Raw genomic sequence first — 57,671 nt, forward strand, 5'->3', positions numbered from 1 at the left:
AACGGCTGATACGTTTTTGGCGGATTTGAAGCACACTTATCCGGCCTTTGGTGTGCAATTTGCCAAGCTTGATGAAATGGGTGTGAAAATAAAATTGTCAAGTCCGAAAGGAGAAGGCGAGCGACTGAATAACCCAACGGTAGCGTTTAAATATCAAGGTGTTTGTATCAAGCTTCATCCGCATTCACTTAAACGAATTGTTGAGTCAGAGCAAGCGTAAGTGAGCTAGCAGATTTGAGCTTAAAATAAAAAGGGTTGCCAACAGAGCAACCCTTTTTCAGTTTGACATAGCAGAAAATCTTACAGTATTACCGTCTTATTACCGTAAACAAATACATGATCGTTCAGCACTTTGTTCAGCGCTTTACTTAATACGTTCTTTTCAACATCGCGACCTGCTTGTGCCATATCCTGAGCACTGAAGTTGTGGTCGACCGGAATGACGTCCTGCTTAATGATTGGGCCTTCGTCCAAATCATTCGTCACGAAGTGCGCCGTCGCACCGATGATTTTCACACCACGGTCATAGGCTTGTTGGTAAGGTTTAGCACCAATAAACGCAGGTAAGAAGCTGTGGTGGATGTTGATTATCTTATGGTGGAACTTCTCAACAAATCCAGGCGTTAATACACGCATATATTTCGCTAGTACGATGTAATCCACATCGTATTGGTTGATCACGTCAAGCATCTTTTGTTCATGCTCTTCACGGCTGAGATCTTCGTGAGTCACAAAGTGGTAAGGAATATCAAATCGTTCGGTAAGAGACTGCAACTTGTCGTAGTTACCGACGACCGCTGCGATTTCAACATCCAGGCTGCCATCGAAGTTTTTCATCAGAATATCGCCTAGGCAGTGCGCTTCTTTGGTAACTAAGATAACAACACGTTTACGGCGAGAGCTAATCAGTCTGCGTTTAGCACCTGCTGGCAGAGCCTGATCTAAGTCGGCGAGTAAGGTCTGATCGTTGAAGTAACCCTCCAACTCCGTTCGCATGAAAAAGTGCCCACTGGTGTTATCAACAAACTCGTTATTGTGAATGATGTTTAATTGATGTTTGTAACAAATGTTAGTGATTTTTGAAATTAAACCCGGTGCGTCAGAACAATGGGTTAACAGCGTTTTCTTTTCCATAACAGGGGGACTTCCATGCAATAAAATTTGAGCGTACGAAAAGTGTGTCGGCCGACAGGGACCAACCGTACTGCAATGTTCCATCATAAATAATCTATTCTTGGGCTGGTTTCAACAAATTATCTGCAATGAGTCATAAGCTGGTCATATTGTGGGCTGCTGTCACTCCCCATCGTCTGTTATACTCTCGACAATTTTTTTAATCAGACCCTAGATATGATCGCAAAAACATTCTCCTCTGAGGGCGCTTTAGGTAAGGCCATTCCTGGTTTTCAGGCCCGTCAGCCACAAATAGATATGGCGGAAGCCGTCAGTCGTGCGATCAAAGATCAAAACCAGCTCGTGGTGGAGGCGGGGACGGGGACAGGTAAAACTTTCGCCTACTTAGTGCCGGCTTTATTAAGTGGAAAGAAAGTCATCATCAGTACAGGCTCTAAGAACCTCCAAGAGCAGTTGTATCATCGTGACCTGCCTCTAATGGTCAATGCTCTGGGTTTTTATGGTCAAGTTGCGTTATTAAAAGGGCGCTCAAACTACCTGTGTCTGGACCGCCTGAGCCGACAAATGGTAGAAAGTCATACTAACGAAGCCGACCCAACGTTATTGACTCAACTCGTGAAAGTCAGAGCCTGGTCTTCAGAGACCAAAACCGGCGACTTGGGCGACTGCGATGATTTGCCTGAAGACAGCTTGATCATTCCTACGATTACCTCAACCAATGACAATTGCTTGGGCAAAGAGTGTCCAAGTTATACTGACTGTTTTGTGTTGAAAGCGCGCAAACGAGCCATGGATTCCGATGTCGTCGTGGTCAACCATCACTTGTTCCTCGCAGACCTTGCGATTAAAGAGACGGGCTTTGGTGAGTTAATCCCAGAAGCCGATGTCTTTATTTTCGATGAGGCTCATCAGTTGCCGGACATCGCCAGTGAGTACTTTGGTCAGACGGTATCGAGTCGTCAAATTCATGATCTCGCCAAGGACATCGAAATTGCTTACCGTACTGAAGCAAAAGATATGCGTCAGTTGCAAAAGGTCGGCGATAAGTTACTGCAAAGTGCGATGGATATGCGTATTGTCCTCGGCGAGCCGGGTTATCGTGGTAACTGGCGAGAGGCTTTGCAGTCGGAATCGATAAAACGTGAATTAGTTCGGCTAACCGACAGTCTGGAATTGGCAATTGATGTTCTTAAACTTGCTTTGGGTCGCAGCCAACTGCTGGATGTGGCGTTTGAACGTGCTAATTTGATCAAAGGTCGGATTGATCGCGTGTGTGATGTGGATATTACCGGATACTCATATTGGTATGACACTTCGCCAAGGCATTTTGCTTTACACATTACACCGCTTTCCGTCGCCGATAAGTTTCATGAGCAAATTGAAATCAAGCAGGGGGCGTGGATATTCACCTCTGCAACCTTGGCGGTATCGGGAGACTTCAAGCATTTTACTGACCGTCTGGGTCTGAAACCAAAACAGCAGTTCTCCTTGCCATCACCGTTCGATTACGAAAAGCAAGCGCGCTTGTGTGTTCCTCGTTATTTACCAGAGCCAAATAGTCCGGGGTTGGCAGATAAATTGGTACACATGTTAGCGCCAGTCATTGAAGAGAACCAAGGACGATGTTTCTTCCTGTGTACCTCGCACAGCATGATGAGAGAGCTGGGTGAAAAGTTCAGAGATGTACTGGATTTACCAGTTCTCATGCAAGGTGAAATGAGTAAACAAAAGACTCTGGCAGAATTTATGGAGCTGGGGAATGCGTTGCTGGTGGCAACGGGCGCATTTTGGGAAGGGATCGATGTTAGAGGTGATGCACTTAGCTGTGTTATCATCGACAAATTACCGTTTACCGCCCCTGATGACCCGCTCCTCAAAGCCCGAATCGAAGATTGTCGATTACGTGGTGGTGAGCCTTTTGCCGAAGTGCAAATTCCAGATGCGGTGATTACTTTAAAACAGGGGGTAGGTCGCTTGATTCGAGATCAGAAAGATCATGGCGCATTGATCATTTGCGACAATCGTCTGGTAACGCGTGATTATGGCGGCATCTTTTTAGGCAGCTTACCGCCGATCCCAAGAACCCGGGATTTAGAACGAATCAAAGCTTTCCTTAAAGCAGAATAATTAGTCACAGACGTACGTTGTGGCATAACCAAATAAAACAGAGTTGTAGAGAGTTAAATGAGCGCAAAAATTCTTGCCATCGATACATCAACTGAAAACTGTTCAGTTGCACTACTTGTTAATGATCAAGTGATTTCACGCAGTGAAGTGGCACCTCGTGACCATACGAAAAAAGTCTTACCTATGGTTGATGAAGTGTTGAAAGAAGCGGGTCTTACTCTACAAGACTTGGACGCATTGGCGTTTGGTCGCGGCCCAGGCAGTTTCACTGGTGTTCGTATTGGTATCGGTATTGCTCAAGGTTTAGCGTTTGGTGCAGATCTGCCAATGATTGGTGTTTCGACATTAGCGGCGATGGCACAAGCAAGCTACCGTCTTCACGGTGCAACTGACGTAGCGGTCGCAATTGATGCTCGCATGAGCGAAGTGTATTGGGCACGTTATACTCGCCAGGAAAATGGTGAATGGGTAGGTGTGGATGAAGAGTGTGTGATTCCGCCTGCAAACCTGGTCGCAGAAGCGAAAGCTGACGAAGTGAGATGGACAACGGCTGGTACGGGTTGGGATGCTTACCAGCCTGAACTAGCGGGCCTGCCATTCAGTGTTACAGCAAGTGACGTACTGTACCCTGATTCGCAAGATATCGTAGTTCTGGCTAAACAAGAATTAGAGAAAGGCAATACGGTTCCTGTTGAAGAGTCCAGCCCTGTCTATCTGCGCGATAACGTGACATGGAAGAAACTTCCGGGTCGCGAGTAACAGTTTCACCCACTATCACAACGACTACCAATCATTGATATAAGTGCAGGGCAATTGCCCTGCCTTTTTATGGAGTGTTATGGCGTCGATTAATGGTTTACCTCCCTCTTTCTATAACAAGTGCAAATCGCACGGATAAAGTCAGTAAAAAGAGTCAGGTAAAAAAAGCTCGGACTAAGCAACCAATCGAGCAGCCCTCTAAAGTTGCTAATGCTGTCGCGCATTCCATAAAGAAAGTGGATGAATCCCAGATTCACCAAGCTCAAGTGCAATATGATCTCCCAGAAGGAAATGCGCGAAAAGCGATGGAACAGTATATGGATGTCATGAATAGAGCGAAAAAAGAGGAACTGGCTCAATTGCTTGGTGTCGATATCTATGTGTAATGAACGGAGATCATTCGTTCGCGATAAATAGGGTTAAATGGTGGGTTATGACATTTTCTCGACACATTTTTCTGGTTTTATTGGTTGTGTTTGGACTGTCGGCGTGCAGTTCTCTTCCTGAAGAATTGAACGCAACAACGGAACAAGTTCTCACAGACTATAAAACGTTTGCTGAGTCTGAAGGGCGAGTAAGTAATGATGTCCGTTTAGGCGGCATTATTGCTAAAGTCGACAACTTCAAAGACAAAACGCGAATTGAGATCGTTAATTTACCCATCAGTCAGTCTGGTAAACCAGATATTAATGAAGAACCTACAGGTCGCTTTGCGGTTTACTTCGATGGTTACTTAGAGCCTGTGGCATTTAGCAAAGGGCGTTTAGTCACCGTGGTTGGAAAAAGTGCGGGTGAAGAAGAAGGAAAAATCGGCGAGCGTGAATACATCTTCCCTCTGATGAAAGGTCTGGGCTACCGTTTATGGACGATAGAAGAGCGAGTTCGAACGTACGATACACCACTTTTCCTCTACCCATGCTATTCAATTAACTGCCGTATGGAACGTCACGATTTCCCGCAAGATGGCAGAATCATCAAACAGGTCAAATAATCGGTTATGCATGAGCGTCGATTTGAACTCGCTGCCGGTACAATGGCAGCCCTCGAAATAGGTAATGAAAAAACGGCTGACTTGTCAGTCGTTTTTCTTCATGGATGGTTAGACAACGCGGGCAGTTTTAAAGCTCTGATGGAACAGATAAATCAGCTTAACCCTGCTCTGCATTTGTTGGCCGTCGATCACTTTGGACATGGTTTGTCTAGCCACAAATCTTCCGATAATTACTACCCTTTCCACGACTATATTTCCGACTTACATCATTTGTTGGATGAATTATCGCCAAACAGACTCATGTTAGTAGGGCATTCGCTTGGTGCTTTGGTCTCAAGTTGCTATAGTGCCGCGTTTCCTGAGCAGGTCGAAGCATTAGTGCAAATCGAAGGAGCAGGTCCTCTTACTGAGGCACCTTCACACAGTTTGCAGCGTCTGCGTGATGGCATTTTGAGTCGCCAGCGACAAAGAAATAAGCCGGAACGCTCCATTGCTTCCTTTGATCTGGCTTTAAAGTTACGCATGCAAGCCAACCAGTTGACAGCAGAACAACTTCTGCCCATTGTTGAGCGCGGAACTGTACAGCGCGAAAACTTATGGTATTGGAGATATGACTCCAAGTTAAAATGCGCGTCGCTTTACCGTATGGCCCAAGAGCATGCAAACTCAATCACCAGCCAAATACGTTGTCCACATCTGATCGTATTAGGCGACCAAGGATTTCAGAATTTACCTTCCAGCCAAGTAGATTGGGGACAGAATCCACCACAAGTGGTGTCTGTTTCAGGAGGTCACCATTGTCATTTAGAGCAAATACTCGAAATTTCGAACGCAATTCTTGGTGTAGTTAACAAAATTTAAACAAGTGTTTGGGAGTTTCGTGCTCAAGCACGTTCGCTGTGCTGTAATAGCCATCAAAAATAAAAAGGCTGTTATCGTAAGACAGCGATAAACGAGGAGTAATATCGTGGATAAACCATGGCTTTCACGTTATCCAAGTGACGTACCTGAAACCATTAATCCGGAGCAGTACGAGTCTTTGGTAGACATGTTTGAACAGTCTGTCCAAAAGTATGCAGACCAGCCGGCATTTATGAATATGGGCTCGGTTATGACCTTCCGAAAGTTGGAAGAGCGTAGCCGCGCTTTTGCTGCTTTTCTGCAGAATGAGTTAAAGCTGAAAAAGGGTGATCGAGTTGCTCTTATGATGCCAAACTTGCTGCAATATCCAGTGGCACTGTTTGGTGTTTTACGTGCTGGTTGTATCGCCGTAAACGTGAATCCGCTATACACTCCTCGTGAACTTGAACACCAGTTGAATGACTCAGGTGCCAAGGCGATTGTTATTGTTTCTAACTTTGCCAATACGCTAGAGCAAATCGTTGCCAATACATCAGTGAAGCACGTTGTGTTGACCAGTTTGGGTCAGATGCTGCCGCGCGCGAAGGGCACGATTGTCGATTTTGTCGTGAAATACATTAAAGGCATGGTGCCGAAGTATCATCTGCCTGGTGCCATTTCGATGCGTAAGGCGCTGCATAAAGGTCGTCGTCTGCAATATGTGAAGCCTTTTATGTCTGGTGATGACATTGCTTTCCTACAATATACCGGCGGTACCACTGGTGTTGCCAAAGGCGCGATTCTGACGCATAGCAACATGATTGCCAACGTGCTGCAGGCAAAAGGGGCATACGGTCCGGTTTTGACGGCGGGTAGAGAGCTGGTCGTTACGGCATTGCCGCTTTATCACGTATTTGCATTAACAGTGAACTGCTTACTGTTTATTGAAATGGGGGGCAGTAACCTGTTAATTACTAACCCTCGCGATATTCCAGGCTTCGTTAAAGAGCTGCAAAAATACCCGTTTACCGCCATTACGGGTGTGAATACGCTGTTCAATGCTCTGGTCAATAATGAAGATTTCCGTGAGCTGGATTTTAGCAATCTGCGATTATCGGTAGGGGGTGGGATGGCCGTTCAGCGTGCCGTCGCGGAAAAATGGTTGAAAACCACAGGTTGTTATTTGTTAGAAGGCTATGGCCTGACCGAGTGTTCTCCATTGGTTGCAGCATATCCTCATGATCTCGTTGAATACAATGGATCTATTGGCTTGCCAGTGCCATCAACGGAAGTTCGTATCGTGGATGAAGAAGGTAACGTGCTGCCAAACACGGGAACGGGCGAGCTTCAGGTTCGTGGTCCTCAGGTTATGCAAGGTTACTGGCAACGTCCTGAGGCAACCAGAGACACGATAAATGAAGATGGCTGGTTGTCGACAGGAGATATTGTTAAATTCGACGATGAAGGCTTCCTGCATATTGTTGATCGTAAGAAAGACATGATCCTGGTTTCTGGTTTTAACGTTTACCCGAATGAAATTGAGGATGTCGTTGCACTTCATGGTAAAGTGCTGGAAGTCGCCGCGATTGGTCAGCCTAACGATGCCTCTGGTGAACTGGTGAAAGTTTATGTCGTTAAACGTGATCCAAGTTTAACCAAAGACGAAGTCATTGCGCATTGTCGTGAGCACCTAACAGGGTACAAGGTTCCAAAACTGGTTGAATTCCGAGATGAATTACCAAAGTCGAACGTTGGTAAAATTCTGCGTCGTGTGCTTCGGGAAGAGAATGATGCCGAAGTCGCGAAGAAGGGCTCATAAGTCGAATTCGTTGAGTCGCCGTAATTAAAAAATGTTAGAATGCCAGCGTTTTGCTGGCATTTTTTATAGCGAGAAGCATGTGAATTATAAGATTATTATTAAAAACAACGACCTAGAAGAAATTTGTGCTCAAGCCAGAGACGCAGATGTCGTTATGCTGGATACAGAATTTGTGCGTATCAGGACTTTCTACCCGCAGCTAGGTTTGATTCAGCTTTTCGACGGCAAAAACCTTTCGCTTATCGATCCGACTGAGCTGACGGACATGTCCCCATTCGTTGAGCTTCTGAGAGACACTTCGGTATTAAAAGTTTTACATGCTTGTGGTGAAGACCTCGAAGTATTCCAAAATGCCTTTGGCTGTACGCCATTTCCGATGGTTGATACTCAACTTATGGCAGCGTTTCTTGGGCATGGACTATCAACGGGTTTTGCTTCCCTGGTTGAAGAATATCTTGGTGTAGAGCTCGACAAGAGTGAGTCACGCACAGACTGGATGGCTCGACCACTGACGCAAAAGCAGCTCGACTACGCAGCGGCGGATGTGCACTACCTGCTTCCGCTTTATGAAATTCTGCTCGACAAAGTGACGGAAGCAGACTGGTGGAGCGCAGTGCAGCAAGAGAGCGATTTGCTGGTGTCAAAGCGTATTCGCGAAGTTAATGAAGAAAATGCCTATCTGGATATCAAAGGTGCATGGCAGTTGAAGCCTTCTGAGCTGGCGATCTTAAAGCCGCTTGCGACATGGCGTTATCATCAGGCAGTCAAACGTGACCTTGCTCTTAACTTTGTCTTTAAAGAAGGGGACTTATTAACGGTTGCTCGTCTTGGCCTGACTGGTTTTAAGAAAATGGAAGCAGAAGGCATTGATATCCGGGCTATTAATCGTCACGGCGCAAAGATCGCGGACATCGTTAAAAAAGCGAAGCAGACTCCCGCGGATGAATATCCTGAGAAGATTGAACGTCTGATGGACTACCCGGGCTATAAGCAGGTCTTCAAGAATATGAAAGACATCGTAAAAAGTGCGTCGCAGAAGTCGGGTCTGGCAACTGAGTTTCTTGCTTCTAAGAAGCAGATAAACCAGCTCATCAGTTGGGTATGGAAGAAGGAGCGTGATGCTGCAAGACTGCCTGACGTTATGCGAGGTTGGCGTCTTGAGCTTATCGGCGAAAAGATGAATAAGGCGCTTAAATAATACTAAGCGAAGCACTATAAGGTTGGCTATATCGCCAACCTTTTTTGGCACTCACATGTCTTCATCCTGTCATCCCGACGAGCTCAAGCGAGATCAGGAATCCACTAAACAGCACGCGCTAAAACTGAGAATACGAGTGTTTGCTATAAAGCTCGAGAGATTTGAGCTCACTTTACAAACACCGATTGGCAAATTACTTCTCTTCGTCTGGCAGCTTCACGTTGAGCTCAAGTACTGAAATATCGTCACCTTTGTGCTCAAAGGTTAAATCCACCATATTCGGATCAATCTCCACGTACTTGCTGATCACTTTCAGAATGTCCTCTTTTAACTGAGGGAGGTAAGACGGCGCTGGATCACTTTGGCTGCGGCGTTCTGCCACAATGATCTGCAAGCGTTCTTTAGCCAGACTCGCCGACGTTTTCTTCTGAGGGCGGAAAAATTCTAGTAATGACATGTCTAACCTCCGAACAGTCGTTTAAAGAGTCCTTTCTTCTCCTCAGTAAGGAAACGAAAATTAACCTGATTGCCTAATAAGCGATCGACGGTGTCAGAGTAAGCCATACCAGCATCTGTTTGTTCATCAAACGTAACAGGCACACCTTTGTTTGATGCATTCAGTACCGCTTGGCTTTCAGGAATTACACCCAGCAGTGGAATATGTAGAATTTCTTCAACGTCTTCTACACTCAGCATCTCACCTTGATTTACGCGCATCGGGTTGTAACGTGTCAGCAGAAGGTGCTGTTTCACTGGTTCCAGACCTTGTTCCGCGCGTAGCGACTTCGAGTCCAGAATACCCAGAATACGGTCTGAGTCTCGTACTGAAGAAACTTCAGGGTTAGTGGTCACAATCGCTTCGTCAGCGTAGTACAACGCCATCAGAGCGCCTTGCTCGATACCCGCTGGTGAATCACAGATAATGAAATCAAAACCCATCTCATCCAGTTCGGTGAATACACGTTGTACACCATCTTTAGTCAGTGCGTCTTTGTCACGTGTCTGTGAAGCAGGAAGAATGAATAAGTTGTCTGTGCGTTTGTCTTTGATCATCGCTTGGTTTAATGTCGCTTCACCGTTAATGACGTTCACAAAGTCATAAACGACACGACGCTCACAACCCATAATAAGATCGAGGTTACGCAATCCGATATCGAAATCGATTACTGCGGTTTTATTTCCTTTTAGAGCCAAGCCAGAGGCGATGGCTGCGCTTGAAGTGGTCTTACCGACGCCACCTTTACCAGACGTTACTACAATAATGCGTGCCATTTGTTTTCCTTTTTAGACTATATTGTGAGTGTCTCAAGACGTAATGATTCTTCTGCTTTACTGATCATTACTTTCTTTTGCCAATACTCACTCTCAATTTGATCGCTTAACCAGTAATCTCCAGCAATAGATACTAGTTCTGCTTGTAAATCGTGGCAAATAATCCGAGCATCATGCTGCCCACTTGCGCCTGCAATTGCGCGCCCGCGCAAAGTTCCGTGAATATGTATGGAGCCATCTGCGATAACTTCTGCGCCTGCGCTGACATGTGCTAGCACCACTAAATCCCCGTCTTTTGCGTAGATTTGCTGTCCAGAGCGGACAGGTGTACGAATGAATTTAGTTGGAGCCATTTTGGCAGGTGCCTGGCTTGGAGATTTGCTTGCAGACATGATGGCGAAGCCAGCTTCGGACGCAAGGTTTTGTACACGTTTATCTTTTGAACCCGTTACACCGACCGGAATAAAGCCAGCATCAGCGATACCTTGTTTGAGCGCAGGGAAATCAATGTCGCCTTCGACTTTTGCTATATTGATAACCAAAGGCGCGGATGCGAAGAAAGACGGTGCCTGTGACACTTTTTCTTGCAAAAACTCGATAGTTTTTACTATCTCGCTGTCAGAAAGGTGTAAAACTGACAAGGTAAAGCTGCTACCTTTAAGGTCTGGTGAATGGGTCATCGTGGACTTCTTGCCTCTGTTGAAAGAGCGTTGCCTTAAACTAGGTCTATCATGTTATATTCCATCTTTTGGCGCAGCAAGTTCTCTAACCAGCAATTCGGTGAATTAATCTCAAATTTGCTATTAAGTTTGCGGCAATTTAACGTTTCTAACTAAATCCGTAATAAAAACGGCTAAATCAGCATAAAAGGCGTGTCATGCTTTGTTCTATTTATAAAAGCTCTAAAAAAGAAGGTACTTATCTCTATATTCCGAAAAAGGACGATTTTTCACAGGTTCCTGACACCTTAATGCGGATGTTCGGTAAGCCTATCGCTGTCATGACGATTAAACTTGACGGTCGTAAGTTGGCGCAGGTGGATATAGAAAAAGTGAAAGCCTCATTATTGAACGACGGCTTCTTTCTGCAAGTTCCACCACCACCGGAAAACCTATTAGAAAAATATAAAGAACAAAAAGCTCAGCAAAAAGACGCAAAGTAATTTCGCATCTTGCTGAGGTTTCTGCCTTGCTCAAGGAGGGCAATATGAAAAAAGTACTGGCTACACTGCTTAGCGTTGGTATGTGTGCCTCAGCTTTTGCAAGCAGCGAAGGCTTTGAGGAATACTTAGATAAACTGCGTGCTGAAGCGCGTGCTCAAGGTATCTCAGAGCCGATAATCAAAGCCGCTTTCGCTAACGTCGAATATAAACCACGAGCGGTAACCGCAGACCGGAACCAACCTGAGAAGAAGTTGACGCTGGATGAATATATCCCTCGTGCGGTACCAGAGTGGAAGGTTAAGCAAGCCAGAGAATTGTACAAAGAGCACTATACAGCGCTAAAACGTATTGGTGATACGTTCGGTGTTCAGCCACGTTTTATTGTTGCACTATGGGGCGTGGAAAGTAATTTTGGTAAATTTACCGGTAATTTTCGTGTAATTGATGCGCTTTCTACTATGGCATTTGAAGGCCGCCGTGAAGAGTTCTTCCGCGCAGAAACCATGGCTGCACTTCAAATTCTGGATCAGGGGCATATTGAACTGGAGAACTTCAAAGGTTCATGGGCAGGTGCAATGGGGCAGTGTCAGTTTATGCCTAGCTCGTTTCTGCGCTTTGCGGCAGACGGTAATGGTGATGGTAAGAAAGACATCTGGACGACCAAAGCGGATGTGTTTGCTTCAACCGCCAACTATTTGAGCCAGTCAGGCTGGGATGACAAGTTCACGTGGGGGCGTCAGGTTAAAGTCCCGAAAGGCATTGACCGCAACTTGGAAGGTCGCACGGAAGAGAAAGGTAAGTACCTGCAAGAGTGGAGCAAATTAGGTATCACGAAATTTGATGGTAGCCCATTACCGAAACTGGACGATGACATCAAAGCCTGGCTGATTATGCCAGACGACGAAAATGGCCGTACGTATCTGGTTTACAATAACTACAATGTGTTGATGAAGTGGAACCGCTCTTACTACTTCGCGCTTGCCGTCAGTCATTTAGCTGACCGTATTGAGTACTAACTTGTTGTCGGTAACTATCATTTTATAAGGGCTCTTCGGAGCCCTTTGTTTTTCCAGTATTTAAACGAGGTAATGCGTGTTATCTGAACGTGCCGCGCAGATGGTGATCTTTTCTGCATTGATCAAACACAAAAGCTTCACTGTGGCTGCAAAAAGTCTCGGTGTCTCCGTGTCTCACGTGAGTAAGCAGCTTAGCCAGCTAGAGGATTCGCTTGGTATCAAACTGGTTCAGCGCACGACTCGAAGCTTTACACCGACAGAAGCGGGTGCAACTTTTTACCACCACTGTGAGCATGTGGTTCAGGCGGTCAATAGCGCAACATTGGAAATGGAAAGTCAGAGAGATGAAGTCGCCGGGTTAGTGCGTTTAGGCATATCTCAATCGTTCGGTACGTTACATATCATTCCTGCTATTCAGGAGCTGCGAGAGCTTTATCCTCAACTTCAAGTCGAAGTGCATTTGTTTGATTACAAAGTCGATATGTTGGCTGAAGGGCTAGATTTGTGGGTGACCAACAATGAACACTTGCCTGAAGGTTACATTGCGCAGCGACTAACAGACTGTCAGTTTGTTGTGGCGGCATCACCGGATTACTTGCTTAATCATGATAAGCCAACTGAACCCAATGATTTGTCCTCGCATAACTGTCTTATTTACAGGAGTTGGGAACGTGATTACACAGGATGGGCGTTCACCAAAGGTCAGCAAGAGTTAAATGTTAAAGTCTCCGGTAACTATTCAGTGGATCTTTCAGAGGCCGTGCGCGACGCCGCCATTGCAGGGTGGGGGATTGCGTATCTTGCGACCTATTTACTGGGCGATGAGTTCAGAACGGGGAAGCTGATTCAATTATTGCCAGACTGGAAAGCCAGCCAGTCGATGCCGTTTTATGCGGTTTATCCCAGCCGACAGCATATGCCAAAAAAGATTTCTGCGGTCATCCATTTCATTAAACAGAAGATTGGCGACCCGTGTCATTGGGATCAACGTTTAGCACCTTATATCTCCATTCCTAAGTAGTTATTTGAGCTTAATTAAGGTGATGAATGTCACAAAATTTTTCCAGACTTAGAAACATATTTTCTATATGGAAATAATGAGAAAAAGCAAACGTTTATCATTAATTAATTCAATGCTTTACGCTTTAGGTTAAATGTTGACCGATTGAAGTTTTCACCTTGTTAACAACCTCAAGTTGCAGCATTCTGAGTCCAGTATACAATCCGACCCCTTTCATATCTCCCTTCTGTCGGACCCAATTTATGAACTCAATTCTTGGTATCGTAGTCATACTATTCGTAGCATGGCTACTTTCTACAAATAGAAAAAATATAAAACTCAGAACCGTCTCTCTTGCCTTTGCACTACAGGTATTGTTTGCACTATTGGTTTTGTACGTACCTGCGGGGCGAAATGCACTAAATTCTGTCAGTAGCGTCGTATCGAACCTCATCAATTACGGGCAGGAAGGCATCGGTTTTTTATTCGGCAATTTGGCGACTGGTGGCTTTACTTTTGCGATTAATGTCCTGTGCATCATCGTGTTCTTTTCTTCTCTCATTGCCGGTCTTTATCACATTGGTGTGATGCCAAAAATGATTAGCTTCATTGGTGGCGGTATTCAAAAGCTGTTAGGCATTGGTCGTGCGGAATCTGTATCTGCGACGGCAAATATCTTCGTCGGCACAATTGAAGCACCTTTGATGGTCAAGCCTTACCTAAAGCACATGACGGATTCACAGTTCTTTGCGGTAATGACTGGCGGTTTGGCGTCTGTTGCTGGTGGTACGCTAGTTGGCTATGCGTCGTTGGGGGTTGATTTAAACTTCCTTATCGCTGCGGCATTTATGTCAGCGCCAGCTGGTCTGTTGATGGCCAAAATCTTAATGCCGGAAGATGCAGAAATAACTGAAACTATAGATATCAGCCAAGTTGATATCCCACGTGCAACAAACGTAGTGGAAGCGCTGGCTGATGGTGCAATGGCTGGTGTTCGAATTGCAGTGGCGGTAGGTGGTACCTTGCTGGCGTTTATTAGTGTCATCGCATTGCTAAACGGCATCCTAGGTTGGTTTGGTGATGTCATCGGAACGCCATTGAGCTTCGAATTAATCTTAGGTTACGTGTTTGCGCCAGTTGCATGGTTAATTGGTGTGCCATGGGCAGAAGCGAATACTGCAGGTTCATTGATTGGTAATAAGATCGTCGTAAACGAGTTTGTTGCCTTTATCCAACTAACGGAAGTGAAAACTCAATTAAGTGCTCATTCACAAGCGATTGTGACTTTTGCTCTGTGTGGTTTTGCCAATATCTCAAGTATGGCAATGCTTATTGGGGGTTTAGGATCACTGGTACCAGAGAAGCGTACTTTTGTTTCTAAACATGGATTCCGCGCGATTATTGCCGGTGTCATGGCCAACTTAATGAGTGCTTCGATTGCAGGCGTGATTTTAAGTCTGTAAACACGAATATTTCATTCGCTCTAATAGAAAAAGGCTCCTTGGTCAGGAGCCTTTTTCGAATCTAAAAGCCGTTAATTACTTGTCGGTATGGAACTGTTCACAAGCCAGCATCGTATTTTCAATCAGGCTAGCTACAGTCATTGGGCCAACGCCTCCAGGTACTGGAGTAATGAAGCTCGCGCTTTCACGTGCTTTATCGTATTCCACGTCACCAACCAGCTTGCCGGAGTCCAGACGGTTGATACCTACATCGACAACCACTGCGCCTTTCTTGATCCATTCTCCAGGAATGAAGTTTGGTTTACCTACTGCGACGATAACGATGTCCGCTTGACGAACGTAGCTCTCTAAGTCTTTAGTGAAGCGGTGACAAGTCGTGGTGGTACAGCCTGCCAGCAGTAACTCAAGCGTCATCGGGCGACCAACGATGTTTGACGCGCCTACAACAACGGCGTGTTTACCACGTAGTGCGATGTTGTAACGATCAAGCAGAGTAATGATGCCTTTTGGCGTACAAGAGCGGAGCTTAGGGATACGCTGAGCAAGACGACCAACGTTGTAAGGGTGGAAGCCATCAACATCTTTTTCTGGGTCAATTCGCTCGAGCACGTGTGTGCTATCAATACCAGCAGGAAGAGGAAGCTGAACCAAAATACCGTCAATTTCATTGTCATTATTTAATTGATCGACAAGCGCTAGCAACTCTTCTTCTGTTGTTGATGCAGGAAGGTCAAAAGACTTGGAAACAAAACCCACTTCTTCACAAGCGCGGCGCTTACTGCCAACATAAACCTGAGAAGCAGGGTCTTCCCCAACGAGAACAACTGCTAGACCAGGTGCACGTAATCCAGCTTCAACGCGAGCTTTTACACGTGCTGCAACTTCAGAACGAACCGTTTGGGAAATGAGAGTCCCATCTATATTTTGAGCAGTCATGACTTTCCTTTATAAATTTAGAAGGCAAATAAATCTGCCGCGCATTGTCGCAGAATTTCTTTTTAACATCCATACGCAAACGTTTGCCCTGAGGTGTTTTTGAGCATCTAATCCTTCAGTGTCCTTTTTTTAGGCATTCAGATCAGAATGTTACTAAAAGCCGTTGATTTACCCATTTTAACTCGTATAATCCTTTCCCTGTAGCGCGCCCTTAGCTCAGCTGGATAGAGCACGTCCCTTCTAAGGATGTGGTCATTGGTTCGAATCCAATAGGGCGTGCCATTTTTCAAAAGCCCCGATAGCTCGATGAGTTGTCGGGGCTTTGTCGTTTATGAGGCTAGAAAGTAGCGCCGCCGTCGACTCGCAAATCATGCATGGTAATGTGGCCTGATTTGTCGCTGAGTAGAAACTCGATCGCATTCGTGATGTCTTGGGTTTCGGCGATTTTATTCAGCGGGATGCCAAGACGGTGAGATTTCAGGTTGCCGCGAATCGTTTCTCTTTCCCCATAAGACTCATTCCACATCTGTTCCTGCATAGGAGTTCTGGTTGAACCCGGACTGACAATATTACAGCGAATACCATGTTCCGCCAGTTCTAATCCCAAACACTGCATCCACATGTGAAGCCCGGCTTTGGATGTGCAGTAAGCTGACATATTGCTTCTTGGTGTGTCGGCGGCATTTGAACCTACGGCTACGATTGAGCCTCTTTTCCCGTTTTTGACTAGCAGCTTGGCGATTTGTTGGGTTAATAGAAGAGTGCCTTTGAGGTTCACATCGAGAGTTGTGTTTAGTGCTTCTAACGACAGGTCAAAAATAGAGTCGAGGTGCAAGGTACCTGCACAACTTGCAACGTATTCAGGGATAAGTTTGTTATTCTCTAATCGTTGGCAGGCAGATTGGATTGCTTGAGTATCAGTCAAATCAAAAGCCAGCAGCGTAATGCGTTGTTGCTGCTCTTTAGGAAGAGACTGTGTCAGGTTCATTAATGACTTTTCAGTCACATCACTGGCAATCACATGTGCCCCTTGCGCTAATAAACTTTTCGCGCATGCGAGACCAATCCCTTGACCAGCCCCGGTCACCAGGCACAGCTTGTCGCTGAATTCTGAGAGTTTTTCACTCATATAAACATCCTTTTCGTGATACAGATATCAAATTCAATTTATGCAAATGATAATTATTTTTGTTATCGTTGTCACCTTGTTAACTAGGAATTGGTTAGGTTATGAGTAAATTAGGGCGAAAAATAAAGCCGTGGCTGTTAAGCGTAGGGTTGGTGAGTTTAGCTGGCTGTGAGTATTTTCCTCACTATACCAAAGTGGATTTGCCACAGCAGAAAGTGGCGCAAGTCGTTGAACAGGCGAAACAGGCAGATGATGCCATTATGCAGGCATTTGCAACGCATAACTTAGTTGCGATAGGAGACTATCACTGGAACGACGCATTTGTTCGATATGCTACTGAGCTGGTTTCTAAACCAGAATTCTCTGAGCAGGTGAGCCACATTGTTGTAGAGTTTGGTAATGCCAAGTATCAATCTGTTTTAGATGACTATTTGGCGGGCGGAGATGTGAGTGAAGAACAATTGAACTCTGTCCTCAGAGGTTCTCTTTACTTTATGGCATGGATGCCAGATGAGTACCGCGACTTTTTCAGGACGATAAAAAAGCGTAATCAAGATCTGCCAGACAGTAAGAAAATCCGTGTTCATCTAGCGGAAGCCCCTTTTGATTGGGAAGAACTGCAAGATGTAAAGGTCTGGAAGCAAGCAGCAACGCATAAGACTGACCATTTCTATCAAGTTGCAGCTGAGAGAATCAAAAACAATGAAAAAGCCCTGATGATTTTTGGCGCGTTTCACTTGGTAAATGCACCGAAAGAATATGTTCAGAAAACGCAGCAGACAGACTGGCCGCTGGCAACGCGTTTACAGCAAGCCTTCCCAGGCAGTACTTATTTGATTTGGCCTATGACTGACCCAGAAGTGGTAAAGACCTTCAACAAAGTGAAAACACCAGCTTTACTGGAGGTGCAACAAGGGCCAATGCAAAGACTTAGATTGATCGACATACTGCCAAAAGCTCGCTACAAATTGGCTGCGATGGACGATATGGATGCACAGGTTGGTGAGCTTTTTGATGCGTTTCTTTATCTGGGTGAGAACGAGCGAACAATGGTCTTGCCCCGTGACGTGATAGCTGATCGAGAATGGGTTGAAGAGATGCAACGACGCGTTGATATCATCGGAGGCAAAATGCAGCAGAACTTTAATGAGCTTCGTGAACTGAGTGATGAACAGTATGGCTTTAGCAACAAGGGCTAGAGCTAAGCTATCGTTCTTAAAAATATCGTTCTTAAAAATATAGTACTTACATAAATCGTCCTTACATAAAATGGCTGAGCGGTGACTGCTTCAGCCATTTTTATTTCCTTCTTCTATCTAGAATCTCTACTTCTAAACGCTTTTCTTTGCTCACTGAAATGGAACAAATCTCTAATTTGTAAAAGTGTGAATGATAATGGTTATTAAATGCATTTGATCAATTGTAACAGTGTGTGTACTCTTACCTTTCAATTGAGAGGGATTCTCATTTGTAATCCCATGTTAAATACAGTTTGAGAGATGATTATGCTTCGTAACTCAATGGGGAGCAGCACTATGCTCACAGAGTTTCTCAACGCACATACGGATGACGCTTCGTTTTTCTTCAGCTCACCCACTGTGACGTTACTTACACAAGGCATTGCTGCAGAATTTTCCCAACAAGTCAGGTTTTCAGAATTAGACACTTGTATCAGCCAATTAATTGAATCGGTTAAGAAAGACGAAAACGATAATCCTATAGCCGTTGGTGTTATTCCGTTTTCTGAGCACAACCCAGTCCATTTCATCGTGCCTGAACGTCTGTGTACGACATCACCGATTCGACCGGATAAAGTGGTCGATCTGGATGGTTCTAATCAGTGTTTTCCAACTTCTATTCAGCCCATTCCAACACCTGACGAATACATGCATAGTGTTGAGCAGGCAGCGAGTTCTTGTTCTCGAAAGGATGTGGACTTGGAAAAGGTTGTCCTTTCCCGCACGATGCAAGTCGACACGGAGCAAGAAATAGACAGAGCGCGATTCCTTAAAATGCTTCTAAAGCAAAACCCGGGCGGCTATACCTTCTCAACCCGATTGGGTGGAGAAAGTGGTGACACGTATTTGATGGGATCAAGCCCTGAGCTTCTGGTCTCCCGCAAAGGGCCTCACGTGTGCTCAAATCCATTAGCAGGTTCGCGCAGGCGTAGTGACAACGAGACGATGAATCAGCAACAAGGCGAGCTGATGATGGAGAGCAGTAAAGACCTTCATGAGCATGCTGTCGTTGTGGATGCAGTTGAGAAAGCACTGCAGCCTTGGTGTCACAATCTTTATGTGCCAATGGTGCCATCTGTTATCGAAACGAAAGCCATGCTGCACCTTTCAACCCGAATTGAAGGAACGATTTCAGAGTCCACCACCAGTGTCCTCAAGCTTGCCAGTGCGCTTCACCCAACGCCTGCGGTATGTGGCTATCCCACAGTTCAGGCTTACGACTTCATCGGTAAAGTGGAACCTTTTGATCGCGGTTACTTTACTGGCTTAGTCGGTTGGGTAGATGCTCGTGGCAACGGAGAGTGGGTTGTTGTGATTCGCTGTGCAGAAGTAGAAAAACAACGCCTACGAGTGTATGCCGGAGCCGGAATCGTCAGTGGCTCTGATCCGCAAAGTGAATTAGAAGAAACGGGCAACAAAATGCGCACCGTACTGAACGCGCTTGGGATTGAGGTTCAGGAAAATATGGAGGTGGTCGTGTGATGCTTCCTAAAATGAAAGTATATGGATTTACACCTTGGCCAGAGGAAATAGCTCGGCAGTACCAAGAAGCTGGCTATTGGACGCAGCAAACCATTCCGGAGATGCTCGAAACCAGTACCAAGAATTATCCAGAGCAGATTGCGCTTGTGTCCGGCGACCAACAATGGACTTACCGTGTATTGTCCGAACAAGTTGATAGCTTAGCCGCGGGCTTCCAGCAAAAATTGAAATTACAGGCTGGCGATAAAGCGGTACTGCACCTGCCTAATATCGGAGCGTTTTACCTGAGTTTCTTTGCGCTTCTGAAAATTGGTGTTCAGCCAGTTTTGGCATTGCCCGCACACCGAGAATATGAGATTCGATACTTTTGTCATTTTACCGAGGCAAAAGCGTTGATCACTGCACCACAAATGGGTGTCGATACCGCCGATATCGCGCAGAAAATCTCAGATGAACTGCCGACTCTGGAGACGCTTGTCTGGGCGGGTGACAAGAGCTTAAAGCCGACGGGTAGCGTTGATCTGGATTCGCTTTTCTTATCGAATTCAGCATGCAAGCCGGAAACTGAACAAGACTTTGCTTTCTTCCAGTTATCCGGTGGCACAACTGGCACGCCTAAGTTGATCCCACGTACGCATAGGGACTATCTCTACAGCGTTCGAGCCAGTAATGACGTTTGTCAGTTTTCACCTCAAACACGATACTTGTGTGTCTTGCCTGCTGCGCACAATTTTCCGTTGAGCTCTCCGGGGGCTTTGGGGTGTTTTATGGCTGGTGGAACGGTGGTGCTTTCACCTGATCCGAGTCCACAGACTGCATTCCACTTGATTGAACAACATCGTATTACCGTTGCTGCTTTGGTGCCACCTTTGGCGTTGTTGTGGCTAGATGAAGCGCCTCGGACCCAATATGACATCAGCTCGTTACAAGTGCTTCAGGTCGGTGGTGCGCGCTTTAGTGAAGCGGCTGCGAAACGTGTCAAACCGACATTAAACTGCACGTTGCAACAGGTATTCGGTATGGCGGAAGGGCTTGTGAACTACACAAGGTTGGACGATCCAGACTCCATCATTGTGTCCACGCAAGGCCGCCCGATGTCACCGGCTGACGAGATCTTAGTCGTGAACGACATGGGCGAACCTGTACCTCAGGGTACGGCTGGCATGTTGTGCGCTCGGGGTCCGTACACCATTCGCGGATACTACCATGCTCCGGAGCACAATCAACGTTCCTTTATTGCGGGGGGCTATTACCGAACTGGTGATGTGGTGGTGTTAACCAAAGAAGGCAACCTGCAAGTCGTCGGTCGCGATAAAGAACAGATCAACCGTGGCGGAGAGAAGATAGCAGCGCAAGAGGTAGAGAATCATCTTCTGGCTCATGAAGCCGTGCATGATGCTGCTGTGATTGCGATACCGGATGACTATCTGGGAGAGCGCAGTTGCGCCGCCTTGGTTTGTCTTGAAGATAAACCGAAACCGATCGAAATAAAGCGCTTCCTGAGAAATCGAGGATTGGCCGAATTTAAGATCCCAGACCGTGTAATTTTCGTTGATGTACTACCGAAAACCCCTGTCGGAAAAATCAACAAAAATAAGCTCCTTGAGCTGGTTTAACCCACTCAACCAAACCTGACTTTTATCTACGAATTTTAGGAGAAATGCCTCATGGCAATTCCAGCTATTGCGGGTTATCCGTTATCTAAAGCGATCCCTCAAAACCGCGTATCCTGGTCGGTAGATCCAGAGCGAGCCGTATTACTGATCCACGATATGCAGCAGTATTTTCTGAACTTTTACGATTTGGATAGCGAGCTGATTCAAACGTTGACGCAGAACATTCAACAGATCAAACAAGCCTGTATTGAAGCGGGCATTCCAGTGGTATATACCGCGCAACCTGGCGATCAGCGTCAGGAAGAACGCGCTCTGTTGACGGACTTCTGGGGGCCGGGTCTAAAAGCTGATGATACCATCACAAAAATTCTGCCGGCTCTTGCGCCAACCGAACAAGACATCGTTTATACCAAATGGCGCTACAGTGCATTCCAGCGCACGCCGCTTAAATCCATGATGGATGAAACTAGGCGTGACCAACTGATTATTGTCGGTGTTTACGCACACATTGGTTGTTTACAGACCGCTGCCGAAGCTTTCATGACCGATATTCAGGCGTTTATGGTTTCTGATGCCGTGGCTGACTTTTCCGAGAGTGACCATGACATGGCGCTCAATTATGTTGCGGGAAGATGTGGCTATGTCTTGGATAAACACCAGCTACTGAGCCAAGTCAGTGGCATGCCAAGTGCACAGGTGATTCCTCAATCTGAGCAAGAGTTGGCTCAGCAACTGGCGGCTTTGCTCGACGTCTCTGCCGAAGAAATCGAACCGGAAGATAGCTTGCTGGATTTTGGCCTTGATTCGGTTCGAATTATGTCTCTGGTCGGTGACTGGCAGCAAGCGGGGTTTGATGTGAGCTTTATGGAGCTTGCCGCTCAGCCTTGTTTGGCGCACTGGTGGCAATTGATCGAGAAGAAGTGCGCATAGCACCCGCAAGGACAAGTAGCAAAGGAACGGAAATGTACGATTTACCTTATAAGGCGGAGCAATTGCTTCCGCTAACAGATGCTCAGGCAGGGATTTGGTTTGCTCAACTTCGGGATCCAGAAAACCCAATTTACAAAACCGGTGAATATCTGCTTATTGATGGCAAGGTAGACGAGCCTTGTTTTGTCGAAGCGGTCAAAAGTGCGCTTGATGAAGTCGACTCGTTGCACACTAAGTTTGTCACAACCACCGAAGGGCCGCGCATGGTGATTGAGCGACAAGGCTGGCAAGTGGATCGCTTAGACTTCACTTCTGAGTCAGCGCCTCTGAATGCCGCCATTGACTGGATGAAAGTACAACTTAAAGAGCCGGTTAATTTAGAGCAGGGGCCATTGTTTGCTATGGCTTTGCTTAAGCTTGAAGAGGACAAATTTGCCTGGTTCCTGTCACTGCACCATATCGCAATCGATGGTTACAGTATGTCACTGCTCATTTCTCGAGTTGCGTATATTTACAGCCAGCTTATTAAAGGCGAACCGTTTGATAAGGTTGAGTTTGTTGATCAGCTAGCAATGCTTACAGAAGACAACAACTACAAAGCCTCAGAGAAATATCAAAACGATCGTGCGTTTTACTTGCAGCGTTACGCAGACCATTCGGACACGGTTAACCTAGCCGGTCAGCCAACCGTGACTTCTGATCATTTCTTGCGTCTTAAAGGCGTCATGCCGGTGAGTGACTTCCAGAAGATGGAGTTACTTGCGAAGCAGTGCCGCACTCACTGGTACAGTGTGCTGATCGCTTCTATTGCCGCTTATGTTCATCGCATGACGCGCTCTAAAGAAGTGGTGCTTGGCGTGCCACTTATGGGGCGTCTTGGTTCAGTGGCGATTCAAACGCCAGCAATGCGGGTGAACATTCTGCCGGTACGAGTCAGCTTTGATGATGGGCTGGATATTAAAACGCTGGTCAGACAGGTGAACCAAGAGTTCTCTTCTGTGCGTCGTCACCAGGGTTATCGCTATGAAGAGTTACACCGTGAACTTAACCTAGTCAAAGACAACCGTAACCTGTTTGGCCCGCTGGTGAACATCATGCCGTTTGAGTATGAGCACAAATTTGGTGAGCTAAACTCAAAGGCACATAACCTTTCGGCAGGCCCAGTCGACGATATCTCGCTTTACTGTTACGAGCTAGACGGAGAGTTGCATGTTGACATGGATGCCAACCCAGAGCTGTATTCAGAGCGTGATATTCAAGAGCATCAGCAGCGCTTATTCCATTTTATGAGTGACTTCTTTACTACAGCTCGCGAGCAAGGTGGCACTCAGTGCAAGGTTAGTGATGTCAGCATTTTGCTTTCTGGTGAAAGAGAAAAAGTGCTCAATATCTGGAATGATACCGCTCATCCGGTGCCGGAAACCACCCTGTCTGCCTTGATGGCGAGACAACGTATCTTGACGCCAAATGCGACAGCACTGATTTTTGAAGAGCAAAAACTTACTTATGAGCAGTTAGGGCGAAAAGTCTACTCTTTGATGAACTGGTTGCTTGCGCAGGGTGTTGAAGCGGGGGACCGCATTGCAGTTTGCGTACCGAGAAGTGAAGAGTTAATTGTCGTACAACAAGCGATTCTTGCTGCTGGCGCGGTATATGTGCCAATTGACCCAGACTACCCGGAAGGCCGCATTCATTACATGTTGGAATCTTCTGCACCTAAGTTTGTGTTCTCGACTTCGGCATTACAATCCAAGTTACCGCAAGAGGTAGAGATAAAGCTTGTTAATGATGAGACGCTACCAACTATCTATAAGACTGTTGAGCCGTTGCCACCACAAGTCCAGCCTGAGCCACATGCGCCAGCTTATATGATTTACACATCAGGCTCGACTGGCAAGCCCAAAGGAGTGGTGGTCAGTCATGAGGCGATAGTGAATCGATTGCTATGGATGCACGACCAATACCCGATTGATGCCAATGACCGCGTGTTACAAAAAACACCTGCAGGATTTGATGTGTCAGTGTGGGAATTCTTCTGGCCAATGATCGTCGGTTCTTGTTTAGTGGTGGCGAAACCAGACGGGCACAAAGACCCAGTGTATTTGCAGGAACTCATTCATAGTCAAAAGATCACCACATTGCATTTCGTTCCGTCAATGCTACAGATTTTTGTTCAACAAGCAGATGCCCAGTTATGCCAAAGTTTGCGTCAGGTATTTTGTAGTGGCGAAGCGTTGCCAATTGAGTTGGTGAATCAATATTACCAATCCTTTAATGCGCCGTTGCACAACTTATATGGTCCAACCGAAGCAGCAGTCGATGTGACATACTGGCCAAGTGAAGCCAATACGCAAGGCCGTTCGACACCAATTGGTCGCCCGGTTTGGAATACTCAAATCTACATCTTGGATGATGCACTTAATCCGGTTCCTCCGGGCGTTGTCGGCCATCTTTATATTGCAGGTCGTCAGTTAGCGCTTGGGTACCATGGTCAACCAGAACTGACGGCAGAACGATTCATTGATAATCCATTTGGTCCCAAAGGAAGCCGAATGTATTTATCTGGCGATCTGGCTCGTTGGCGTGATGATGGCGCAATTGAGTATTGTGGACGCAGTGATTTTCAGGTCAAGATCCGTGGTTTCCGTATAGAGCTGGAAGAGATCGAAAATGCCTTAACCAGCCATCCAGATGTGGCACAAGTTGCGGTATTGGCGCAGGAATACAGCGATGGTGATAAACGTCTTGTGGCTTACGTGATTGCAGAAGAAGCTGAGCAATCTATAGATGTAACTAAGCTGCAGAAATATCTCGTTGATCCACTGCCGGTATACATGATACCGAGCTATTTTGTTGAGCTAGATGCGTTTCCTCTGACGCCAAACGGCAAGCTCGACCGTAATGCTCTGCCAAAACCAGATTTATCCGGTCAGGTTGGCACAAAAGGGCCGAGTAACTTAGTTGAAGAGCGTTTATGTAAGTTGTTCTGTCAGTTACTTGAGCTGCCTGCGGTAGGCGTTGAAGACAACTTCTTTGAGCTTGGCGGACACTCTTTGCTCGCGGCGCAGCTTATTGCACATGTGAAAGAGATCATGGGAATTGAACTTTCACTGGCTGCTGTGTTTGAATCTCCGACCGTTGCCGGAATTGCAGCCAAACTGAATGGCAGTGAAAGTGACGAAGCACTTGATATGCTATTGCCACTGCGTAAGCGAGAGGGCAAGGCGGCGATATTCTGTGTTCACCCTGCTGGTGGTTTAAGCTGGTGTTATGCTGCGTTAACACCAATTATCCCATCTAATATCCCTCTATATGGTGTGCAGGCTCGTAACCTTGGTGACCCTTCAGCACCTTTGCCTAAAAATATGATGGAAATGGCAGAAGACTACGTTGCCGCGATTCGCGAAGAACAACCTTTCGGGCCTTACCATCTGCTTGGCTGGTCTATTGGTGGCATGATTGCGCACTTGATGGCGGGTATCCTGCAGCAGCAGGGGCAGGAAGTCGGTTTACTTACTCTGCTTGATTCCTACCCTACTGAACAGTGGCAAACCATGAATCCACCAGGAGAAGAGCAAGCTCTGGGGGCATTGATTCGAATGGCGGGCGTTGAGTTTGATGAATCAGCGCATAGCAGCATTACCAAGCCAGAAGTTATCGACATCCTACAAGATGCGGGATCATCAATGGCTCATCTGAGTTCTGAGACCATATCCGCGATGATCGAAGTGGTGATCAACAATAACCATCGCGTTCGCGATAAAGTCGATTATCGGTATCAGGGCGATATGCTGTTCTTCAATGCTGAAAAGCCGCCAGAAGAATTATTCTTAGATCGTAACGGCTGGTTTAATTACATGGATGGCGAGATCAATGTCGTGGACGTTAATTGTATCCACCGGGATATGATGCGACCTGACATGTTGCGCCTGATTGGAACCCGTATGGTGGAAGAGTTCAAGGCGAAATTCGATGTTTGATTCTGGTAATTCATTGGTACCAGCTATTAAGTGGGAGGGGATGATTTCCCCTCTGACTTTCTTTAAGGACAAGCTGGAGTCTGGTGCGGTTTTGGCCATTGGTGAGGCGCACTGGTATGCGGATCTTTTTCAGCAAATGACGCAGATATTGCTCGCTCCGGAACTGGATGGTGTGTTGACGCATTTGTTTGTTGAGTTCGGCAATGCCGGGCATCAGGCGTTGTTAAGCGATTATTTGGGAGGAAAGGACATTCCTGAGGATGATCTGGCGGCTGTCTGGCTCGATTCCATCGCTTTCCCTGCATGGATGCATCCTTGTTATGGTGAGTTTTTCCGACGATTGAAACAGGTAAATACATCTCGTAAGACGCCTATCGAAGTCGTACTGACTGAGCCTTCGTTTAATTGGCATGAGATTAATCATCCGTCTCAGCTTGCCCAGCTTAATGCCGAGCGCGATCAGGCTCTGGTCGAAGGCATAGGCAGGGTAAAGAACAGTTGTGCGCAAGGTGTGGTTGCGTTGATAGGCGCGAGACACATTCTCAAGCGCTCTCCAGCTTTTGGTTTGATACGCCATAAGCCGTTTGGGGAGTTGGCTACGCAGCGATTTGGTGAGAGCTACGTTTCGGTCTGGCCACATATGTTGTCGACGACGCTTGAGCAGGGCAATACCGAATATGGCATTTATTCCACCCAACAACCAATGCTTAGCCAGAAGTCCTTCGTCGATTTGCTTCCTAACAAACCCACGGTGAACCCTTACGCAGAAATATCGGTTGCTCAGTTGGTCGATGCCTACTGGTTTTTAGGCCCACAGAACAGGCAACTGGATGCGGCTGGCGTTGAAGTTCCACCGATGTGGAAAGCACGCCTTAAGCAAAGATTACCTTTAGTCAATGAGCGGCAGAGAATGGTAATTAAAAAGGTTATTGAGCGATAAATATCAGTTCAGCACTAGGTAAAAAAGCACAGCGAGAAAACAGTTTGTTCAGTAAAGCAGTAGTGGCCATGAAACGTTATGTCTGGCAGTTTGGATTGGAGATCGCTTCGGTTATCTCCAATCAACTCAAACTGAAACTGTCCGCTACTTGCTGTTTCTGGTTGTAAGGTAATCTCGGCATCAAGAAAGTCAAAATACACCTTTACGTACGGGAACAGGCATTTAAATACACTCTCTTTGATGCTGAATATCAGAATGTTAGGTATGGTGTCTGATTCCTTTAATCGGGCCTGTTCATCTGGGGTGTAAACTGTCGGCAATAGGTGATTGTCGAGCTTTTGATTGTTCTCAATATCAATACCGATACTTGGTACTTCATTTTTAAGTGCACAGGCAACCAAACAAAGTGTGTTGGTGTGGCTGATGCTGCCGCTAATCTGATCTGGGAAAATGGGCTCTCGTGATGTGCCGACCAAAATTGGTGTGCGATCCACAAAGATTTTGCCTGGCATCTGTTTTTTGATTGCAGCACGTGCAGCGTGGCGTCCGGCTCGGAATTCTCTCTGGCGTTGCTTTACCGCGTTCTGAATGTATTTCTCTTCCAAAGGTAAGCCTACTCTGGCGTACATCTCCGGAGTGGCTTTTATAAACTGAATCGTTGGTCCGACCGTTTCTAAGTGGCGGCACGAAGGTTCAAGAATTGTATCTAACCTAATGTTTTTAAGACTGTTGCAATTCAAAACACAGCTCATTTCAAACTTAATCTACAATGCAATTGATAATTATTGTTATTTATACAGTTGTTCACTAAAGTTGGCGAGACTCATTCATTCAAAAAAATAGATATAAAGACAGTGAATACTTTAGGGAACTGTATTTTCTGGTGTTTCGGCTGGCTCTTGTTGGGACGCTTTAACCTGCATGATGCGGTTGCTCTTCACGTGCAGAACTTCAAAACGCCAGTTCTGATACTCAATGATTTCTCCTTGAGCCGGTACGCGGCCGATAAACCAAGTGAGGAAGCCATTTAACGTTTGAAAGCCTTCATTCTCTTCCCCCTCAATATTGGTTAATTCGAGTTTGTACTTAAGTTCATTTAAGGGAATTAACGCGTCCAGCAGCCAACTGCCATCTTTTTGTTGTTTTGCCCAAAGATGTTCTGGCTCCATCCCCAATTCTCCAGCGATGGATTTGAGTAAGTCATAGAACGTCACTAATCCTTGCACATCACCATATTCATCAACAATGAACGCCATTTCGGAACTGGTTTGCTGCATGTAGTTCAGTAGAGGAAGACCTTTCATCGACTCTGGGACAAAGCGTGGCCGTTTTAGCTGCTTGGTAAGCCGGTCAATCGATAGCTTGTCATATTCATCCAGCAACATCTTTGAAGAAACGGTACCAATGATATTTTCCAGGCTACCATTACATACTGGCCATACGGAGTGTTGGGTTTGACGAAGGTTTTTCAGGATCTCATCAATGGGCAATAAGGCATCGAGATATTGAATATCTGAGCGTGGCGTCATTAATGACAGTGCAAGGCGATCATTGAGGTGGAGAAGATTGCGGATCATCAATTGCTCCTGAGGTTCAATCGCACCGGACTCCGAGCCTTCACTGATGACGGCGACAATATCCTCTTCGGTGACAACTTCACTCTTGCTCTCGTTCTGTCTCAGGACTTTAAGCAAGGTATCGGTAGTAAAGGTCAGAAGAAAGACAAATGGCCGGGTTAATGAGGCTAACCAGTGAATAGGGTAAGCCGCATTGATAGCAATGATTTCCGCGTTATTCTGCGCAATACGTTTGGGTACCAATTCGCCTACTACAATCGCGAAGTAAGTGATCAGCAATACAATGCTAAACGTGGAGATAACGGTTGCGATCTCTTTGTCTGCCCCTTGGCTGACTAACCAGTGACCAAATGGGACAGAAAGTGTGGCTTCACCAAAAATACCGCTTAACAGCCCAATCACAGTGATGCCGATTTGAATTGTTGATAAAAACTGGGTCGGATTATTTTTTAACTCTAATGCGAGGGCGGCGCGTTTGCTCTCTTCAGCCATCATTTTCAAGCGGCTGGTTTTAGCGGCAACCAGCGCTATTTCCGACATCGCAAAGACACCGTTAAGAGTGATTAAACCGATTAATCCTACCAGCAATAAAATATCCATGAAGCTTTCCAGTCCTACACACATTAGTAGCATAGCGACATTCTCTATTCGTAGATGTGAGTCAGCGAATAAATCCCCATCTTCTGCTAAGTTAATGTTTTATTTACAGGATAGGCGGTTAGGCGTAGCTGTGCTGATTAATCATTCTGTTACCTAACAAAGTTTCTGATACACTACGCGGCCATTTCCTCCTTTGAGACGTTTCTATGCCATTTTCTAAGCTTGGTTTAAGCGCACCGATCACTGACGCAGTTACGGCGCTAGGTTATGAAAAACCGACTTCTATTCAGCAAAAAGCCATTCCGATTGTTCTGCGCGGGCGTAATTTGATCGCCGCTGCGCAAACTGGCACAGGTAAAACCGCCAGCTTCGTATTGCCAATCTTAGAAAAGCTTAGTCAGGGTGAAACTCAACGTAAAAAGCGTGCGCGAGCCATTATTCTTACGCCAACGCGTGAACTGGCGATGCAGGTCCACCAAAGCATTGAAGCGTATGGTAAGAATCTGCCACTACGCTCTATGGCGATATTTGGTGGTGTCGATTACGCGCCGCAAAAGCAAGCTCTGATCGAAGGGGTCGATATCGTTGTCAGTACACCAGGTCGTCTGATTGACCTATATGGTCAACGTGCTATCCATTTTGATGAAGTGGAAATGCTGGTGTTAGATGAAGCAGACAAAATGTTGGACATGGGCTTCATTGATGCGATAGAAAAAATAGTCGACTGTATGCCTGAGGACGTGCAAAGTCTGCTCTTCTCCGCGACCTTATCGAATCCAGTACGTGACCTTGCCAAGAATGCGGTCATCGATCCGGAAGAGATTACTATCGCAAAACACAGTGCCTCCAAGTCAAACATTAAGCAGTGGATTACGACGGTAGATAAAGACATGAAGTCGTCTTTGCTAAGCCACATGCTAAAAGAGAATAACTGGTCACAAGTGCTGATCTTTATCGAAACCAAACACGGTGCGGCTAAGCTCGTCAGCCAGTTGGAGAAGCGTGGCATTATTGCAGAAGCGTTCCACAGCGGACGTAATCAGCGTGTTCGTCAGGAACTGATTGAGCAATTCAAAGCGGGTGAAATTCAGTACCTGGTCGCGACAGGTGTAGCAGCACGTGGTATTGATATCGACAACCTACCAGTGGTGATTAACTACGATTTACCGTTTCCGGCAGATGAATATGTACACCGAATTGGACGTACCGGCCGTGCTGGCGCGCAAGGTGAAGCGATCTCATTGGTATCGAAGGACGATTTTAAAAACTTGTGCATGATTGAAAGCCGTCTTGGTCATCTGCTTGAGCGTGTTGAAATTGAAGGATTCGCACCGAGAAAGCCAGTGCCAATTTCAATTCTAAATTACGTGCCGAAGAACAAACGCAAGCCGCAAGATCAACGTCCTCGACGAGATCACACGTCAGAAGACTGACTCTAAGTAAATCCAATCTCACTGTTAAGAAGCTGCATTTCGATGCGGCTTCTTTGCTTTTTGTTATGTAAAAATAAATCGCTTTTGTTATGACTAATGGTGAAAAAAAGCAAATCATGTCATACGCTTAACACTTATGGCGTCGTCTTATAAATAAGGATTTTGTCAATTTCCGGTCGTCAGGTTTGCGCAAGGTGGGCAATAGGCGCAGACTTTCGCAATTGCTACTCAATGCATAGAAGAGGCATAAATGAAAAAAGGTGATAAGCAATTTGCTGTAATCGGTCTTGGTCGGTTTGGTTTGGCTGTCTGTAAAGAGCTGCAAGATGCGGGCTCTCAAGTATTAGCGGTAGATATTGATGAAGAAAAAGTAAGAGAAGTCGCTGGATTTGTCAGTCAGGCCATCGTAGCTAACTGTACTCATGAAGAGACTGTCGCTGAGCTGAAACTCGATGATTACGATATGGTGATGATTGCTATTGGTACCGATGTGAATGCCAGTATTCTGGCGACTCTGATTGTAAAAGAAGCCGGAGTGCGGTCGATTTGGGTAAAGGCTAACGATAGATTTCAGGCCCGGGTTCTGCAAAAGATTGGTGCTGACCACGTCATTATGCCGGAGCGTGATATGGGAGTTCGTGTCGCTCGAAAAATGCTCGACAGGCGTGTTCTGGATTTCCATCCCCTTGGAAGTGATTTAGCGATGACCGAGGTTGTAATTGGATCTCATTGGATGGGAAAAACACTGGGTGAATTGTCATTGTGTAAGGTTGAAGGTGTGCAAGTGCTTGGCTTTAAACGAGGTCCGGAAATCACGAAAGCCCCAAGCATGGACGTTACCTTAGAAATTGGTGACCTCATTATTGTGGTTGGCCCGCAAGAAAAACTCGCTCGTACACTGAAATCACTATGATACATTTTCATCAGAAAGGCGTTTTTTACGTCCCAGAACGAGAACGAGCCAAACAGAAGGGCAGTGAGCCACGCATTATCTTACTGAGTTTTCTCGGTGTGCTATTGCCATCTGCGATACTGCTCACTCTGCCTGTTTTCTCTGTAAGTGGCTTATCAATCACCGACGCGTTGTTTACCGCTACATCGGCGATCAGTGTGACTGGTCTTGGTGTTGTCGATACGGGGCAACATTTTACCTTAGCGGGCAAAATCCTGTTGATGTGCCTGATGCAAATCGGCGGTTTAGGGCAAATGACATTATCGGCTGTGTTGCTCTACATGTTCGGGATGCGTTTGAGCCTGCGCCAGCAAGCGTTAGCTAAAGAGGCGCTCGGTCAGGATGGTCATGTCAATCTGCGCAATCTTATTAAAAAGATCATGGTTTTTGCGTTAGCCGCAGAGGCTATTGGTTTCATTATTCTCTCATTTCGTTGGGTGCCGGAAATGGGCTGGCAGAGCGGAATGTTCTATGCGTTATTTCATTCGATCTCGGCATTTAACAATGCGGGGTTTTCGTTGTTTTCGGATAGCATGATGGGGTTCGTTAACGACCCTACGGTGATTTTAACCCTTTCGAGCCTGTTTATTTTTGGTGGCTTGGGGTTCACTGTGGTTGGGGATATGTGGTTAAACTCGCGCAAGGGGTTTAACGCGTTGCATCTCCATACCAAAATAATGTTGATTGCCACACCCGTTCTGTTGTTAGTGGGCACCATACTGTTTTGGCTGTTAGAAAGAAGTAATCCCAACACGATGGAAACATTACCTTTGTGTGCTCAATGGCTTGCGGCATTTTTCCAGTCTGCCAGTGCTCGTACTGCTGGTTTTAATAGTGTTGATTTGTCACTGTTTACCCAGCCAGCACTTCTGATCATGATCGTTCTTATGCTTATCGGTGCAGGTTCTACCTCGACTGGTGGCGGGATCAAGGTTTCAACCTTTACCGTGGCTTTTTTAGCAACCTGGACTTTTTTACGTCAAAAGAAACATTTAGTGATATTCAGGCGAACAGTTAACTGGCCAACGGTGACAAAATCGCTCGCGATTATCGTTGTGAGCGGCGCCATACTCACCACGGCGATGTTCCTTCTGATGCTCACAGAAAATGCGACTTTTGATAAAGTGATGTTTGAAACGATTTCTGCCTTCGCGACAGTAGGTTTAACGGCGGGCCTCACGGCTGAGTTATCTGAGCCCGGCAAATACATCATGATCGTAGTGATGATCATTGGCCGTATCGGTCCACTTACCCTCGCTTACATGTTAGCTCGTCCAGAACCCACGTTGATTAAGTACCCAGAAGATACGGTTCTGACAGGTTGATTTATAAGTATAAATATCAGTATCTTACATTTGTCGCTGCTTCGCGTGCAGCGACATTCTAATAAACCTGAAATACGTGGAATGTCACGCAAAATCGCCTCTTAAAGTGTGAACATTCATGCCTTTATTTTCTCCTTCCTATAGCATCCATTCAGAAAAATTATGTTAACTGTCTGATTGATTTACTCAACATTGATTTCTTGGTCTGAAATCTTGTTGCAGGCGTTGATGTGAGAGATGTAAGCGAATTGAGAAGATGGAGCCGTATTTTGAAATTCAACCTACTTGCGTTAACCATGTTATCTGCTTTAGTCGCAGGAAAGAGCATGGCTACTACACCGCCATTACCTATTTGGCACGAAATTTCGTTAACCGATGGAACTTCAAGCGAAGCGATTTTACGAGGATCCGCAGATTTTCACTGGTTCGAAGACAGACAAGGTAATGCACTTGTTAAGGAAAACGGAACCTGGTTCTTTGCGCAGATTCAGAGTGAATCAGAGTCTCCTGAACTGATCTCTACGGGCATAGAGAAAACCCAGGCTTCTGTGGCGCCTGGCTCTGCGAAATTCCGGCCTGATTTTTATGTTCAACCTACTTTATCTTCTTTACGCACCATAGAACCTTTACGTACCGTAGAACCCAAGGCGCGAAAGAACCTATTACGCTCAGTTATGGGGTCTCAGGCATTGAGCCGCTCTGAAGTCACACAGCAACCATTACTTGTGGTACAAGTTTCGTTTACCGACGAGGTAATGAAGCATGATTTTGAGCAACGAGTGTTTGGTCAACATGGGCAAAGTGTTGTCGATTATTATGATAAAAACTCACAGGGGCAGTATCAGGTTGTTCCGGCGATTGAAAGCTATGGCACTGTAAACGACGGCGTCATTGATGTCTCCGTGCCGCTGCGTCATCCGGACTGTCATGTCAGTGCTAACGATAGCCTGTGTGAAGCAAGTATGAACCGCGTGTTCACAGAAGCATATCGCAAGCTTGACCCATACATAGAGTTGGCAAGTTACGATCATGACCAAAATGGCACTGTTGATGCGACAGAGTTATCGGTCATGTTTGTGTTTGCCGGTGGTGACCGTTCTACCGGGCATCTGGATAGACCTGCAATCTGGCCTCATAAGTATGCTCATGAGGAAGTGCAACTTGATGGTGTGATGATTAAAGATTATTGCGTCTTTGCCGATTTTCAGATGGAACATCAATCTACTTTAGGGGTGATCGTTCATGAGTTAGGCCATTTAATGCTCGGTTTACCCGATCTTTACGCCAGATTCAGTGATGCCTCAATCGGTACTTGGGGCGTTATGGGGGGCGGTTCATGGGAGATGAAACCAGGCGATTCCTATCCAGGTGAAACGCCTGTCAATCTGAGTGCATGGAGTAAACATGCGGCGGGCTTCGTGGTACCAACTATTGCGCACGAAAGCAACACGCCTCATGCATTAGCGCATGATGAAGTCAAGCTGGTCTACCTAGATCCATACCTCAAAGAATATGGCCCACGAGTTTATCTGGAAAATCGAACCTTTAGAGATTATGACCAAGCTTTGGCTGCTGAAGGTGTACTGGCGATGTCTGTAAACATTCTCAATGAGTTCAATGGGTTTGAGGATATGCAAGTTCAAGTGATGCAGGCGGATGGCCTTGGAGAACTTGAAAAGGGCTATCAAAGCGATCAGGGCGATTTATACCCTAATGGTGGTTCCTCTATTTCTGATTTCTCTAATCCAGGGTTGAATGTGATTACGGGGTTCGATACTGATGTTTCAATTTCAGATATTGCCAGCAGTACAAATGGCGGCAGCTTTTTACTCACCAAACCAAATGATGCGAATAAGTCTGCATGGTTAAATTCGTTTTATCAGGAATTCGTTTTCTCCAGTAACAATGACGCACTGGCAGTGCTGATTGATTTAAGCCGAGACACCGAATTGGACGGGTTACAGCTTAATGCTGAGAAAGATTCACAACACCGTGAAATGACCTATCGAGTGTGGCGATTCCCGAATCAGGGTAATCATGAGTTTAGTTTGGTACTGAATGAAAAAGACGCCGAATTATTGCAACAAGGTACGTTCCAGAAATCTTCACGAGTTTTGTTCCCGCAAGCATCGCAGTTAAATGCGGGTCAGCATATCATTGTGGTTGAAATTGAAGGGGGAGTATTCGAAGCAAGTTTCAATTTTGGCCGTTTACTGGAAATGGAACGACCAACACAGCCTGTTATGTGGGTTGGAAATGTCAGTGACAAATACTCTGCAGGGTTGCTTAAATCGAGCTTTTCATCGGTTGCGTTTGCCGCATTGCTGGACAACGAAAATACACCTATTGTTGAAGCAAGAGCGGATACGTATCAGACAGATAAGAACACTGCGTTGACTCTGAACTTGATGTCTAACGACTTCGTTTCTACAGGGTATCAGTTTGAGGTCGAGATTGTTCAACATCCAAATCATGGCTCTATCGCAGATAACCACTACCAGCCTGATACAAATTTTGTCGGTTCTGACAGCTTCCAATACCGTCTGGTGTCGGCAGATGGTACGCTCGTGTCGTCCTCGGTCAATGTTTCTATAGAAGTGATCGGCACCAATAGCGCGCCCAATGCAGTCGTTGATGTGCTAGGTGCCGAGTTAACCGTAGGGAGTCATGTCTCTTTATCGGCATCCAATAGCAGTGATCCGGATGGTGATGCTTTAAGCTACCAATGGGAACAGACGGCAGGAAGTTCGGTATCACTTAGCAATGCAAGTGGCGTTACAACCAGTTTCGCGATTCCTAAAGGTTCTAAAGCTGGGGAAGTATTCACTTTCCAACTGATGGTTACGGATACAAGTGCAGCGGTCGCTCGCGCATCAGTTAATGTAGAAGTACAAAACAGTGCTCCGACAACCACTGCTGATGTGGTGGCGGTTGCGGTAAATGAAAGCATTGTGATTGACGTGGTAGCGAATGATACCGATATGAACGGCGATAAGCTTATCGTTCAGAGTGTGGAAAACGTCTCAGGTATCGGTTCGGCGCAGATTGAAAATGGCAAGATTACTTATCAAGCGCCGGACAGCGAAGTCGACAATGTGAAGTTGGAGTACGTGATTTCAGATGGCAACGGGGCGACAGCGAAAGGTGAAGTGAACGTAAAAGTCGCAGCACCGAATACTAAGAAGGAAAAAAGCTCAGGTGGTGGCAGTGTCTCTTACTGGTCACTCATGTTACTTGCGCTGTTAGGTTGGCGACGCCGTCACTAATACAAAACTCGATCTAAATGTCAGCCACTCGTATTGAGTAATGCCAATTGTTTAACGATTTTTATCTGCGTCATTCCAGCGAGTCCTAGCGAGACTAGGAATCTAATAGCAGCGCACTGAGCAGTTAATGAAATAACTTTGGCCATAAAGTACTCGGAAACTAGATCCTGAATCACGCTCCTTCGTCGCTGTTCAGGATGACGGGAGACGAAACAATGCCGTTTGTTGTTAAACGAACGGCATTTCTTTTTTCGGTTAGTTTATTTGTCTCTGATGTACAGAAGCAGTAAATACCCGCGTTGAATTTATGGCTGAATGGGAACGGAGTTCGGACGTATACTGAACAGTAGTTAGTCTTATAGATAAGGAACCCAATATGTCATTTTGGCAAGGGGTCAATTTCACCCATCGTTACAGCCAACTTCCTTCGGCGTTTTTTACTTTCGTAAAGCCACAACCCTTGCTGAATACTCAGTGGGTGGCATGGAATAGTGATTTTGCTCAGCAGTTTGGTTTGCCATCTACACCTGATGAAGAGTTGTTAAAGATCTTTTCTGGCCAAGTCAGTTTTGATCAGTTTCGTCCATTAGCGATGAAATATGCAGGCCACCAGTTTGGTGTTTACAACCCGGATCTGGGCGATGGTCGTGGATTGTTGCTGGCTGAAATCCAACGACAGGATGGTTCCTGGTTTGATATCCACTTAAAAGGTGCAGGGCTGACACCGTATTCGCGAATGGGTGACGGCAGAGCAGTGCTGCGTTCTACTATTCGTGAGTACCTGTGTAGCGAGGCCATGCAAGGGCTTGGGATACCGACAACCCGAGCGCTGGGTATGATGGTAAGTGATACACCGGTGTATCGTGAGAAAACCGAAAACGGCGCGATGTTAATTCGTATGTCTGAAACTCATATCCGGTTTGGTCACTTTGAACACTTCTTTTATACCAACCAGCTTGCGGAACAAAAGTTACTTGCCGATAAAGTGATTGAGTGGCACTTCCCTGAATGTTCACAAGCAGAGAAGCCTTACGCTGCGATGTTTGCCGCTATCGTAGAAAATACAGCAGATATGATCGCAAAGTGGCAAGCTTTTGGCTTCGCTCACGGGGTGATGAACACCGACAACATGTCGATCCTTGGCCAAACTTTTGATTACGGACCGTTCGGCTTCCTCGATGACTATGACCCTGGCTATATCTGTAACCACTCGGACTATCAGGGTCGCTATGCGTTTGATCAGCAACCGCGAGTTGCGTTATGGAATCTTTCCGCACTGGCGCACTCTTTGTCTCCGCTGGTGGAGCGTGCAGATTTAGAATCCGCACTGGGTCAGTTTGAAGTGCGTTTAAGCCAGCAATTTAGTCTTTTGATGCGCAGCAAGCTTGGCTTAAAAACCAGAATAGATGAAGACGCCCGTTTGTTTGAATCCATGTTTGAGCTACTCAACCAAAACAAAACGGACTATACGCGTTTCTTTAGGTCACTTTCTGATTTAGACAAAAAGTCTTTGCAAGAGGTGATTGACCTGTTTATTGATCGCGACGCTGCTCGAATCTGGCTGGATCTGTATCTGGCACGATGCGAGTTGGAAGTCGATGAACTGGGCCGACGTATCACCCCAGAACAACGTTGTGAGCAAATGCGCAGTGTTAACCCTAAATACATTCTTCGCAATTATCTGGCGCAGTTGGCCATTGATAAAGCGGAAGAAGGGGACTTTAGTGAAGTTCACCGTTTAGCGACACTGCTGCGTCGACCATATGACTCTCAACCTGATTTAGAAGAGTACGCAAAATTACCACCGGAATGGGGTAAGAAAATGGAAATCAGCTGCTCGTCATAATCCATGTTTTGACTTGTTTTGTTAACAAGATGTGACATTTGTCCGCAAGGGGTTCAAAGTCTTAAAAATATTCTCTGAGCCCTCATTCTGGCACGCATTACACTAGCGGTAGGTTTTAGAAATACGTTGGATGGAAAAATGTCAGCCAGAGTGCTAGTCGTAGATGATGATCAAGAAATTTGTGAATTGCTACAGGAGTATCTGACAAAGCAGGGTTATATCGTCAATACCGTGAATGATGGTGAACAAATGCATCTGCACATTGAGCAAAATGGTTATCCGGACCTGATTCTGCTCGATGTAATGTTACCCGGTGAGGATGGATTTTCTTTATGCCAGGCAGTACGTCGAACTTCATCGACGCCTATTATTATGCTGACTGCGGTTTCTGACGATACAGATCAAATCATCGGTTTAGAAATTGGTGCTGATGATTATCTGGCGAAACCATTTAACCCGCGCCACCTGAACGCGCGCATTAAGGCGGTATTGCGCAGGGTTAAAGGCGCGAAAGAGGAACAGGTTAGTCCCTTAGCCGCAAGTCCGATACTTTTTGGTGACTGGCGATTGGATCCGCTCGCTCATCGAATTACTCACCAACAAACCCAGCAATCACACGACTTATCAGGCAGTGATTTTTCGTTGTTGATGCTATTTCTTAAAAAGCCCAACCAAATTTTAGACCGCGACACGATCTCATTTGCTACCCGTGGAAGGGAGTCTTTACCTTTTGAGCGTGGTATCGATGTCCAGCTCAGTCGTTTACGTCAACGTTTAGGCGTGAGTGACAAATACCCACACTATATTAAGACGATGCGGGGTAATGGTTATGTGCTCGCTGTGCCAGTCAGTTATGAATCCTGAATGGTGGCGTTGGGCGAAAAGATTCAAGCCTAACTCTCTGGTTAATCGCACATTAGGCTTAACGTTATTGGCGGTGATATTGGCTCAGGGCGTGGCGACTACCATTTGGTATACCGAGTCTAAGCACAAAGAGCTGGCGGGGATTCGGGATGCGTCACAGAGCATGGCGAACATGTTTGCTTCGACGGTTACGTTTTTTCAGTCGTTGCCTGTGGGCTATCGTCATATCGTGCTTGACCAGATTCGTAACATGGGCGGAACGCGCTTTTTTGTCTCTTTTAATAAAGAACAGCTGATTGTCGAACCGATAAAAAATACGCCACTGAAATTGGCGTCAATTGAAGCCATTGAAGAGGTACTGACTAAGAAGCTTCCCAAAGTGGACAGCATACTGGTCGATTTCTCATTACCGGAGAACCTGCGCCTACTAAAAAATGACATCTATCTGAGCGATTTACCCAAGTCGTGGGCTCACCATACCTTAACGTTAAGTCCGATTGATCCGCCCGTTTTAGTCGTGCAACTTGAATTAGCCAAGAATGAATGGCTTTACATCGCGGCTTTGCTTCCTGCCCCTTATGTTAACCTCGACGATAGGTTAATTGGCCGAGAGCAGATCTTATTTCTGATTTTCTCGACAACGATTTTGTTGTTCCTGACCTACTTGCTGATGAAAAAGCAGGTTAAGCCATTGAAGAGGCTGGCTAAAGCGGCCAATGAAATGAGCATGGATGTAGAGCAAGCCCCGCTGAAAGAAGAGGGGGCCAGTGAACTCGTTACCGCTACCCGTGCTTTTAACCGGATGCAGCAACGAATTCGCCATTACATCTCTGATCGGGAACAACTGTTTTCTGCTATCTCCCATGATTTAAAAACGCCGATTACGCGCCTGAGGTTACGTGCCGAACTGCTCGAAAGTGATGTGAAGCGCGAAAAATTTAACCATGACCTGGATGAACTGGAGATGATGGTGAAAGGTGCGCTTCAGTGTGTACGAGATACTGAGTTGCATGAGAATACCGCTTACGTTGATCTCAATGATGTGATTACCAGTGTCATTGAGCCTTATAACCAGCACGAAACACGGGTTAAGTTTACGCCGAACCCTATTGATCCAATCGTAGCAAAGCCGCTTGCTATAAAACGTGTCATCGGGAACTTGGTCGATAATGCAGTTAAATATGGTCAAAGGGCGGAGATAACACTTGCCAGCAGTGACGACTGGGTAAAAGTCGTAATATGCGATCAAGGACCGGGTATTCCAGAACACCAATTAGAAGCGGTATTTGAACCTTATTATCGTTTATCTGATGATGACCAAGGACACGGATTAGGGCTGGGGATATGCCGCAATATTCTTCATGCACACGGCGGAGATCTCATAATTGACAACTTGCCTAGTAGTGGTTTGCGTGCGCAAGTCTTTGTTTCTTCTATTACCGAGCTCTAATGTAACAACTTTGTTACTTTGTGTTTACGCTTTGTTTCAATCAAAATTTTCTCGTTGGGTAGACTGACTAAGTTCAAGCAAGAATGCTGAGGGTCGCTAAGCCGTTGACCTGAATGTCTAATCCAATACACGGAAGATAATAATGAAACTAAATAAAACCCTACTTACTCTCTCCCTGCTGTCTGCTGCGAATTTTTCTCACGCTGGTGAAGTGGAAGTGCTTCACTGGTGGACCGCTGGTGGGGAAGCAAAATCTGCTGCGGTACTGAAAGAAATGTTAGAGCAGCAAAATCATACCTGGAAAGACTTTGCAGTAGCTGGCGGTGGCGGTGAGTCGGCGATGACCGTACTTAAAACCCGCGCCGTATCAGGCAACCCTCCATCTGCGGCTCAAATCAAAGGACACGATATTCAGGAATGGGGCAGCTTGGGTTTCCTTACTTCATTGGAAAGTACGGCGAAGCAGGAAAAGTGGGATGACATCCTGCCTTCAGTTGTGACCAAGGTGATGAAGTACAAAGGTGAATACGTTGCTGTGCCGGTTAACGTTCACCGTGTGAACTGGCTTTGGGCAAACCCTGAAGTACTGAAGAAAGCGGGCGTTGAACTACCAACAACAATGGATGAATTTTTCGTTGCTGCAGACAAAATTAAAGCAGCAGGCTTTATTCCTCTCGCTCACGGCGGTCAGCCATGGCAAGACGCGACTGTATTTGAAGCGGTTGCTCTTGATGTGCTTGGTAGCCAAGACTACAACAAAGCGTTTGTTGACCTAGACATGGACGTACTGTCAGGTGACAAAATGGTCGAAGTGTTCACCAAGTTTAAGAAGCTACACGACTACATTGACGCTAACTCTCCGGGACGTGACTGGAACGTCGCAACATCGATGGTAATTAACGGTGAAGCTGCTATGCAGATCATGGGTGACTGGGCGAAAGGCGAATTTACTGCCGCAGGTAAAATGCCGGGTAAAGATTACATCTGTGCACCAGCACCGGGTACTGCCGGCCAGTTTACGTTCAATATTGATAGCTTCGCTTTCTTTGAGCTGAGCAACGAAGAGAACAAGAAGGCACAGCAAGACTTAGCTCGTACCATTTTGACCAAAGAATTCCAGGAAGTCTTTAACCTGAACAAAGGATCAATTCCAGTTCGCCTTGATATGGACATGGCGAAATTTGACCAATGTGCACTGGACTCAATGGAAACCTTTAAAGCAAGTGCCCAATCTGGTGATTTAGTGCCGAGCATGGCACATGGTTTGTCGACCACAAGTTATGCACAAGGCGCAATCTATGACGTCGTGACTAACTTCTTCAACGACGAAAATGCGGATCCGAAACAAGCAGCACAAAAACTAGCGAAAGCGGTTAAAGCGGCTATCTAATCCTTTAAAGACTAGTCTCTCCCTAAAGGGCGTGCAGGCTTGTAGGGAGCCTATACGCCCTTTCTTTTAGATGTAAGGATTCGTTATGGAGCACGTTGTAAATCGGTATCCAAAGAAGTCTCAGGCAAAACGTAGTTTGATGGACAGACTTCAGCTTTGGTTGCCGAAAATTGTCCTTGCCCCGACCGTCTTGGTAACTGTGGTATGCATTTACGGTTACATTTTCTGGACGGCAGCACTATCAATGACCAACTCCCGTTTTCTGCCAAGCTTCAACTTTGTTGGCTTTGCCCAGTATGAAAAGTTGATGGAAAACGACCGTTGGGTAACTTCTATTACTAACCTTGGTATTTTTGGTCTGTTGTTTATGCTCATCGCCATTGTTCTTGGCGTGGGTTTAGCCATCTTGCTCGATCAAAATATTCGTCAGGAAGGGGCAATTCGGACCATTTATCTTTATCCGATGGCACTCTCTTTCATCGTGACGGGTACGGCCTGGAAATGGATTCTCAACCCTGGTTTGGGTATTGAGAAACTGGTGCAGGATTGGGGCTTTACCAGCTTTAAATTTGACTGGTTAGTGAACTCAGAGATGTCGGTATATACCCTGGTGATTGCAGCGGTGTGGCAGTCATCAGGCTTTGTTATGGCGATGTTTCTGGCCGGTTTGCGCGGTATTGATTCGTCTATTATCAAGGCGGCACAAATTGACGGAGCCAGTCTGCCAACAATCTACTGGCGCATCATCATGCCATGTTTAAGACCCGTCTTCTTCAGTTCAGTGATCATCACATCACACATTGCGATTAAGAGTTTCGACCTGGTAACAGCAATGACAGCAGGCGGGCCGGGCTATTCTTCAGATTTGCCTGCTCTGTTTATGTACGCGCACTCATTTACTCGTGGGCAGATAGGTTTGGGGGCCGCAAGCGCGATGATGATGCTTGCTGGTATTCTCGCCATCTTAGTTCCTTATTTGTACTCAGAACTCAGGGAGAAAAAATCATGATGCGTAGTGTGAACTTCTCTCGACTGTTTATCTATTTCGGTTTGGCGTTTTTTTGCTTGTTCTATCTCATGCCGCTGTTTGTAATGGTAATTACCTCATTCAAAACGCTGCCAGATATTAAAGCCGGAAACTTAATGAGTCTGCCGACTGAATGGGTATTTGACGCCTGGCATAAAGCGTGGGACAGCGCCTGTACCGGCGTTAAATGTGAAGGTGTGAAAGGGTACTTCTGGAATTCTTTCCAAATGGTGATTCCTGCAGTGGCCATCTCGACCCTGTTAGGAGCATTCAATGGTTATGTGGTGACCAAGTGGCAATTCAGAGGCTCAAATCTGTTCTTTAGCTTGTTGCTGTTTGGTTGCTTTATTCCGTTTCAGGTGATTTTGCTGCCAATGGCGGCGGTACTGGGTAAGTTGGGTTTGGCAAACACCACTACAGGGCTTGTTATCGTTCATGTCATTTATGGTATGGCGTTTACGACGCTGTTCTTCCGTAACTTTTATATCAGTATTCCGGATGAACTCGTGAAAGCAGCGAAACTGGATGGGGCGGGATTCTTTACCATTTTCTTTAAGATTCTGCTGCCAATTTCGACGCCAATCATCATGGTGACGGTGATTTGGCAGTTTACCGCAATCTGGAATGACTTCTTATTTGGTGTGGTCTATTCGGGCTCTGAAACACAGCCTATTACGGTTGCGTTGAACAATTTAGTCAATACCAGTACTGGAGTGAAAGAGTACAACGTCGATATGGCGGCGGCGATCATTGCGGCGTTACCAACGCTATTAGTTTACGTATTAGCAGGAAAATACTTTGTTCGTGGCCTAACGGCTGGATCGGTAAAAGGATAATTATCATGGCAACACTCGAACTTAAACAAATCCGTAAAACCTATCCAAAAGCGGAGCTAGAGACGTTAAAAGGCATCGATATCAGTATTGATTCTGGTGAGTTTCTTATCTTGGTTGGTCCTTCAGGTTGTGGCAAGTCGACCCTTATGAATACTATCGCTGGTCTGGAAAACATCAGTTCAGGTGAAATCGTTATCGACGGTAACAATGTGTCAAACGTTGAACCTAAAGATCGCGATATCGCGATGGTGTTTCAATCTTACGCTCTGTATCCAAACATGACGGTACGAGGCAACATCGAGTTCGGTCTGAAGATCCGGAAAATGCCGAAAGAGGCGATTGATGCCGAAGTGGAGCGAGTGGCTGAGATGCTGCAAATCGACCATCTGCTAGATCGCAAGCCGTCGCAATTATCTGGCGGTCAGCGTCAACGGGTTGCGATGGGGCGAGCGCTTGCCCGACGTCCGAAACTGTATCTGTTTGATGAACCATTATCGAACTTAGATGCGAAGTTGCGGGTTGAAATGCGTCATCAGATCAAACGCCTTCATCAACAGCTCAATACAACGATTGTGTATGTCACACACGATCAGATTGAAGCGATGACACTGGCTGACCGTATTGCGGTAATGAAAGATGGTGAGTTGCAGCAACTCGGGACACCACAAGAAATCTACAACAAGCCTAATAATATGTTTGTTGCGGGTTTTATGGGATCGCCTTCAATGAACTTTATCAAAACCATGGTCGATTTGGATGATCACAACAACCCGGTGATAAAAGTCAAAGGCAGTAATGCGCAGGAGCATCACATTAAATTACCAGCCTCAATGCGAACGCAAGATGGTAAAGAGATCGTGATTGGTCTGCGCCCGGAGCACATAACGGACAGTGAAAATCTAGATTCCGCCGCGACCACAAAACTTGATTTGCAACTGGAAGTTCTTGAGCCGACTGGCCCAGATACCATCGCGATGATTAAGGTCAATGACCAAGAAGTCGCGTGTCGATTGTCACCGGAATTCGATGTAAAAGTCGGTCAGATAGCACCGCTACATTTTGATTTATCAAAGGCGGTTTTCTTTGATGCTTCCACTGAGGAGCGCATCGACTTTCACTAATTTTTTGGTCAAGGTAAGTTTCAATGAGTAGATTGAATGGCAGCTAAGTGGCTGTCATTTTTTTATTTTCCGATTCACGAATGTGTGTAAATCCACCCACTGACCAAATTGATATGGGTAGATTTCACCCATTTAAAAATTTATTTTGTGATCCAGATAAATAGGGTTAATCTGAATCATGTTTAAAATGTTGATTAATAAGTTAAAAAATTCAGTTTAAAATGTGGTGCGGGAATTGCTCTAGTAAATGCATCAACACCCAGTGATGGGGTTGTTCATTTATCAAGGAGAATAATAATGTTTAAGCCTGTTACCCTACTAACCGCTTCAATTCTTGCTGTTGCCAGTTTTAACGCTGCCGCTAATTGTGACCAAGGTGAAATCGTCATCAAATTCAGCCATGTAACGAATACAGATAAGCACCCGAAAGGGATTGCCGCTTCGTTGCTTGAAAAGCGTGTGAATGAAGAGATGAACGGTAAAGCTTGTATGCAAGTTTTCCCTAATTCGACACTTTACGATGACGACAAAGTTCTTGAAGCCATGTTGAATGGGGACGTACAACTTGCCGCACCTTCACTGTCTAAGTTTGAAAAATTCACCAAAAAGTTCCGCCTTTTCGACCTTCCTTTCCTTTTTGATGATGTAGATGCGGTTGACCGTTTCCAAAACTCTGAGGCCGGTGAGTCGCTTAAGAATGCGATGAACCGTCGCGGCATCAGAGGATTGGAGTTCTGGCATAACGGTATGAAGCAGATTTCAGCCAACAAACCGCTGATTCATCCGGCGGATGCCAAAGGCCTAAAATTCCGCGTACAGGCATCCGATGTGTTGGTGGCACAGTTTGAGCAGCTTGGCGCTAATCCTCAAAAAATGTCTTTTGCGGAAGTGTATGGCGGCCTGCAAACCAAAGTTATCGATGGTCAGGAAAATACCTGGTCGAACATCTACGGTAAAAAATTCTTCGAAGTTCAGGACGGTACGACAGAAACCAATCACGGTATTTTGGACTACTTAGTCGTGACCTCCACCAAGTGGTGGGATGGACTTCCAGCCGACGTGCGTGACCAGTTCTCCACCATTCTTAAAGAGGTTACGCAACTACGTAATGCGGAATCGAACCGCGTCGAGGAACAAAATAAACAGTATGTCATTGAAGCGGGTGGTGTGGTTCGTGAACTGACACCGGAGCAGCGTGAAGAGTGGGTGACTGCGCTTAAACCAGTTTGGAACAAGTTTGAAAAAGACATTGGTTCAGATTTGATCGACGCAGCATTAGCGGCAAACCAAAAATAACTGAACAGAATGATAAGCGGCTCCCGTTGGTTGGGAGCCAAACTTACCTGATTCGAGCGATGTACCGTTATGGAACACTCATTTTTTGCGAAAGTCGGACAGTTTACCGACAAGGTTGAAGAGACACTGATTGCCTTCTTCCTCGGCACGATGACGATGCTGACATTTGTCAACGTCATCATGCGCTACTTATTTAATGACAACATTCTTTGGGCGGTCGAAGTGACCGTGTTTCTTTTTGCCTGGATGGTACTGGTTGGTGCGTCATACGGCGTGAAAAAGAATTTTCACATTGGCGTTGACGTGGTGATCAGCCTGGCACCAGATCGGTTGAAAAAAGTGTACGCGCTGATAGCCGTAACATGCTGTTTAACCTTCTCCATTTTACTTCTTATTGGTTCGTGGAATTACTGGTATCCGTTTGCCACAGAGCGAGCCTGGTACGAGACGGATGATATTCCGATGCCAGAGATGTTGCAGTTCTTGGCGGACTGGATGAATGAGGGCGAGCGCTACGAGAAATTGCCGAGATTTATCCCGTATATGGCGTTGCCTGTTAGTATGGCTTTACTGACGTTTCGCTTTGCTCAGGCTGCCTATCAAATCCTGACTGGTAAGCTTGACCGTCTGATTTCCAGCCATGAAGGGGAGGAAGAGCTAGAGGCTCTTAAAGAAGAGCTCAAGGGCGCTGGTGATGCGATGGAGCCCAAACAAAACGAAGATACCGATAAAAGCAAGGAGCGCTAACCCATGGATATTTTACTATTGTTCGTGATGGTGATTGGCTTCATGCTTATCGGTGTGCCGATTGCTGTCTCACTTGGTTTATCAAGCATTTTGTTTTTGATGTGGCACTCCGATGCATCTTTGGCGTCGGTTGCTCAGACGCTTTTTAATGCATTTGAAGGTCACTACACATTATTAGCGATTCCATTTTTCATTCTTGCCTCCAGCTTCATGTCTACCGGTGGCGTAGCGAAGCGTATCATTCGCTTTGCGATAGCTCTCGTTGGCTGGTTCAGAGGCGGGTTGGCGATGGCTTCAGTCGTAGCATGTATGATGTTCGCTGCACTGTCGGGTTCGTCTCCTGCTACGGTGGTCGCGATTGGTAGTATCGTTATCGCCGGGATGATCAAAAATGGTTACTCCAAAGACTTTGCTGCAGGGGTTATCTGTAATGCGGGCACGCTCGGTATCCTGATCCCACCTTCCATCGTAATGGTTGTGTACGCAGCGGCGACAGACGTTTCTGTTGGTCGTATGTTCTTAGGTGGCGTCATTCCGGGATTGCTAGCGGGCGTGATGTTGATGATCGCAATCTATATTGCTGCTCGTATTAAGAACTTGCCTAAACAGCCATTTGTGGGTTGGAAAGAGACGTTTGCTGCGGCTAAAGACGCCGTGTGGGGTCTGTTGCTCGTTGTGATTATTCTGGGTGGTATATACGGCGGGATTTTTACACCAACAGAAGCAGCGGCGGTCGCGGCGGTATACGCTTTCTTAATCGCCAACTTTGTTTACAAGGACATGGGGCCGTTCGCGGATAAGCAGGATACCAAACCGGCGATTGTGAAAGTGCTGCACAGTTTTGTTCACAAAGACACACAACAAACTCTGTTCGAAGCGGGTAAGTTGACGATCATGCTGTTGTTCATCATTGCTAATGCGTTGATCCTGAAGCATGTACTGACGGAAGAACGCATTCCTCAGATGATTACTGAATCGATGCTTTCTGCAGGGCTTGGGCCGATATCCTTCTTGATTGTGGTCAACGTGCTTTTGTTGATTGGCGGTCAGTTCATGGAACCATCTGGCCTGTTAATCATCGTTGCGCCACTGGTATTCCCGATTGCGATCGCTCTAGGCATTGATCCAATCCACTTGGGTATCATGATGGTGGTGAACATGGAAATAGGTATGATAACGCCTCCGGTTGGTCTCAATCTCTTTGTTACTGCCGGGGTGGCCAAGATGTCGATGTTGAACGTAGTGAAAGCCGCGCTGCCTTGGGTTGCCGTGATGTTCTTGTTCCTTATTATCGTCACTTACGTGCCTTGGGTTTCAACCTGGTTACCAACGACGCTAATGGGGCCGGAGATAATTACCAAGTAACCCAGTTCAAATGGATGGATAAAAAAGAGGTGTGATTAGTCACACCTCTTCATCGATTGATTTGTAATCATGTCTTCTGGGCTCAGTATTTATTCTGCGTTCATAGCCATGCCACTTTTTCTTACTCTTTCTGCGATCCTGACCTGTACGTCGCTCTTCCTGATAGTGACCATCAACGATCACGGTATCGGTAATCACAGGTATTCGGATTTTCTCATTCATGCCCGGTCACCAACTATTTAACTTAAATTCGACTACAAAAAGTATGAGTCAGGTTGGATAAAGGGACAAATGTGATGCTTAGTTTTATTTATACAGATCTTTATCTATCTGATAGCGTTGCATTTTGTCGTACAGTGTTTTGCGAGGTACATTCAATTGCGTCATGGTTTGCTTAATGCTGCCGTTGTTTTCCAGCAAGGCATTTTCAATCGCGGCTTTCTCAAATTCGGCGACTTGTTCCGCGAGGCTAGAAGAAGGCGTGGAAGCCGGGCTTGAATCTCCGAGCTGAATCAGCTTGCCAAGTAAAACAAAACGCTCTGCGGCATTTCTCAACTCCCGCACGTTCCCCGGCCAGTCATGCGCCATTAATGTCGCGAGATCCTGAGGCGATAAACCCGGTGAGCTTTTCCCATATCGTGAGGCTGCAACCAATAGAAAATGATGGAATAGAGCAGGGATGTCCTCCTTGCGCATACGAAGAGGAGGCAAATCTAATGTCACTACATTGAGGCGATAGTAGAGATCTTGGCGGAATTTTCCTTCATCTGCCGCACGTTTTAGATCCACTTTGGTCGCCGCAATCACGCGAATGTCTAAAGGGAGCAGCTCATTAGAACCCACACGTTCGATAGCGCGTTCTTGCAGGACTCGCAGCAAACGGATTTGTGCCTGAATTGGCATGGATTCAATTTCATCTAGAAAAAGGGTGCCTCCTTGCGCAAATTCGAACTTACCTATCCGGCGACTTTCAGCTCCGGTAAATGCGCCTTTCTCATGGCCGTAGAGCTCACTTTCAATCAGGTTCTCTGGCACCGCGCCACAATTTACTGCCACAAAGTTATGGTTTCTGCGCCGGCTCTGTTCGTGCAAGGAACGGGCAATAAGTTCTTTGCCAGTGCCTGTCTCACCGAACAATAAAATGTCAGCGTCAGTATCCGCAATATGAGTAATGGTTGCACGCAATGTCTGGATACTGGCGGTATCACCAATGATTCTTGGACCGAGTGCCTGACTGGCTTTGAGAGTCTGGCGAAGCTTTTTGTTTTCATTGGTCAGCTGGCGTTTTTCGATAGCCCGCTTTACCGTTTCAACTAAATGCTCAGGGGAAAAGGGTTTCTCGATAAAGTCATAAGCGCCCTGATGCAATGCGTTGACTGCCATTGAGATGTCGCCATGACCAGTGATCATAATCACGGGCAGGTGATTGTCTTTCTGCATCATGGTATTGAGTAAGCTCATACCCGATATACCCGGCAGGCAGATATCGGTGACGATGACACCGGGCTCTGAGCCTTTTTTCATTGCAAGCAGAGCAGATTCTGCATCGGGAAAAAATTGTGCGTCGATATCTGCTAATTCGAAAGTCTGTTCTATAGCGAGCCTCAGATCGGCTTCATCATCAATAAAGAACACCTGACACATAATCTTATCCTTCTAATTGTTCGGTGTTTGGTGTGACAACGGGTAAAGAGAGTGAAAAGCGCGCGCCGCCCTGAGCACGATTCTGTGCCGTCAAATGACCGTTCATCCCTTTTAATATTTGCTGTGATATTGATAGCCCCAACCCCAGGCCATTCTTCTTAGTGGTCAAAAATGGCTCACAAAGCTCGCGCAGTGAATGTTGGCCAATGCCCGGACCATTATCATCAATATGTACTTCGATGTTCTCGCGGCTTTGGTCAAGCTCTACAGATAAGTTCACCCACTTATCTTCCTGGTCTTTAACTGCCTCGATGGCGTTAGTCAGTAGATTGACCAGCACTTGTTCTAGCTGAATGGTGTTAATCAGGACATCTGCGTCCTGGGTTATGGATTGGGCCGATAAGTTAACCCGAGCTGACTTAAACGCCGGCTTCATCAACTCTTTGGCTGAAGCAATCACGGGTAGTAGCCGGGTTTTAGTGAGTTCATTGCCGCTGGTTTTTTTTGCAAAAGAGCGCAACTGCTGACTGATATTGGCCATTCGATCGGTCAGGGCCGAAATACGGCTCAAATTATCTGAGACCCTGTCAAACTTTTCTTTTTTTAAGAACAACTTGCCGTTTTCTGCAAAACTACGAATCGCGGCGAGTGGGTTATTCAGTTCGTGACTAATACTCGCGGACATTTGTCCAAGCACCGCAAGCTTCGCAGCCTGAACCAATTCATCCTGAGTAAAGCGCAATGTTTTCTCGGTTTCTGTTCGCTGAGCGATTTCTGCCTGCAACTCAGCGGTGCGAGCCATCACCTGGTACTCGAGCTTTTGGTTTGCCTCTTGCTGAATACGTTCGAGCTGTAAATGACGTTGCTGGCGGTGATAAATCAATTGCCCGATGAGAAACAGGATCGTGAAAATCAGGGTGAGAACCAAAAGGTAACCCAGAGTAATCCAGACGATAGATTGTTTTGGAGACAGAACTCTCATGGTTAGCTTGATATCAGGAAGCGAAAGGGAAGACACGACCAAGGTTCCTTTGCTGTATGGGTAGCCTTGCTTGAGTTCAGTGATCGGTTGGTCGAGATCGCCAACAAAATTTAAGCTCCGAATTTGGGTTTTAAGATACTGGCGGCTGGCCCAAATTTGCGTTTTCTTCGTGTCACTAAGCGGTTGTAAGCTTTTAAGCAGCCAATCTCTCTTGCTACTCATAAATACAATGCCATTAGGGTCGCTGGACACAAAGACACTATCGGACTGCTGCCAGTTGTCTTCGATTTTATTTAAATCCATTTTAACGACCACAACCCCAAGCACTCCGCCGGCGTAAATGATTGGAGCCGAGTAATAGTAACCACGTTTACCAGATGTAGAACCGAGGGCGTAATATTGGCTTTGTTCACCGAGAATGGCTTGCTTGAAATAAGGACGAAACGCGAAGTTACGACCTATGAATGAACGTTCCTGACGCCAATTACTGGCAGCGATAGTCGTGCCCCATTGATCAATGAGATAAGTGTCTGCGGCGGCGATAACCTTATTGACCGACTCCAAATATCGATTGGTGACTTCAAGCTGCGCGCTGTTTTGTGGATGCAGTAGTGCTTCGAAAAGAGGCGCATCCTTGGCCAAAAGATTCGGAATGTGGGCGTACTTATCCAGTTTGTTCTTCACGTGGCTTGAAAACTGTTCAAGTTGGGCGTGATGTTTATCAAGTAATGTTTGGTAGCTGGATTGCCATACCCAACGACCACCCACGATGGCACACAGGAAGTATAAGGCGAAAAAAATCAGTAGAATACGGTCTCGTTGTGACATCCTTTCATTCCCGGCTTGGCTCTTTTGGCATACGTAAGAAATGTTAATGGTATGTAGAATGGATTGGGGATTTAGTTATCAACTCTGTGGAGTAAAACAAGAGCAAGATCTCTTTTTAGGCTTTTCAATAAAAAAAGCTGTCGATTCCCTTGAAAAAGTCGCTATTGTCCCCATTCTAGATATGCCGAGGTTTTGGATGCGGGTTTCTTATCGCATTTTTTAGAAAAAATGAGGCAACATTCGAGAATTTAGTGCAGACAATGTCCACATGGTGGCTATTGGCTCGACAGGGTAGTAACAGATCGCTAGAATGTCGCGTCTAAAATTCTGTCTTGAGGCTAATAGGAGATACCTTTGGTACTTATGCTGAAGATATCACTGATTAGTCCGGTACTGATAAACAGTATCGATACTCGATTTAAATAGGTGCTCGGACAGAACACAACACAAGGATGAGGCGTTAACTCAGGTGAGTTACGCTCATACGCTCGGAAAACCGAGCCACTTTAGAGGTTTATATATAATGCAAGTTACTGTTGAAACGCTAGAGGGCCTAGAGCGCCGTCTAAACATTACTGTTCCAGCTGCAAACATCGAAGACGCTGTAACAGCTGAACTACGCAACATCGCTAAAAACCGTCGTTTCGATGGTTTCCGTAAGGGTAAAGTACCTCTAAAAATGGTTGCTCAAATGTACGGCAAAGCTGTACGTCAAGACATTCTTGGTGAAGTAATGCAACGCCACTTCATCGAAGCGATCGTAAAAGAGAAAATCAATCCAGCTGGCGCACCAACGTTCGCTCCTGTAGAAAACAAAGAAGGTGCAGACCTAGTTTTCGCAGCAACTTTTGAAGTTTACCCAGAAGTTGAACTAAAAGGCCTGGAAAACATCGCTGTTGAGAAGCCAGTGACTGAAGTTAAAGATGCAGACGTAGAAGAGATGATCGAAACTCTACGTAAGCAACAAGCGACTTGGGCAGAAGTTGAAGCAGCAGCAGAAGACGGTAAGCGCGTAAGCATCGACTTCGTTGGTTCTATCGACGGTGAAGAGTTCGAAGGTGGTAAAGCTGAGAACTTCCCTCTAGAAATGGGCGCTGGTCGTATGATTCCTGGTTTTGAAGATGGTATCGTAGGCAAATCTGCTGGTATGGAATTCGAAATCGACGTGACTTTCCCAGAAGATTACCACGCTGAAAACCTAAAAGGTAAAGCAGCTAAGTTTGCAATCAAAGTGAACAAAGTTGAAGCACGTGAACTTCCAGAGCTAAACGAAGAATTCGTTGCTAAGTTCGGCGTTGCTGAAGGCGGTGTTGACGCTCTTAAAGCTGAAGTACGCAAAAACATGGAACGCGAACTTAAGCAAGCTGTTAAGAACCGCATCAAAGAGCAAGCGATCGACGGTCTAGTTAAAGAAAACGAAATCGATGTTCCTGCTGCACTTGTAGATCAAGAAATCCAGGTTCTACGTCAGCAAGCTGCACAACGCTTCGGTGGCAACCCAGAAGCAGCTGCACAGCTTCCACGTGAACTGTTCGAAGAGCAAGCGAAACGCCGCGTAGTTGTTGGTCTTCTACTAGGTGAAGTCATCAAGTCTGAAGAGCTAAAAGCGGACGACGAGAAAGTTAAAGCGCTAATCGAAGAAATGGCTACTGCATACGAAGATCCATCAGAAGTTATTGCTTACTACGAGCAAAACGAGCAAATGATGAACAGCATGCGTAACGTAGCTCTAGAAGAGCAAGCAATCGACGCGATCATCGCTAAAGCACAGGTTACAGAGAAAGAAGTAGGCTTCAACGAGCTACTTAATCAACAACCTGCTGCTTAATAAGCATAATCTTGCGTAGAAGGTTGACTTAACGTTAACTATTCTGCTAACAATGGTCCGTATGATAATTATCATCCGGGCCATTTATTTTAGGGACATAAGAATATGAGCTACCAAGAAAAAAATGCAATGTCGCCAATTATTGACGCACTAGTACCAATGGTGGTTGAACAGACTTCCCGAGGTGAGCGTTCTTACGATATCTATTCACGATTGCTGAAAGAACGTGTGATTTTTTTAACGGGTCAAGTGGAAGACCACATGGCAAACCTTGTCGTGGCTCAACTACTTTTCCTAGAATCTGAAAATCCAGATAAAGATATTTTCCTATACATCAACTCTCCAGGTGGTAGTGTAACAGCAGGTATGTCGATTTATGACACGATGCAGTTTATCAAGCCGAATGTGAGCACCGTATGTATGGGTCAAGCATGCTCAATGGGTGCCTTCCTTCTAGCTGGTGGTGCTCCGGGCAAGCGTTACGTGCTGCCTAACTCACGTGTGATGATCCACCAACCACTCGGTGGTTTCCAGGGGCAGGCTTCTGATATCCAAATCCATGCTCAGGAAATCCTGACCATTAAGCAGAAGTTAAACAAACTGTTAGCGGAACATACAGGCCAGCCACTTGACGTTATTGAGCGCGATACGGATCGTGATAATTTCATGTCAGCAGATCAGGCTGTGGAATATGGCATTGTGGATGCAGTGTTGCGCCACCGTGGCGAGTAATTTGCCGGGGCATTTTGGCAAAAATTGATATACACTCATTCATGAAGAGTAAAGGCTAAGAGGTTAGCGAATGACAGATAAAAGCAAAGAAAGTGGCAGCGGTAAATTGCTGTACTGTTCTTTCTGCGGCAAAAGTCAGCACGAAGTTCGCAAGCTAATCGCGGGTCCATCAGTTTACATTTGTGACGAATGTGTCGACTTATGTAACGATATCATTCGCGAAGAAATCAAGGATGTTCTTCCTAAGAAAGAATCTGAAGCGTTACCAACGCCAAAACAGATCCGCGAACACCTTGATGACTATGTGATCGGACAAGATTACGCGAAAAAAGTGCTCGCAGTTGCGGTATATAACCACTATAAGCGTTTACGCAATGGTGATACAACGAGCGAAGGTGTGGAACTTGGTAAAAGTAACATCCTTCTGATTGGTCCTACGGGCAGTGGTAAAACACTACTTGCTGAGACACTTGCTCGATTCTTGGATGTGCCATTTACAATGGCAGACGCGACCACACTAACTGAAGCAGGTTATGTGGGCGAAGACGTTGAAAACATCATCCAAAAGCTTCTGCAAAAATGTGATTACGATGTCGCTAAGGCTGAACGTGGCATTGTATACATTGATGAAATTGACAAAATTTCTCGCAAAGCTGAAAACCCATCCATTACGCGTGACGTATCCGGTGAAGGTGTTCAGCAGGCACTATTAAAACTTATTGAAGGCACGGTTGCTTCAGTTCCTCCGCAAGGTGGTCGTAAGCATCCTCAGCAAGAATTCCTCCAAGTGGACACCTCTAAGATCCTGTTCATCTGTGGTGGTGCATTTGCTGGCCTTGATAAGGTGATCGAACAGCGTGTAGCCACAGGTACAGGTATTGGTTTTGGTGCGGAAGTCCGTTCTAAGAACGAAACCAAAACCATCGGCGAACTGTTTACTCAGGTTGAGCCAGAAGATCTAGTGAAGTACGGTCTGATTCCAGAATTCATTGGTCGTCTTCCTGTTACCACTACGTTGACAGAGCTTGATGAAGAAGCGCTTATTCAGATCCTATGTGAGCCGAAGAACGCACTGACCAAGCAGTATGCAGCATTGTTCGAACTGGAAAACGCCGAGCTTGAATTCCGCGAAGATGCACTTCGTGCTATTGCCAAGAAAGCAATGGAGCGTAAAACAGGTGCTCGTGGCTTACGTTCAATTCTGGAAAGTGTTCTACTCGAGACCATGTACGAATTGCCATCTACGACAGATGTAAGCAAAGTCGTGATCGATGAGTCAGTCATTAATGGCGAGTCAGAGCCGCTGCTTATCTACAGCAATGCCGATAATCAGGCCGCTGGAGCAGAATAAATTCCGCTATGAATGAAAAGGAGGTAAGTAATTACCTCCTTTTTTTATTTCTCTTATTGAATCCAAACAATTAGCCCCCATATACTGCCTTAAGTAATACGTTAAACGTGAAAGCGGAAGAGAGAATTATATGAACTTGGAACGTTCCGAGCGTATCGAGATCCCGGTATTACCTCTACGTGACGTAGTGGTCTACCCGCACATGGTTATTCCATTGTTTGTTGGTCGTGAGAAATCGATTAGCTGTCTAGAAACGGCGATGGAAACAAACAAACAAGTTCTGCTTGTGGCACAAAAGCAAGCTGACACTGATGAACCAACGGTTGACGACCTGTTCGACGTAGGTACGGTTGCTACCATTCTTCAGCTTCTGAAGCTTCCTGATGGTACAGTAAAAGTACTGGTTGAAGGTCAGCAACGCGCTAAAATTAATCACTTTAAAGAGAGTGATTTCTTCTTGGCCGAGGCAGAATTCATCGTAACGCCAGAGCTGGATGAGCGCGAGCAAGAAGTCATCGTTCGTAGTGCGATCAATCAGTTCGAAGGCTTTATCAAGCTAAACAAAAAAATCCCGCCAGAAGTACTGACTTCACTCAATGGGATTGACGAAGCTGCACGTCTGGCAGATACCATTGCTGCTCACATGCCACTCAAGTTGGTAGACAAGCAGCAAGTACTAGAGATTATTGATGTCACCGAACGTTTGGAATTCCTGATGGGCCAAATGGAGTCGGAGATCGATCTGCTGCAAGTTGAAAAACGCATTCGTGGCCGTGTTAAAAAGCAAATGGAGAAGTCTCAGCGTGAGTACTATCTGAATGAGCAAATGAAAGCGATTCAGAAAGAACTCGGCGAGATGGAAGATGCGCCGGACGAATTCGAAACGCTGCAGAAGAAAATCGAAGAATCAAAAATGCCTCAAGAGGCACGTGACAAGACAGAACAAGAGCTGCAGAAGCTTAAGATGATGTCTCCAATGTCTGCGGAAGCGACAGTGGTGCGTAGCTATATCGATTGGATGGTAAGTGTTCCTTGGTCTAAGCGTTCTAAGGTGAAGAAAAACCTGGCGAAAGCGGAAGAGATTCTGAACGAAGACCACTACGGTCTGGAGCGCGTCAAAGAGCGTATTCTGGAATACTTAGCGGTACAAAATCGTATTAACAAGCTGAAAGGTCCGATCCTTTGCCTTGTTGGTCCTCCAGGTGTGGGTAAAACGTCTTTGGGACGCTCAATTGCTTCTGCGACCGGTCGTAAATACGTTCGTATGGCGCTGGGCGGCGTGCGTGACGAAGCTGAAATTCGTGGCCACCGTCGTACTTACATCGGCTCATTGCCGGGTAAGCTTATCCAGAAGATGTCGAAAGTTGGGGTGAAAAACCCGCTATTCCTTCTTGATGAGATCGACAAGATGTCTTCAGACATGCGTGGTGACCCTGCATCGGCATTGCTGGAAGTTCTGGACCCAGAGCAAAACAACTCGTTCAACGATCACTACTTGGAAGTGGATTACGATTTGTCAGACGTGATGTTTGTTGCAACGTCTAACTCGATGAACATTCCAGGTCCATTACTTGATCGTATGGAAGTGATTCGTCTATCTGGCTACACAGAAGATGAAAAACTGAATATCGCGAAGCGTCATTTAGTCGATAAACAGCTGCAACGTAATGGTTTGAAACCAAACGAGATTGTTATCGAAGATTCGGCGATTGTCGGTATTATTCGTTACTACACACGTGAAGCTGGTGTACGTAACCTAGAGCGTGAAATTTCAAAAATCTGTCGTAAGGCAGTGAAGAATATCCTGCTGGATAACAACATTAAGTCAGTTACGGTCTCAATGGACAACTTGAAAGAGTACTTAGGTGTTCAGCGTTTTGACTACGGTAAAGCGGATGAAAGCAATCGCATTGGTCAAGTGACAGGTTTGGCTTGGACAGAAGTAGGTGGCGATCTTCTCACCATCGAAACTCAGTCTATGCCGGGTAAAGGTAAACTGACGCAAACCGGTTCGCTTGGCGATGTAATGCAAGAGTCTATTCAGGCAGCGATGACCGTCGTTCGCTCTCGTGCGGAAAAACTGGGTATCAACACAGATTTCTACGAGAAGAAAGACATCCACGTACACGTTCCGGAAGGGGCGACGCCAAAAGATGGACCAAGTGCGGGTATCGCAATG

General features: G+C 46.0%; 47 protein-coding genes, 1 tRNA gene and 1 pseudogene (2 of these 49 cut by a window edge). 38 read left to right on the forward strand and 11 right to left on the reverse strand.

Features of this window, described 5'->3' with window-relative positions; translation table 11 throughout:
* A protein-coding gene (locus ACWYU8_RS14115; RefSeq protein WP_457520291.1) for a VOC family protein crosses the window boundary here: on the forward strand, positions 1-220 show its 3' end. 377 nt of this gene lie to the left of the window's left edge; the window shows 220 of its 597 coding nt (coding positions 378-597); its start codon lies off the left edge, out of view; it ends in the stop codon at positions 218-220.
* An 80-nt stretch (positions 221-300) separates the two neighbouring features.
* Here the strand turns inward: ACWYU8_RS14115 and purU are convergent, their stop codons facing one another.
* Positions 301-1,134, reverse strand: a complete 834-nt coding sequence (gene purU, locus ACWYU8_RS14120) for a formyltetrahydrofolate deformylase (protein WP_457520292.1) — start codon at positions 1,132-1,134, stop codon at positions 301-303.
* Positions 1,135-1,350: 216 nt separating this feature from the next.
* On the opposite strand from purU, the gene ACWYU8_RS14125 reads away from it, so the two are divergent.
* The 7 genes and pseudogenes from ACWYU8_RS14125 to rnd all read left to right on the forward strand — a co-directional run bounded on the left by ACWYU8_RS14125 (position 1,351) and on the right by rnd (position 8,868).
* The gene (locus ACWYU8_RS14125) at positions 1,351-3,261 is read left to right on the forward strand and encodes an ATP-dependent DNA helicase (protein ID WP_457520294.1); all 1,911 of its coding nucleotides are present in this window, start codon (positions 1,351-1,353) and stop codon (positions 3,259-3,261) included.
* Positions 3,262-3,318: 57 nt separating this feature from the next.
* Entirely contained in the window at positions 3,319-4,020 is a 702-nt protein-coding gene (gene tsaB, locus ACWYU8_RS14130) for a tRNA (adenosine(37)-N6)-threonylcarbamoyltransferase complex dimerization subunit type 1 TsaB (protein WP_457520295.1), read from the forward strand.
* A 79-nt stretch (positions 4,021-4,099) separates the two neighbouring features.
* Positions 4,100-4,406: pseudogene (locus ACWYU8_RS14135) on the forward strand (chromosome partitioning protein ParA).
* A 47-nt stretch (positions 4,407-4,453) separates the two neighbouring features.
* On the forward strand, positions 4,454-5,011 hold the full coding sequence (locus ACWYU8_RS14140; RefSeq protein ID WP_457520296.1) for a Slp family lipoprotein: 558 nt from the start codon (positions 4,454-4,456) through the stop codon (positions 5,009-5,011).
* Between the two features lie 6 nt (positions 5,012-5,017).
* On the forward strand, positions 5,018-5,872 hold the full coding sequence (locus tag ACWYU8_RS14145; protein ID WP_457520297.1) for an alpha/beta hydrolase: 855 nt from the start codon (positions 5,018-5,020) through the stop codon (positions 5,870-5,872).
* A 106-nt stretch (positions 5,873-5,978) separates the two neighbouring features.
* Positions 5,979-7,670, forward strand: a complete 1,692-nt coding sequence (gene fadD / locus ACWYU8_RS14150) for a long-chain-fatty-acid--CoA ligase FadD (protein ID WP_457520298.1) — start codon at positions 5,979-5,981, stop codon at positions 7,668-7,670.
* Positions 7,671-7,749: 79 nt separating this feature from the next.
* Positions 7,750-8,868 carry a ribonuclease D gene (gene rnd, locus ACWYU8_RS14155; protein WP_457520299.1) on the forward strand — a complete coding sequence of 373 codons (1,119 nt, stop codon included), beginning with the start codon at positions 7,750-7,752 and terminating at the stop codon, positions 8,866-8,868.
* A gap of 193 nt (positions 8,869-9,061) precedes the next feature.
* On the opposite strand, the gene minE is transcribed toward rnd, so the two are convergent.
* From minE to minC, 3 genes are read right to left on the reverse strand one after another with little or no spacing between them, the layout of a single operon-like run.
* Positions 9,062-9,325 (reverse strand): cell division topological specificity factor MinE, encoded by a 264-nt coding sequence (gene minE / locus ACWYU8_RS14160; protein WP_457520300.1) that lies wholly within the window; start codon positions 9,323-9,325, stop codon positions 9,062-9,064.
* A 2-nt stretch (positions 9,326-9,327) separates the two neighbouring features.
* A complete protein-coding gene (gene minD / locus ACWYU8_RS14165; RefSeq protein WP_457520301.1) occupies positions 9,328-10,140 on the reverse strand; it encodes a septum site-determining protein MinD in 813 nt (270 codons plus the stop codon).
* A gap of 17 nt (positions 10,141-10,157) precedes the next feature.
* Entirely contained in the window at positions 10,158-10,820 is a 663-nt protein-coding gene (minC, locus tag ACWYU8_RS14170; protein WP_457520302.1) for a septum site-determining protein MinC, read from the reverse strand.
* A gap of 197 nt (positions 10,821-11,017) precedes the next feature.
* Here minC and ACWYU8_RS14175 point away from each other — a divergent pair, with 197 nt between their 5' ends.
* The 4 genes from ACWYU8_RS14175 to ACWYU8_RS14190 all read left to right on the forward strand — a co-directional run bounded on the left by ACWYU8_RS14175 (position 11,018) and on the right by ACWYU8_RS14190 (position 14,781).
* Complete coding sequence (locus ACWYU8_RS14175) at positions 11,018-11,302, forward strand: YcgL domain-containing protein (protein ID WP_457520303.1); 285 nt, start codon at positions 11,018-11,020, stop codon at positions 11,300-11,302.
* A gap of 44 nt (positions 11,303-11,346) precedes the next feature.
* Positions 11,347-12,318 (forward strand): lytic murein transglycosylase, encoded by a 972-nt coding sequence (locus tag ACWYU8_RS14180; protein WP_457520304.1) that lies wholly within the window; start codon positions 11,347-11,349, stop codon positions 12,316-12,318.
* A 76-nt stretch (positions 12,319-12,394) separates the two neighbouring features.
* Entirely contained in the window at positions 12,395-13,339 is a 945-nt protein-coding gene (locus ACWYU8_RS14185) for a LysR family transcriptional regulator (protein ID WP_457520305.1), read from the forward strand.
* Positions 13,340-13,581: 242 nt separating this feature from the next.
* On the forward strand, positions 13,582-14,781 hold the full coding sequence (locus tag ACWYU8_RS14190) for a NupC/NupG family nucleoside CNT transporter (protein ID WP_457520306.1): 1,200 nt from the start codon (positions 13,582-13,584) through the stop codon (positions 14,779-14,781).
* A gap of 75 nt (positions 14,782-14,856) precedes the next feature.
* On the opposite strand, the gene folD is transcribed toward ACWYU8_RS14190, so the two are convergent.
* Positions 14,857-15,717 (reverse strand): bifunctional methylenetetrahydrofolate dehydrogenase/methenyltetrahydrofolate cyclohydrolase FolD, encoded by an 861-nt coding sequence (folD, locus tag ACWYU8_RS14195; protein ID WP_444494225.1) that lies wholly within the window; start codon positions 15,715-15,717, stop codon positions 14,857-14,859.
* Between the two features lie 205 nt (positions 15,718-15,922).
* Between folD and ACWYU8_RS14200 the strand changes: the two genes are divergently transcribed.
* A tRNA-Arg gene (locus ACWYU8_RS14200) sits at positions 15,923-15,999 on the forward strand.
* 55 nt (positions 16,000-16,054) lie between these two features.
* Here the strand turns inward: ACWYU8_RS14200 and ACWYU8_RS14205 are convergent.
* Entirely contained in the window at positions 16,055-16,846 is a 792-nt protein-coding gene (locus tag ACWYU8_RS14205) for a 2,3-dihydro-2,3-dihydroxybenzoate dehydrogenase (RefSeq protein WP_457520307.1), read from the reverse strand.
* Between the two features lie 101 nt (positions 16,847-16,947).
* Here ACWYU8_RS14205 and ACWYU8_RS14210 point away from each other — a divergent pair, with 101 nt between their 5' ends.
* The 6 genes from ACWYU8_RS14210 (at position 16,948) to ACWYU8_RS14235 (ending at position 27,032) form a co-directional block, all read left to right on the forward strand.
* Entirely contained in the window at positions 16,948-18,045 is a 1,098-nt protein-coding gene (locus tag ACWYU8_RS14210; RefSeq protein ID WP_457520308.1) for a hypothetical protein, read from the forward strand.
* A gap of 336 nt (positions 18,046-18,381) precedes the next feature.
* On the forward strand, positions 18,382-19,566 hold the full coding sequence (locus ACWYU8_RS14215; RefSeq protein WP_457520309.1) for an isochorismate synthase: 1,185 nt from the start codon (positions 18,382-18,384) through the stop codon (positions 19,564-19,566).
* Positions 19,566-21,182 (forward strand): (2,3-dihydroxybenzoyl)adenylate synthase, encoded by a 1,617-nt coding sequence (locus tag ACWYU8_RS14220; RefSeq protein WP_457520355.1) that lies wholly within the window; start codon positions 19,566-19,568, stop codon positions 21,180-21,182. The genes ACWYU8_RS14215 and ACWYU8_RS14220 overlap by 1 nt, the downstream gene beginning before the upstream one ends.
* Before the next feature lie 51 nt (positions 21,183-21,233).
* Positions 21,234-22,112: an isochorismatase family protein gene (locus ACWYU8_RS14225; protein WP_457520310.1), complete on the forward strand. Its 879-nt coding sequence runs from the start codon at positions 21,234-21,236 to the stop codon at positions 22,110-22,112.
* A 32-nt stretch (positions 22,113-22,144) separates the two neighbouring features.
* Positions 22,145-26,092 carry an amino acid adenylation domain-containing protein gene (locus ACWYU8_RS14230; protein WP_457520311.1) on the forward strand — a complete coding sequence of 1,316 codons (3,948 nt, stop codon included), beginning with the start codon at positions 22,145-22,147 and terminating at the stop codon, positions 26,090-26,092.
* Positions 26,085-27,032 carry a hypothetical protein gene (locus ACWYU8_RS14235; RefSeq protein WP_457520312.1) on the forward strand — a complete coding sequence of 316 codons (948 nt, stop codon included), beginning with the start codon at positions 26,085-26,087 and terminating at the stop codon, positions 27,030-27,032. The genes ACWYU8_RS14230 and ACWYU8_RS14235 overlap by 8 nt, the downstream gene beginning before the upstream one ends.
* A 14-nt stretch (positions 27,033-27,046) precedes the next feature.
* Here ACWYU8_RS14235 and ACWYU8_RS14240 read toward each other — a convergent pair whose 3' ends face one another.
* Positions 27,047-27,772, reverse strand: a complete 726-nt coding sequence (locus ACWYU8_RS14240; protein WP_457520313.1) for a 4'-phosphopantetheinyl transferase family protein — start codon at positions 27,770-27,772, stop codon at positions 27,047-27,049.
* 123 nt (positions 27,773-27,895) lie between these two features.
* On the reverse strand, positions 27,896-29,242 hold the full coding sequence (locus ACWYU8_RS14245) for a hemolysin family protein (RefSeq protein ID WP_457520314.1): 1,347 nt from the start codon (positions 29,240-29,242) through the stop codon (positions 27,896-27,898).
* Between the two features lie 173 nt (positions 29,243-29,415).
* Between ACWYU8_RS14245 and ACWYU8_RS14250 the strand changes: the two genes are divergently transcribed.
* The 14 genes from ACWYU8_RS14250 to ACWYU8_RS14315 all read left to right on the forward strand — a co-directional run bounded on the left by ACWYU8_RS14250 (position 29,416) and on the right by ACWYU8_RS14315 (position 48,127).
* The gene (locus ACWYU8_RS14250; protein ID WP_457520315.1) at positions 29,416-30,642 is read left to right on the forward strand and encodes a DEAD/DEAH box helicase; all 1,227 of its coding nucleotides are present in this window, start codon (positions 29,416-29,418) and stop codon (positions 30,640-30,642) included.
* 250 nt (positions 30,643-30,892) lie between these two features.
* Positions 30,893-31,555, forward strand: coding sequence for a potassium channel family protein (locus tag ACWYU8_RS14255; protein ID WP_457520316.1), 663 nt, complete (start codon positions 30,893-30,895; stop codon positions 31,553-31,555).
* Positions 31,552-32,919, forward strand: a complete 1,368-nt coding sequence (locus ACWYU8_RS14260; RefSeq protein WP_457520317.1) for a TrkH family potassium uptake protein — start codon at positions 31,552-31,554, stop codon at positions 32,917-32,919. The genes ACWYU8_RS14255 and ACWYU8_RS14260 overlap by 4 nt, the downstream gene beginning before the upstream one ends.
* Positions 32,920-33,188: 269 nt before the next feature.
* Entirely contained in the window at positions 33,189-36,185 is a 2,997-nt protein-coding gene (locus tag ACWYU8_RS14265; protein WP_457520318.1) for a M6 family metalloprotease domain-containing protein, read from the forward strand.
* Between the two features lie 376 nt (positions 36,186-36,561).
* Positions 36,562-38,031 carry a protein adenylyltransferase SelO gene (locus tag ACWYU8_RS14270; protein ID WP_457520319.1) on the forward strand — a complete coding sequence of 490 codons (1,470 nt, stop codon included), beginning with the start codon at positions 36,562-36,564 and terminating at the stop codon, positions 38,029-38,031.
* 138 nt (positions 38,032-38,169) lie between these two features.
* Complete coding sequence (locus tag ACWYU8_RS14275) at positions 38,170-38,895, forward strand: response regulator (RefSeq protein WP_457520320.1); 726 nt, start codon at positions 38,170-38,172, stop codon at positions 38,893-38,895.
* Positions 38,885-40,345: an ATP-binding protein gene (locus ACWYU8_RS14280; RefSeq protein WP_457520321.1), complete on the forward strand. Its 1,461-nt coding sequence runs from the start codon at positions 38,885-38,887 to the stop codon at positions 40,343-40,345. The genes ACWYU8_RS14275 and ACWYU8_RS14280 overlap by 11 nt, the downstream gene beginning before the upstream one ends.
* Positions 40,346-40,487: 142 nt before the next feature.
* Positions 40,488-41,735, forward strand: a complete 1,248-nt coding sequence (locus ACWYU8_RS14285) for an ABC transporter substrate-binding protein (protein ID WP_457520322.1) — start codon at positions 40,488-40,490, stop codon at positions 41,733-41,735.
* An 85-nt stretch (positions 41,736-41,820) separates the two neighbouring features.
* On the forward strand, positions 41,821-42,744 hold the full coding sequence (locus tag ACWYU8_RS14290) for a carbohydrate ABC transporter permease (protein WP_457520323.1): 924 nt from the start codon (positions 41,821-41,823) through the stop codon (positions 42,742-42,744).
* The gene (locus ACWYU8_RS14295) at positions 42,741-43,598 is read left to right on the forward strand and encodes a carbohydrate ABC transporter permease (RefSeq protein ID WP_457520324.1); all 858 of its coding nucleotides are present in this window, start codon (positions 42,741-42,743) and stop codon (positions 43,596-43,598) included. Before ACWYU8_RS14290 ends, ACWYU8_RS14295 begins: the two co-directional genes overlap by 4 nt.
* Positions 43,599-43,603: 5 nt before the next feature.
* Positions 43,604-44,719: an ABC transporter ATP-binding protein gene (locus tag ACWYU8_RS14300; RefSeq protein ID WP_457520325.1), complete on the forward strand. Its 1,116-nt coding sequence runs from the start codon at positions 43,604-43,606 to the stop codon at positions 44,717-44,719.
* Between the two features lie 297 nt (positions 44,720-45,016).
* Positions 45,017-46,015, forward strand: coding sequence for a TRAP transporter substrate-binding protein (locus ACWYU8_RS14305; RefSeq protein ID WP_457520326.1), 999 nt, complete (start codon positions 45,017-45,019; stop codon positions 46,013-46,015).
* Between the two features lie 69 nt (positions 46,016-46,084).
* Positions 46,085-46,762: a TRAP transporter small permease gene (locus ACWYU8_RS14310; protein ID WP_457520327.1), complete on the forward strand. Its 678-nt coding sequence runs from the start codon at positions 46,085-46,087 to the stop codon at positions 46,760-46,762.
* A gap of 3 nt (positions 46,763-46,765) precedes the next feature.
* Positions 46,766-48,127 carry a TRAP transporter large permease gene (locus ACWYU8_RS14315; RefSeq protein WP_457520328.1) on the forward strand — a complete coding sequence of 454 codons (1,362 nt, stop codon included), beginning with the start codon at positions 46,766-46,768 and terminating at the stop codon, positions 48,125-48,127.
* A 39-nt stretch (positions 48,128-48,166) separates the two neighbouring features.
* Here the strand turns inward: ACWYU8_RS14315 and ACWYU8_RS14320 are convergent, their stop codons facing one another.
* From ACWYU8_RS14320 to ACWYU8_RS14330, 3 genes are all read right to left on the reverse strand, one after another.
* Positions 48,167-48,349 (reverse strand): hypothetical protein, encoded by a 183-nt coding sequence (locus ACWYU8_RS14320; protein WP_457520329.1) that lies wholly within the window; start codon positions 48,347-48,349, stop codon positions 48,167-48,169.
* An 84-nt stretch (positions 48,350-48,433) separates the two neighbouring features.
* Positions 48,434-49,771, reverse strand: coding sequence for a sigma-54-dependent transcriptional regulator (locus tag ACWYU8_RS14325; protein WP_457520330.1), 1,338 nt, complete (start codon positions 49,769-49,771; stop codon positions 48,434-48,436).
* 4 nt (positions 49,772-49,775) lie between these two features.
* Positions 49,776-51,581, reverse strand: coding sequence for an ATP-binding protein (locus tag ACWYU8_RS14330; protein WP_457520331.1), 1,806 nt, complete (start codon positions 51,579-51,581; stop codon positions 49,776-49,778).
* A 58-nt stretch (positions 51,582-51,639) separates the two neighbouring features.
* Between ACWYU8_RS14330 and ACWYU8_RS14335 the strand changes: the two genes are divergently transcribed.
* The 5 genes from ACWYU8_RS14335 to lon all read left to right on the forward strand — a co-directional run.
* Positions 51,640-51,804, forward strand: a complete 165-nt coding sequence (locus ACWYU8_RS14335; protein ID WP_457520357.1) for a hypothetical protein — start codon at positions 51,640-51,642, stop codon at positions 51,802-51,804.
* 300 nt (positions 51,805-52,104) lie between these two features.
* Entirely contained in the window at positions 52,105-53,409 is a 1,305-nt protein-coding gene (tig, locus tag ACWYU8_RS14340; protein WP_457520332.1) for a trigger factor, read from the forward strand.
* 105 nt (positions 53,410-53,514) lie between these two features.
* Positions 53,515-54,141 carry an ATP-dependent Clp endopeptidase proteolytic subunit ClpP gene (gene clpP, locus ACWYU8_RS14345; protein ID WP_444496260.1) on the forward strand — a complete coding sequence of 209 codons (627 nt, stop codon included), beginning with the start codon at positions 53,515-53,517 and terminating at the stop codon, positions 54,139-54,141.
* A 70-nt stretch (positions 54,142-54,211) separates the two neighbouring features.
* On the forward strand, positions 54,212-55,492 hold the full coding sequence (gene clpX / locus ACWYU8_RS14350) for an ATP-dependent protease ATP-binding subunit ClpX (protein WP_457520333.1): 1,281 nt from the start codon (positions 54,212-54,214) through the stop codon (positions 55,490-55,492).
* Between the two features lie 130 nt (positions 55,493-55,622).
* On the forward strand, positions 55,623-57,671 hold the 5' portion of the coding sequence (lon, locus tag ACWYU8_RS14355; protein ID WP_457520334.1) for an endopeptidase La. Its footprint extends 303 nt past the window's final position; only the first 2,049 of its 2,352 coding nucleotides appear in the window; it begins with the start codon at positions 55,623-55,625; the stop codon falls past the right edge of the window.

Source organism: Vibrio limimangrovi, assembly GCF_054064025.1.

What these genes read in the sequence shown, in the direction of transcription:
- tsaB (WP_457520295.1), top strand. Translation starts at nt 3,319, where the DNA reads ATGAGCGCAAAAATTCTTGCCATCGATACATCAACTGAAAACTGTTCA.
- ACWYU8_RS14210 (WP_457520308.1), top strand. Translation starts at nt 16,948, where the DNA reads ATGAGTAAATTAGGGCGAAAAATAAAGCCGTGGCTGTTAAGCGTAGGG.
- folD (WP_444494225.1), bottom strand. Translation starts at nt 15,717, where the DNA reads ATGACTGCTCAAAATATAGATGGGACTCTCATTTCCCAAACGGTTCGT.
- ACWYU8_RS14315 (WP_457520328.1), top strand. Translation starts at nt 46,766, where the DNA reads ATGGATATTTTACTATTGTTCGTGATGGTGATTGGCTTCATGCTTATC.
- clpP (WP_444496260.1), top strand. Translation starts at nt 53,515, where the DNA reads ATGAGCTACCAAGAAAAAAATGCAATGTCGCCAATTATTGACGCACTA.
- ACWYU8_RS14175 (WP_457520303.1), top strand. Translation starts at nt 11,018, where the DNA reads ATGCTTTGTTCTATTTATAAAAGCTCTAAAAAAGAAGGTACTTATCTC.
- ACWYU8_RS14325 (WP_457520330.1), bottom strand. Translation starts at nt 49,771, where the DNA reads ATGTGTCAGGTGTTCTTTATTGATGATGAAGCCGATCTGAGGCTCGCT.
- ACWYU8_RS14335 (WP_457520357.1), top strand. Translation starts at nt 51,640, where the DNA reads ATGGATTGGGGATTTAGTTATCAACTCTGTGGAGTAAAACAAGAGCAA.
- ACWYU8_RS14250 (WP_457520315.1), top strand. Translation starts at nt 29,416, where the DNA reads ATGCCATTTTCTAAGCTTGGTTTAAGCGCACCGATCACTGACGCAGTT.
- ACWYU8_RS14255 (WP_457520316.1), top strand. Translation starts at nt 30,893, where the DNA reads ATGAAAAAAGGTGATAAGCAATTTGCTGTAATCGGTCTTGGTCGGTTT.
- ACWYU8_RS14310 (WP_457520327.1), top strand. Translation starts at nt 46,085, where the DNA reads ATGGAACACTCATTTTTTGCGAAAGTCGGACAGTTTACCGACAAGGTT.
- ACWYU8_RS14320 (WP_457520329.1), bottom strand. Translation starts at nt 48,349, where the DNA reads ATGAATGAGAAAATCCGAATACCTGTGATTACCGATACCGTGATCGTT.
- ACWYU8_RS14235 (WP_457520312.1), top strand. Translation starts at nt 26,085, where the DNA reads ATGTTTGATTCTGGTAATTCATTGGTACCAGCTATTAAGTGGGAGGGG.
- ACWYU8_RS14230 (WP_457520311.1), top strand. Translation starts at nt 22,145, where the DNA reads ATGTACGATTTACCTTATAAGGCGGAGCAATTGCTTCCGCTAACAGAT.
- tig (WP_457520332.1), top strand. Translation starts at nt 52,105, where the DNA reads ATGCAAGTTACTGTTGAAACGCTAGAGGGCCTAGAGCGCCGTCTAAAC.
- ACWYU8_RS14280 (WP_457520321.1), top strand. Translation starts at nt 38,885, where the DNA reads ATGAATCCTGAATGGTGGCGTTGGGCGAAAAGATTCAAGCCTAACTCT.
- ACWYU8_RS14330 (WP_457520331.1), bottom strand. Translation starts at nt 51,581, where the DNA reads ATGTCACAACGAGACCGTATTCTACTGATTTTTTTCGCCTTATACTTC.
- ACWYU8_RS14305 (WP_457520326.1), top strand. Translation starts at nt 45,017, where the DNA reads ATGTTTAAGCCTGTTACCCTACTAACCGCTTCAATTCTTGCTGTTGCC.
- minD (WP_457520301.1), bottom strand. Translation starts at nt 10,140, where the DNA reads ATGGCACGCATTATTGTAGTAACGTCTGGTAAAGGTGGCGTCGGTAAG.
- ACWYU8_RS14285 (WP_457520322.1), top strand. Translation starts at nt 40,488, where the DNA reads ATGAAACTAAATAAAACCCTACTTACTCTCTCCCTGCTGTCTGCTGCG.
- ACWYU8_RS14260 (WP_457520317.1), top strand. Translation starts at nt 31,552, where the DNA reads ATGATACATTTTCATCAGAAAGGCGTTTTTTACGTCCCAGAACGAGAA.
- ACWYU8_RS14300 (WP_457520325.1), top strand. Translation starts at nt 43,604, where the DNA reads ATGGCAACACTCGAACTTAAACAAATCCGTAAAACCTATCCAAAAGCG.
- ACWYU8_RS14245 (WP_457520314.1), bottom strand. Translation starts at nt 29,242, where the DNA reads ATGCTACTAATGTGTGTAGGACTGGAAAGCTTCATGGATATTTTATTG.
- ACWYU8_RS14275 (WP_457520320.1), top strand. Translation starts at nt 38,170, where the DNA reads ATGTCAGCCAGAGTGCTAGTCGTAGATGATGATCAAGAAATTTGTGAA.
- ACWYU8_RS14290 (WP_457520323.1), top strand. Translation starts at nt 41,821, where the DNA reads ATGGAGCACGTTGTAAATCGGTATCCAAAGAAGTCTCAGGCAAAACGT.
- ACWYU8_RS14270 (WP_457520319.1), top strand. Translation starts at nt 36,562, where the DNA reads ATGTCATTTTGGCAAGGGGTCAATTTCACCCATCGTTACAGCCAACTT.
- ACWYU8_RS14125 (WP_457520294.1), top strand. Translation starts at nt 1,351, where the DNA reads ATGATCGCAAAAACATTCTCCTCTGAGGGCGCTTTAGGTAAGGCCATT.
- ACWYU8_RS14205 (WP_457520307.1), bottom strand. Translation starts at nt 16,846, where the DNA reads ATGAGTGAAAAACTCTCAGAATTCAGCGACAAGCTGTGCCTGGTGACC.
- minC (WP_457520302.1), bottom strand. Translation starts at nt 10,820, where the DNA reads ATGACCCATTCACCAGACCTTAAAGGTAGCAGCTTTACCTTGTCAGTT.
- ACWYU8_RS14190 (WP_457520306.1), top strand. Translation starts at nt 13,582, where the DNA reads ATGAACTCAATTCTTGGTATCGTAGTCATACTATTCGTAGCATGGCTA.
- purU (WP_457520292.1), bottom strand. Translation starts at nt 1,134, where the DNA reads ATGGAAAAGAAAACGCTGTTAACCCATTGTTCTGACGCACCGGGTTTA.
- ACWYU8_RS14180 (WP_457520304.1), top strand. Translation starts at nt 11,347, where the DNA reads ATGAAAAAAGTACTGGCTACACTGCTTAGCGTTGGTATGTGTGCCTCA.
- ACWYU8_RS14225 (WP_457520310.1), top strand. Translation starts at nt 21,234, where the DNA reads ATGGCAATTCCAGCTATTGCGGGTTATCCGTTATCTAAAGCGATCCCT.
- ACWYU8_RS14145 (WP_457520297.1), top strand. Translation starts at nt 5,018, where the DNA reads ATGCATGAGCGTCGATTTGAACTCGCTGCCGGTACAATGGCAGCCCTC.
- ACWYU8_RS14140 (WP_457520296.1), top strand. Translation starts at nt 4,454, where the DNA reads ATGACATTTTCTCGACACATTTTTCTGGTTTTATTGGTTGTGTTTGGA.
- ACWYU8_RS14295 (WP_457520324.1), top strand. Translation starts at nt 42,741, where the DNA reads ATGATGCGTAGTGTGAACTTCTCTCGACTGTTTATCTATTTCGGTTTG.
- minE (WP_457520300.1), bottom strand. Translation starts at nt 9,325, where the DNA reads ATGTCATTACTAGAATTTTTCCGCCCTCAGAAGAAAACGTCGGCGAGT.
- ACWYU8_RS14215 (WP_457520309.1), top strand. Translation starts at nt 18,382, where the DNA reads ATGCTCACAGAGTTTCTCAACGCACATACGGATGACGCTTCGTTTTTC.
- clpX (WP_457520333.1), top strand. Translation starts at nt 54,212, where the DNA reads ATGACAGATAAAAGCAAAGAAAGTGGCAGCGGTAAATTGCTGTACTGT.
- ACWYU8_RS14220 (WP_457520355.1), top strand. Translation starts at nt 19,566, where the DNA reads ATGCTTCCTAAAATGAAAGTATATGGATTTACACCTTGGCCAGAGGAA.